Source organism: Belnapia sp. AC561, from assembly GCF_979252845.1.
Genome location: NZ_CEEDBP010000003.1, coordinates 109,229 through 164,150, shown reverse-complemented (window position 1 = coordinate 164,150; position 54,922 = coordinate 109,229). Strand labels below are relative to the sequence as shown.

Annotated in this window: 51 protein-coding genes (1 of these 51 only partly in view); 23 read left to right on the top strand and 28 right to left on the bottom strand. The window is 71.4% G+C overall.

The annotated features are described in order from the left end of the window. Window positions 1–882, bottom strand: partial view of an alpha/beta hydrolase gene (locus tag AC0IW9_RS03880; RefSeq protein ID WP_471646889.1) — the 5' portion only. Its footprint begins 78 nt before the window's first position; only the first 882 of its 960 coding nucleotides appear in the window; its start codon is at window positions 880–882; its stop codon lies off the left edge, out of view. 107 nt (window positions 883–989) lie between these two features. Between AC0IW9_RS03880 and AC0IW9_RS03875 the strand changes: the two genes are divergently transcribed. Continuing rightward, window positions 990–3,677, top strand: a complete 2,688-nt coding sequence (locus AC0IW9_RS03875) for a bifunctional acetate--CoA ligase family protein/GNAT family N-acetyltransferase (RefSeq protein ID WP_471646888.1) — start codon at window positions 990–992, stop codon at window positions 3,675–3,677. Between the two features lie 7 nt (window positions 3,678–3,684). Here AC0IW9_RS03875 and AC0IW9_RS03870 read toward each other — a convergent pair whose 3' ends face one another. From AC0IW9_RS03870 to otnI, 3 genes are all read right to left on the bottom strand, one after another. Continuing rightward, window positions 3,685–4,563, bottom strand: coding sequence for a helix-turn-helix domain-containing protein (locus AC0IW9_RS03870; protein WP_471646887.1), 879 nt, complete (start codon window positions 4,561–4,563; stop codon window positions 3,685–3,687). A 260-nt stretch (window positions 4,564–4,823) separates the two neighbouring features. Further along, entirely contained in the window at window positions 4,824–5,711 is an 888-nt protein-coding gene (locus tag AC0IW9_RS03865; RefSeq protein ID WP_471646886.1) for a 2-hydroxy-3-oxopropionate reductase, read from the bottom strand. A gap of 47 nt (window positions 5,712–5,758) precedes the next feature. After that, entirely contained in the window at window positions 5,759–6,535 is a 777-nt protein-coding gene (gene otnI, locus AC0IW9_RS03860) for a 2-oxo-tetronate isomerase (RefSeq protein ID WP_471646885.1), read from the bottom strand. A gap of 106 nt (window positions 6,536–6,641) precedes the next feature. On the opposite strand from otnI, the gene AC0IW9_RS03855 reads away from it, so the two are divergent. The 6 genes from AC0IW9_RS03855 to AC0IW9_RS03830 all read left to right on the top strand — a co-directional run bounded on the left by AC0IW9_RS03855 (window position 6,642) and on the right by AC0IW9_RS03830 (window position 13,410). Beyond that, window positions 6,642–7,769 carry an AI-2E family transporter gene (locus AC0IW9_RS03855; RefSeq protein WP_471646884.1) on the top strand — a complete coding sequence of 376 codons (1,128 nt, stop codon included), beginning with the start codon at window positions 6,642–6,644 and terminating at the stop codon, window positions 7,767–7,769. Between the two features lie 75 nt (window positions 7,770–7,844). Next, a complete protein-coding gene (locus AC0IW9_RS03850; protein ID WP_471646883.1) occupies window positions 7,845–9,434 on the top strand; it encodes an ABC transporter substrate-binding protein in 1,590 nt (529 codons plus the stop codon). 9 nt (window positions 9,435–9,443) lie between these two features. Continuing rightward, entirely contained in the window at window positions 9,444–10,430 is a 987-nt protein-coding gene (locus tag AC0IW9_RS03845) for an ABC transporter permease (protein ID WP_471646882.1), read from the top strand. 4 nt (window positions 10,431–10,434) lie between these two features. After that, window positions 10,435–11,346 (top strand): ABC transporter permease, encoded by a 912-nt coding sequence (locus tag AC0IW9_RS03840; RefSeq protein ID WP_471646881.1) that lies wholly within the window; start codon window positions 10,435–10,437, stop codon window positions 11,344–11,346. Beyond that, window positions 11,346–12,347 carry an ABC transporter ATP-binding protein gene (locus AC0IW9_RS03835; RefSeq protein ID WP_471646880.1) on the top strand — a complete coding sequence of 334 codons (1,002 nt, stop codon included), beginning with the start codon at window positions 11,346–11,348 and terminating at the stop codon, window positions 12,345–12,347. The genes AC0IW9_RS03840 and AC0IW9_RS03835 overlap by 1 nt, the downstream gene beginning before the upstream one ends. Beyond that, the gene (locus tag AC0IW9_RS03830) at window positions 12,340–13,410 is read left to right on the top strand and encodes an ABC transporter ATP-binding protein (RefSeq protein ID WP_471646879.1); all 1,071 of its coding nucleotides are present in this window, start codon (window positions 12,340–12,342) and stop codon (window positions 13,408–13,410) included. The genes AC0IW9_RS03835 and AC0IW9_RS03830 overlap by 8 nt, the downstream gene beginning before the upstream one ends. 3 nt (window positions 13,411–13,413) lie before the next feature. Here AC0IW9_RS03830 and AC0IW9_RS03825 read toward each other — a convergent pair whose 3' ends face one another. The 5 genes from AC0IW9_RS03825 to AC0IW9_RS03805 are packed head-to-tail and all read right to left on the bottom strand — an operon-like array spanning window position 13,414 to window position 19,279. Then, window positions 13,414–13,902 carry a CreA family protein gene (locus AC0IW9_RS03825; protein WP_471646878.1) on the bottom strand — a complete coding sequence of 163 codons (489 nt, stop codon included), beginning with the start codon at window positions 13,900–13,902 and terminating at the stop codon, window positions 13,414–13,416. A gap of 54 nt (window positions 13,903–13,956) precedes the next feature. Further along, a complete protein-coding gene (ggt, locus tag AC0IW9_RS03820; protein ID WP_471646877.1) occupies window positions 13,957–15,642 on the bottom strand; it encodes a gamma-glutamyltransferase in 1,686 nt (561 codons plus the stop codon). 54 nt (window positions 15,643–15,696) lie between these two features. Further along, window positions 15,697–17,232, bottom strand: coding sequence for a YifB family Mg chelatase-like AAA ATPase (locus AC0IW9_RS03815; RefSeq protein WP_471646876.1), 1,536 nt, complete (start codon window positions 17,230–17,232; stop codon window positions 15,697–15,699). A 41-nt stretch (window positions 17,233–17,273) separates the two neighbouring features. After that, window positions 17,274–18,272: a dipeptidase gene (locus AC0IW9_RS03810; RefSeq protein ID WP_471646875.1), complete on the bottom strand. Its 999-nt coding sequence runs from the start codon at window positions 18,270–18,272 to the stop codon at window positions 17,274–17,276. Further along, complete coding sequence (locus tag AC0IW9_RS03805) at window positions 18,272–19,279, bottom strand: histone deacetylase family protein (RefSeq protein WP_471646874.1); 1,008 nt, start codon at window positions 19,277–19,279, stop codon at window positions 18,272–18,274. Before AC0IW9_RS03805 ends, AC0IW9_RS03810 begins: the two co-directional genes overlap by 1 nt. A 111-nt stretch (window positions 19,280–19,390) precedes the next feature. Between AC0IW9_RS03805 and AC0IW9_RS03800 the strand changes: the two genes are divergently transcribed. From AC0IW9_RS03800 to AC0IW9_RS03770, 7 genes are read left to right on the top strand one after another with little or no spacing between them, the layout of a single operon-like run. Further along, on the top strand, window positions 19,391–20,980 hold the full coding sequence (locus AC0IW9_RS03800) for an ABC transporter substrate-binding protein (protein WP_471646873.1): 1,590 nt from the start codon (window positions 19,391–19,393) through the stop codon (window positions 20,978–20,980). Further along, complete coding sequence (locus tag AC0IW9_RS03795) at window positions 20,980–21,966, top strand: ABC transporter permease (RefSeq protein ID WP_471646872.1); 987 nt, start codon at window positions 20,980–20,982, stop codon at window positions 21,964–21,966. The genes AC0IW9_RS03800 and AC0IW9_RS03795 overlap by 1 nt, the downstream gene beginning before the upstream one ends. Continuing rightward, window positions 21,963–22,808, top strand: coding sequence for an ABC transporter permease (locus AC0IW9_RS03790; RefSeq protein ID WP_471646871.1), 846 nt, complete (start codon window positions 21,963–21,965; stop codon window positions 22,806–22,808). Before AC0IW9_RS03795 ends, AC0IW9_RS03790 begins: the two co-directional genes overlap by 4 nt. After that, the gene (locus AC0IW9_RS03785; protein ID WP_471646870.1) at window positions 22,805–24,403 is read left to right on the top strand and encodes an ABC transporter ATP-binding protein; all 1,599 of its coding nucleotides are present in this window, start codon (window positions 22,805–22,807) and stop codon (window positions 24,401–24,403) included. Before AC0IW9_RS03790 ends, AC0IW9_RS03785 begins: the two co-directional genes overlap by 4 nt. Before the next feature lie 9 nt (window positions 24,404–24,412). Then, on the top strand, window positions 24,413–25,705 hold the full coding sequence (locus AC0IW9_RS03780) for an ArgE/DapE family deacylase (protein ID WP_471646869.1): 1,293 nt from the start codon (window positions 24,413–24,415) through the stop codon (window positions 25,703–25,705). 3 nt (window positions 25,706–25,708) lie between these two features. After that, entirely contained in the window at window positions 25,709–26,968 is a 1,260-nt protein-coding gene (locus AC0IW9_RS03775; protein WP_471646868.1) for a Zn-dependent hydrolase, read from the top strand. 14 nt (window positions 26,969–26,982) lie between these two features. Next, entirely contained in the window at window positions 26,983–28,476 is a 1,494-nt protein-coding gene (locus AC0IW9_RS03770) for a M81 family metallopeptidase (RefSeq protein WP_471646867.1), read from the top strand. Here AC0IW9_RS03770 and AC0IW9_RS03765 read toward each other — a convergent pair. From AC0IW9_RS03765 to AC0IW9_RS03735, 7 genes are all read right to left on the bottom strand, one after another. Next, window positions 28,473–28,913 carry a hypothetical protein gene (locus AC0IW9_RS03765; RefSeq protein WP_471646866.1) on the bottom strand — a complete coding sequence of 147 codons (441 nt, stop codon included), beginning with the start codon at window positions 28,911–28,913 and terminating at the stop codon, window positions 28,473–28,475. The genes AC0IW9_RS03770 and AC0IW9_RS03765 overlap by 4 nt on opposite strands. Window positions 28,914–29,019: 106 nt before the next feature. Beyond that, complete coding sequence (argC, locus tag AC0IW9_RS03760; protein WP_471646865.1) at window positions 29,020–29,997, bottom strand: N-acetyl-gamma-glutamyl-phosphate reductase; 978 nt, start codon at window positions 29,995–29,997, stop codon at window positions 29,020–29,022. Between the two features lie 267 nt (window positions 29,998–30,264). Next, a complete protein-coding gene (locus AC0IW9_RS03755; RefSeq protein ID WP_471646864.1) occupies window positions 30,265–31,194 on the bottom strand; it encodes a sugar kinase in 930 nt (309 codons plus the stop codon). A 100-nt stretch (window positions 31,195–31,294) separates the two neighbouring features. Continuing rightward, window positions 31,295–31,924 carry a bifunctional 4-hydroxy-2-oxoglutarate aldolase/2-dehydro-3-deoxy-phosphogluconate aldolase gene (locus tag AC0IW9_RS03750; RefSeq protein ID WP_471646863.1) on the bottom strand — a complete coding sequence of 210 codons (630 nt, stop codon included), beginning with the start codon at window positions 31,922–31,924 and terminating at the stop codon, window positions 31,295–31,297. An 81-nt stretch (window positions 31,925–32,005) separates the two neighbouring features. Next, a complete protein-coding gene (locus tag AC0IW9_RS03745) occupies window positions 32,006–32,308 on the bottom strand; it encodes a hypothetical protein (RefSeq protein WP_471646862.1) in 303 nt (100 codons plus the stop codon). Window positions 32,309–32,382: 74 nt separating this feature from the next. Next, window positions 32,383–32,832: a DUF3429 domain-containing protein gene (locus AC0IW9_RS03740; RefSeq protein WP_471646861.1), complete on the bottom strand. Its 450-nt coding sequence runs from the start codon at window positions 32,830–32,832 to the stop codon at window positions 32,383–32,385. Window positions 32,833–32,937: 105 nt separating this feature from the next. Next, the gene (locus tag AC0IW9_RS03735) at window positions 32,938–35,598 is read right to left on the bottom strand and encodes a glycosyltransferase (RefSeq protein ID WP_471646860.1); all 2,661 of its coding nucleotides are present in this window, start codon (window positions 35,596–35,598) and stop codon (window positions 32,938–32,940) included. Between the two features lie 187 nt (window positions 35,599–35,785). On the opposite strand from AC0IW9_RS03735, the gene AC0IW9_RS03730 reads away from it, so the two are divergent. Then, window positions 35,786–37,102, top strand: a complete 1,317-nt coding sequence (locus AC0IW9_RS03730; RefSeq protein WP_471646859.1) for a hemolysin family protein — start codon at window positions 35,786–35,788, stop codon at window positions 37,100–37,102. Window positions 37,103–37,157: 55 nt separating this feature from the next. Next, window positions 37,158–37,904: a hypothetical protein gene (locus AC0IW9_RS03725; RefSeq protein ID WP_471646858.1), complete on the top strand. Its 747-nt coding sequence runs from the start codon at window positions 37,158–37,160 to the stop codon at window positions 37,902–37,904. Window positions 37,905–37,919: 15 nt separating this feature from the next. Here the strand turns inward: AC0IW9_RS03725 and gpt are convergent, their stop codons facing one another. Together gpt and AC0IW9_RS03715 are read right to left on the bottom strand one after the other, a co-directional pair. Continuing rightward, entirely contained in the window at window positions 37,920–38,396 is a 477-nt protein-coding gene (gene gpt, locus AC0IW9_RS03720; protein ID WP_471646857.1) for a xanthine phosphoribosyltransferase, read from the bottom strand. A 2-nt stretch (window positions 38,397–38,398) separates the two neighbouring features. Then, on the bottom strand, window positions 38,399–38,740 hold the full coding sequence (locus AC0IW9_RS03715) for a tRNA-binding protein (RefSeq protein WP_471646856.1): 342 nt from the start codon (window positions 38,738–38,740) through the stop codon (window positions 38,399–38,401). A 176-nt stretch (window positions 38,741–38,916) separates the two neighbouring features. Here AC0IW9_RS03715 and ggt (AC0IW9_RS03710) point away from each other — a divergent pair, with 176 nt between their 5' ends. The 3 genes from ggt (AC0IW9_RS03710) to AC0IW9_RS03700 are packed head-to-tail and all read left to right on the top strand — an operon-like array spanning window position 38,917 to window position 42,522. Further along, the gene (gene ggt / locus AC0IW9_RS03710; protein ID WP_471646855.1) at window positions 38,917–40,530 is read left to right on the top strand and encodes a gamma-glutamyltransferase; all 1,614 of its coding nucleotides are present in this window, start codon (window positions 38,917–38,919) and stop codon (window positions 40,528–40,530) included. 4 nt (window positions 40,531–40,534) lie between these two features. Then, window positions 40,535–41,029, top strand: a complete 495-nt coding sequence (locus AC0IW9_RS03705) for an O-acetyl-ADP-ribose deacetylase (RefSeq protein WP_471646854.1) — start codon at window positions 40,535–40,537, stop codon at window positions 41,027–41,029. Further along, complete coding sequence (locus tag AC0IW9_RS03700) at window positions 41,026–42,522, top strand: amidase (RefSeq protein WP_471646853.1); 1,497 nt, start codon at window positions 41,026–41,028, stop codon at window positions 42,520–42,522. The genes AC0IW9_RS03705 and AC0IW9_RS03700 overlap by 4 nt, the downstream gene beginning before the upstream one ends. Before the next feature lie 6 nt (window positions 42,523–42,528). Here the strand turns inward: AC0IW9_RS03700 and AC0IW9_RS03695 are convergent, their stop codons facing one another. From AC0IW9_RS03695 to AC0IW9_RS03675, 5 genes are all read right to left on the bottom strand, one after another. Then, window positions 42,529–42,801: a hypothetical protein gene (locus AC0IW9_RS03695; RefSeq protein ID WP_471646852.1), complete on the bottom strand. Its 273-nt coding sequence runs from the start codon at window positions 42,799–42,801 to the stop codon at window positions 42,529–42,531. Between the two features lie 71 nt (window positions 42,802–42,872). Next, window positions 42,873–43,127: an Lrp/AsnC ligand binding domain-containing protein gene (locus AC0IW9_RS03690; protein WP_471646851.1), complete on the bottom strand. Its 255-nt coding sequence runs from the start codon at window positions 43,125–43,127 to the stop codon at window positions 42,873–42,875. Window positions 43,128–43,164: 37 nt separating this feature from the next. Beyond that, on the bottom strand, window positions 43,165–44,400 hold the full coding sequence (locus AC0IW9_RS03685; RefSeq protein ID WP_471646850.1) for a Coenzyme F420 hydrogenase/dehydrogenase, beta subunit C-terminal domain: 1,236 nt from the start codon (window positions 44,398–44,400) through the stop codon (window positions 43,165–43,167). Next, a complete protein-coding gene (locus AC0IW9_RS03680) occupies window positions 44,397–45,170 on the bottom strand; it encodes an SDR family NAD(P)-dependent oxidoreductase (RefSeq protein ID WP_471646849.1) in 774 nt (257 codons plus the stop codon). Before AC0IW9_RS03680 ends, AC0IW9_RS03685 begins: the two co-directional genes overlap by 4 nt. A 118-nt stretch (window positions 45,171–45,288) precedes the next feature. Continuing rightward, entirely contained in the window at window positions 45,289–45,519 is a 231-nt protein-coding gene (locus AC0IW9_RS03675; protein WP_471646848.1) for a hypothetical protein, read from the bottom strand. Between the two features lie 223 nt (window positions 45,520–45,742). On the opposite strand from AC0IW9_RS03675, the gene AC0IW9_RS03670 reads away from it, so the two are divergent. After that, complete coding sequence (locus AC0IW9_RS03670) at window positions 45,743–46,915, top strand: glycosyltransferase (protein ID WP_471646847.1); 1,173 nt, start codon at window positions 45,743–45,745, stop codon at window positions 46,913–46,915. Here AC0IW9_RS03670 and AC0IW9_RS03665 read toward each other — a convergent pair. Genes AC0IW9_RS03665 through AC0IW9_RS03650 form a run of 4 tightly spaced genes read right to left on the bottom strand, consistent with a single transcriptional unit; the run spans window position 46,851 to window position 50,297 of the window. Next, window positions 46,851–47,429, bottom strand: a complete 579-nt coding sequence (locus AC0IW9_RS03665) for a class I SAM-dependent DNA methyltransferase (RefSeq protein ID WP_471646846.1) — start codon at window positions 47,427–47,429, stop codon at window positions 46,851–46,853. The two genes, AC0IW9_RS03670 and AC0IW9_RS03665, sit on opposite strands and share 65 nt — an antisense overlap. After that, window positions 47,426–48,163 carry a PIG-L deacetylase family protein gene (locus AC0IW9_RS03660; protein WP_471646845.1) on the bottom strand — a complete coding sequence of 246 codons (738 nt, stop codon included), beginning with the start codon at window positions 48,161–48,163 and terminating at the stop codon, window positions 47,426–47,428. The genes AC0IW9_RS03665 and AC0IW9_RS03660 overlap by 4 nt, the downstream gene beginning before the upstream one ends. Next, the gene (locus AC0IW9_RS03655) at window positions 48,160–49,293 is read right to left on the bottom strand and encodes an acyl-CoA dehydrogenase family protein (protein ID WP_471646844.1); all 1,134 of its coding nucleotides are present in this window, start codon (window positions 49,291–49,293) and stop codon (window positions 48,160–48,162) included. The genes AC0IW9_RS03660 and AC0IW9_RS03655 overlap by 4 nt, the downstream gene beginning before the upstream one ends. 53 nt (window positions 49,294–49,346) lie before the next feature. Beyond that, a complete protein-coding gene (locus tag AC0IW9_RS03650) occupies window positions 49,347–50,297 on the bottom strand; it encodes a Bug family tripartite tricarboxylate transporter substrate binding protein (protein WP_471646843.1) in 951 nt (316 codons plus the stop codon). Window positions 50,298–50,457: 160 nt separating this feature from the next. On the opposite strand from AC0IW9_RS03650, the gene AC0IW9_RS03645 reads away from it, so the two are divergent. From AC0IW9_RS03645 to AC0IW9_RS03635, 3 genes are read left to right on the top strand one after another with little or no spacing between them, the layout of a single operon-like run. Further along, a complete protein-coding gene (locus AC0IW9_RS03645; protein ID WP_471646842.1) occupies window positions 50,458–51,531 on the top strand; it encodes an amidohydrolase family protein in 1,074 nt (357 codons plus the stop codon). Beyond that, entirely contained in the window at window positions 51,528–52,634 is a 1,107-nt protein-coding gene (locus AC0IW9_RS03640) for an amidohydrolase family protein (protein ID WP_471646841.1), read from the top strand. The genes AC0IW9_RS03645 and AC0IW9_RS03640 overlap by 4 nt, the downstream gene beginning before the upstream one ends. A gap of 21 nt (window positions 52,635–52,655) precedes the next feature. Next, window positions 52,656–53,855 carry a CaiB/BaiF CoA transferase family protein gene (locus AC0IW9_RS03635; RefSeq protein ID WP_471646840.1) on the top strand — a complete coding sequence of 400 codons (1,200 nt, stop codon included), beginning with the start codon at window positions 52,656–52,658 and terminating at the stop codon, window positions 53,853–53,855. Here AC0IW9_RS03635 and AC0IW9_RS03630 read toward each other — a convergent pair. Then, on the bottom strand, window positions 53,852–54,697 hold the full coding sequence (locus tag AC0IW9_RS03630) for a TauD/TfdA dioxygenase family protein (RefSeq protein WP_471646839.1): 846 nt from the start codon (window positions 54,695–54,697) through the stop codon (window positions 53,852–53,854). The two genes, AC0IW9_RS03635 and AC0IW9_RS03630, sit on opposite strands and share 4 nt — an antisense overlap. Window positions 54,698–54,922: the final 225 nt, after the last annotated feature.

The following is a 54,922-nucleotide window of genomic DNA, read 5'->3' as shown; positions in this document are numbered from 1 at the left end:
CAGGAAGCCATGCACCGTGCCGGGAAAATGCGCGGTCTCCACCGCGACGCCGGCGGCGCGCAGCCGGGCATCCATGGCGTGGTTCTCCTGCGCCAGCACGTCCAGCTCGGCGATATGCAGCAGGCAGGGCGGCAGGCCCGCCAGGTCGGCCCGCAGGGGCGCCGCCAGCGGGTTCAGCCGGTCGGCCGGGCGCGGCGCATAGGCCTCCCAGTAGAAGCGCATCTTCTCCTCGGTCAGCCCATAGCCGGTGGCGAATTCGCGGTAGCTCGGCGTATCCAGCCGGCTGTCGAAGACGCCGTAGTTCAGCAGCAGGCCGCGCAAGGGGATCGGCGCCGGCCCGTCCCGCAGCGACAGCGCCAGCCCGGCCGCGAGATTGGCCCCGGCCGAATCGCCGCCGACCACGATCCGCGCCGGATCCAGCCCCCAGGCGGCACCCCCCGTCGGGCCCTCGGCGGCGATGCAGCGCAGCACCGCCTCGCATTCCTCCAGCGCCTGGGGGAAGACCGCCTCGGGGCTCAGGGCATAGTCGGGGCCGACCACGGCGCAGCCGGCGGCGGCGGCATATTCGCGCATCAGCCGGTCATGCGTGTCGATGCTGTTCCAGACCCAGCCGCCGCCATGGAGATAGAGCAGCACCGGATGCGGCCCCGGCCCGGCGGGCCGGTGCACCCGGCACTGGATCCGCCGCCCGCGCACCGGCAGCCAGCGGTCGCCGCTCTCGGCCAGGACCGGGCCGCCCTCGCTGAGCGGCACGTTCAGCGCCTCGGTCAGGGCGCGCGGGGTATCGAAGGGCAGCTCGAGCCGGATCGGCGGCAGGGCGGCGGCGCGCTCCTCCATCATCCGGTTGAAATCCGCCATCTCCGGGTCCATCCGAGGGTCCATCGCCGCCGCTCCGCGCCTGTTGCCGCGCCACTGGAAAACGCCGCCGCGGCCGCGGCAAGGGGCCATGGTTGCCGGGTCCCCGCGGCGGGCCCATGCTGCACTGCGCCATGCCAGAGATGATCCCGCGCAGCCTCACCCCCGGTTACCAGGCCCGCGCCCTGTTCAGGCCGCGCAGCTTGGTGCTGGTCGCCGACCCGGCGCAGCCCGAATCGGCCATCCTCGCCGCCAATATCGCGGCCGGTGGCTTCAAGGGCCGCGGCTTCGTCATCGGCATGGAGGTACCCGGCCTGCTCCCTGCGGCCGAGATCGCGGCCCTGCCGGAAGCCCCGGACCTCGCCGTGCTCTGCCTACCGCCGGCGGCGCTGGAGCCGGCGATGGCGGCGCTGGCCCGGCGCGGCTGCTTCGCCGCCATCGTCCCCGGCCCGGCCCCGGGCCTTGCGGCAGTCTCCGCCCGCACCGGGGTCCGCGCCCTGGGCCAGGGCAGCTTCGGCCTCGCCATCCCGGCGATCGGGCTGAACGCCACGCTCTCCCACATCGCCCCGAGCCCGGGGCGGCTGGCGCTGGTGACGCAATCCGCGGCGCTGGCCCGGGTGGTGCTGGACTGGGCGGCGGCGGAGCAGCTCGGCTTCAGCCATGTCATCGGCATCGGCGGCAATGCGACGCTCGGCTTCGCCGCCTCGCTCGACTGGCTGGCGCGGGATGCCGGGACCGGCGCGGTGCTGCTGGACCTGCGGCGGGTCCGCAACCGCCGGCAATTCGTCTCCGCCGCCCGGGCCACGGCGCGGACCCGGCCGGTGCTGGCGATCCGCGCCGGCAGCCGCATCACCGACCCCTCCGGCCGCACCGAGGCGGTGATGGATGCGGCGCTGCGCCGGGCCGGCGTGCTGCGGGTCTCAGGGCTCGAGGACCTGCTTTCCGCCGCCGAGACCCTGGCGCGGGTGCGGCTGCGGCCGGTGGCGACGCCGCCCGGCGGGGCCCTGCCGCCGACCCGGATCGGCATCGTCAGCAACGGCATCGGCCTCGGCCACCTCGCCGCCGATGCGGTCATCGCCGGCGGCGGGCAACTGGCGGCGCTGCGCCCGGAGTCGCTGACCGCCTTCGGCCTGCTGATGCCAAGGGGAGAAGGCTTGGGGGAGGGGCGGGGGCAGTGGCCGGGCAATCCGCTTTCGCTCGGCCCCGATGCCGGGGCGCGGCTGGCCGAGGCCGCCGCCATGCTGGCCAGCCTGCCGGAGGTGGATGTGGTGCTGGCGCTGCATGCCCCCGCACCCGGCGAGGTGCAGGCCGATGCCGCCGAGGCCGCCGCCGCGGCGATGATCGCGGCCGGCCGGGCCGGCGCCGGCCGCGCCGCCCCCATCCTGGTCGGCTGGGCCGGGCAGCAGACCGCCGGCCGCCAGCGCCGCGCCATGGCCGAGGCCGGGCTGGCCGTATTCGCCACGCCGGAGGGCGCGGTGCGCGGCGCCCTCCACCTCGCGGCCGATCGCCGCAACCGCGCCGCCGCCGCCGAGCTGCCGAGCCGCGAGGTTCTGGAGCTGGCGCCCGACCGCGCCGCGGTGCGCCGGCTGCTCGAGGCGGCGCGCGCCGCCGGCCGGCTGGCGCTGACCGAGGAGGAGGCGCTGGCGGTGCTCGCCGCCTATGGCATCCCGACGGTGCCCGGCCGCCGTGCCGCCGGCCCGGCCGAGGCGGCCGATGCCGCCGCCATGCTGGGCTTTCCCGTGGTGCTGAAGGTCCTCAGCCCCGACATCCAGCACAAGAGCGACATCGGCGCCGTGGTGCTGGGCCTCGGCAGCGCCGCGGCGGTGCGGGAGGCGGCGGAGGTCCTGCTGCGCCGGGTCCGCGCCGGCCGGCCGGAGGCACGGATCGACGGGCTTTTGGTGCAGCGCCAGGCGGCGCGGGCGCTGGAGCTGCGGCTGCGGCTCGGCGAGGATGCGATGTTCGGCCCCTGGATCGGCTTCGGCCAGGGCGGCACCGCGGCGGACCTGAGCGCGGACGAGGCCTATGACCTGCCGCCGCTGAACCTGGCGCTGGCCGGGCAGCTCATCGGCCGCTCGCGCACCGCCCGGCTGATGGCCGGCTTCCGCGACCACCGGCCGGCCAACCGAGGCGCGGTGGCGGAGGCGCTGGTGCGGCTCTCCCAGCTCGCGGTGGATTTTCCCGAAATCGCGGCGGTGACGATCAACCCGCTCTTCGCCGATGCCCAAGGGGTGCTGGCGGTGGATGCGGCGCTGGTGCTGCGCCCGGCGGGGGAGCAGTCCGAGCTGTCCATCCCGCCCTATCCGGCGGAGCTGGCCCGGCCCTTCCGCACCCGCGCGGGGGAGGTGCTGACCATCCGGCCGATCCGTCCCGAGGATGCCGCGGCGCATGCCGAGGCCTTCCATCGGCTGGACCCGGAGGATGTGCGGCGGCGCTTCTTCTCCCCGCTGAAGGAGATGTCGCCGGCGCTGGTCGCCCGGCTGACGCAGATCGACTACGACCGGGAGATGGCCTTCATCGCCACGCGGCGGACCGCGGCGGGCGCCGAGGAAACGGTCGGCGTCGCCCGGCTGATCCGCGATCCGGGCGCGCCGGCGGCGGAATTCGCGGTGGTGGTGGAGCAGGCGATGAAGGGCCAGGGCGTCGGCCGCCACCTGATGGAGCGGCTGTTCGAATGGGGCCGCGGCGTCGGGGTGCAGGAGGTGGCCGGCCATGTGCTGGCCGACAACCGGCCGATGCTGGCTTTCGTCCGCGGCCTCGGCTTCACCCTGAAGCGTTCGGCCGAGGAGGAGGAGGTGATGGAGGCGCGCCTGAGCCTCCAGTAGGACGCCTCTAGTCGGCGCGGGCGGTGCGGATCAGCTCCCGCACCTTCGCGGCGGCGGCGGCGCCCTTCAGTGCATCCCGCCAGGCCGCCTCGGCGACGCGCTGGTGGACGGCGATGGCCTCATCCGCCGCGGTGATCATGGCGACGCCCAGGCCCGCGGTCGGCTGCGCATCCGGCGGGAAGGGGCTGCCGACCACATGGGCGCGGTCCCGCCCGCGCAGCACGATGAAGGCGCCGGAGGGATCCGGGCCGTTGCTGAGGCCGAGCTGCAGGCCGATCGGCACGCTTTCCATCAGGGTGGCGATGCTCTCGGCTTCCGCCACGGCGGCGGCGCGGCACCGGCTGCGGCTGCGCTCCGGCAGGGTGATGCCGGCGGCGACGCCATCCTGCAGGAAGCGGCGGAGCGCGGCTTCCGAGAGGATGCCGATGATGTTCGGCTTGCGCTGCTGATGGACCTTCTTGCGGGCGGTGAGCAGGCCGAGCGCCTGGTCCGCCATGGCCCGGGCGGGGACGCGGTCCGGCGCGGCATCGGCGGCTTCGGTCCAGGCCTCGGCCAGCGCGCCCTCGAAGGCATCGGTCGAAACCTGGTAGCAGAGCGCGCCGCCGACCATCAGGATCTGGTCGGCCTGTTCCTCGACCTGGCGGAGCCGTTCCTGGAAGGCGATCGGGCGGGAGAAGTATTCGACGCCGATTCCGAGCAGCGAGAGCGGCGAGATCTTCAGCAGTTCAGCCAGCCGCCGGATCGTGTCCAGCTTGATGACCTCACCTTTTTCGTAACGGTACAGGGCGGCGCGGGATACGCCGAGCCGCGCGGCGATCTCCTCGGCCCTGAGGCCCGATTCGAGGCGGTAAGCCCGCAACTGCTGCCCGATATCCGCAAACCGCATGATCGCCTCCGATCCTTCTCAACGCCGGCTTTTCCGGCCCGCCGATTGGACCTGACAAAGGTTAGGTTTTTGAGAAGATATCTCATGCCTCTGGCGGCACGCCAAAAACCATGCCCTTGGCACGTCGCAAAATCAAGCGCTTGGAACCATTGCGACATGTCCGGACATGTCGCAAGCGCCGATGGTGTGCCTGCGGAGATTCATGCGCGGAATGCGTGTGGAATCCGGGAAAAGCGCTTGGCCTTCCCCGGCGATGGGCCTCAGCCCTGGTCGGGGGCGACCGGATGCGCCGCCATGGTCTCCAGCGCCTTGACCAGGCCGGAATGGTCGAGTTGGCCGCCGCCGGCGGCGACGCAGGCGGAGAAGAGCTGCTGGGTCGAGGCAGTATTCGGCAGGGCCACGCCCAGTTCCTTGGCCGAGGTCAGGGCCAGGTTCAAGTCCTTCTGGTGCAGGGCGATGCGGAAGCCGGGGTTGAATGTCCGCTTGATCATGCGCTCCCCATGCAGTTCCAGGATGCGGGAGGTGGCGAGGCCGCCCATCAGCGCCTGGCGCACCTTGGCCGGGTCGGCGCCGGCCTTGCTGGCGAAGACCAGGGCCTCGCCCACCGCCTCGATGGTGAGCGCAACGATGATCTGGTTGGCGACCTTGCAGGTCTGCCCGGCGCCGGTCTCGCCGACCAGGGTGATGTTCTTGCCCATCTTCTCGAACAGCGGCTTCGCGCGCTCGAAGGCGGCCTCGTAGCCGCCGACCATGATGGTGAGGCTCGCCTGCTTGGCGCCGACCTCGCCGCCGGAGACCGGGGCATCGAGGTAGTCGGCGCCGCGGGCCGCGACCTTCGCCGCGAATTCCTTGGTCGCGGTCGGGCTGATCGAGGACATGTCGATGACCAGCTTGCCGGCCGAGAGCCCGGCGGCGACGCCGCCGGCGCCGAAGAGCACGGCCTCCACGTCGGGGGTGTCGGGCACCATGATGATGACGACCTCGGCCGCGGCGGCGACCGCGGTCGCATCGGCGGCGACGGTGAAGGCGCCGCGCGATTCGGTATCGAGGCTCTTCCGCTCCGGCACGACGATCTCGTGGCCGGCGGTCTTGAGGTGCAGCGCCATGGGCTTGCCCATGATGCCGAGGCCGATGAAGCCGATTTTCATGTGGATGAGTCCTTCTGGAATGTCGAAATCAGGGGCGCCTTGGCGCGTTACTTGTACGGCGCGAACCAGCCGAGGCCGGCTTCGGTCTCGCCGGCGGGGCGGTACTCGCAGCCGATCCAGCCCTGGAAGCCGAGCGCATCGATGGCCTTGAAGACGAAGGGCCAGTTGACCTCGCCGGTGCCCGGTTCGTTGCGGCCCGGATTATCGGCGACCTGCATGTGGGCGATGATCGGCAGGTGCTTCTCCACCCGCTTGACGATGTCGCCCTCGGTGATCTGGCAGTGGTAGAGGTCGAACTGCAGGCCGAGCTTGTCCGGCCCGATGGCCTCGATGATGGCCGCGCCCTCGGCCATCGTGTTGAGGAAGAAGCCCGGGATGTCGCGGTGGTTGATCGGCTCGATCACCGGCTTCACGCCCACCTTGGCGCATTCCTCGGCAGCCCAGGCGAGGTTCGCCGCATAGGTCGAGAGCAGGGTGTCGCGCGGCACGCCGGCGGGGGCGAGGCCGGCCATCAGGTGCAGCCGCGGGCAGGCGAGGGCGGCGGCATAGTCGAGCGCCTTCCTCACCCCCTCGCGGAACTCGGCCTGGCGGCCGGGCAGGGCGGCCTGGCCGCGCTCGCCCTTCGCCCAGTCGCCCGGCGGGGCATTGAACAGCACCTGGCTGAGGCCGTTGTCCTTCAGCCGGGTGGCGATCTCGGCCGCGGGGAATTCATAGGGGAAGAGGAATTCGACCGCCTGGAAGCCGGAGGCGCGCGCCCGGGCGAAACGGTCGAGGAAGGGCACCTCGGTGTACATCATCGAGATATTGGCGGCGAAGCGCGGCATGGTCCCCCCGGGGGTTGGTTGGAGCGCAAGCTACCCAGCGGCCGTCATGGTGGCTACTGGGGATGGAAGGCGTGCGTCGCGGCAAGGCTGATGATACGGGAGCCGCATGTCCGATCTGCCCCCGCCCGACTCGCTTCCGCCCAGCCCCGCCCCGCGGCATCGTCCGACCCTCGCCGAGGGCTTCAACCCGGCCCGGGTGCTAGGGCTGATCGCCGTGCTGGTGCTGACCGTCGCCTGCCTGCTGGTGCTGCGGCCCTTTCTCTCGGCGCTGCTCTGGGCGGCGATCCTGGTCTTCTCCACCTGGCCCGCCTACCGGGTGCTGCGGGAGCGAACCGGGCTTTCCCCCGGCTGGGCCGCCGGCGTCATGGTGCTGGCGGAATTCCTGCTGATCGGCCTGCCGCTGGTCTTCGCCACGCCGACCCGGCGGGAGGATATCGAGGGGCTGCGCGGCACGGTCGAGGCCTTCCTGACCCAGGGCATGCCGGGGCTCGGCGATTGGCTCGGCAAGCTGCCGCTGGTCGGCGGCTATTTCGCCGAGCATCTGGAGGGGGTGGATTTCGGCTTCTCCGGCCTCACCGACCTGCTCAGCCCCTATGCCGGGACCCTGGCGCAGAATGCCCTGGCGGTGCTGCTGGCGGTGCTCTCGGGCCTGGCGGAGGTGCTGGTGGCGATCTTCCTCGCCTTCTTCCTGTATCGGGACGGGCCGGCGATCGCCCGCCGGGTGGAGGCGGCGCTGGAGCGGCTGGCGGGCGACCGCACCCGGCACCTGGTGGCGCTGACCGGGGACGTGACCCGGGGCGTGGTCTATGGGCTGCTCGGCACCGCGGTGGTGCAGGGGATCATGACGACCTTCGGGCTGTGGCTTGCGGGGGTGCCGCGGCCGGTGCTGCTCGGCGTCATTGCCGGGGTCATCTCGATCATGCCGGTCGGGGCGCCGCTGGTCTGGATTCCGGCGACGCTCTGGCTGTTCAGCCAGGACCAGACCGGCTGGGCGATCTTCCTCGGGCTCTATGGCGCCTTCGGGATCAGCAGCGCGGACAATGTCATCCGGCCCTGGCTGATCTCGCGCGGGGCGGACCTGCCGCTGCTGCTGACCCTGCTGGGCGCGCTGGGCGGGGTCTTCGCCTTCGGCTTCCTGGGGCTGTTCCTTGGGCCGGTGCTGCTGGCGGTCGGCTATTCGTTGCTCAACGATTGGGCGAAGGACGAGGCGAAGCCGGTGGAACCGGGGCGCTGACGACTTCCGCTCGCCGGGGCCAGGCCCTATAGCGCTCGGATGACCCGGAAACCGGGCAGAGGCGGGAGACATGGGATGCGGATGAAGGCGCGGGGCCTGGCCCTCGTTCTGGCCATGGGGTTGATCTGTGCGGGTGCGGCGGAAGCCCGCAGCCTGCGCTGGGCCGCGAGCGGCGACCCGAGTACCATGGATCCGCACAGCCAGAATGTCGGCACCGTGACGATGGTGCTGCAGCAGATCTATGACCCCCTCATCAAGCGGGAGCGCGACCTGTCGCTGGCCCCCGGCCTCGCCACCGCCTGGGTCCAGGCCGAGCCCGCCCGCTGGCGCTTCACCCTGCGGGATGGCGTGACCTTCCACGAGGGCGAGGCCTTCGGCGCCGAGGATGTCGCCTTCTCCCTGCAGCGGGCACTGCAGCCGACCAGCAATTTCGGCATCTATGTCGATACCATCGAACGGGTCGAGGTCATCGACCGGCTGACCGTCGATATCCATACCAAGGCGCCGGACCCGATCCTGCCGAACAAGCTGGCCAGCGTCTTCATGATGTCGAAATCCTGGTCCGAGCGGAACAACGCCGCCCGGCCGCAGAACACCCGGGCGCGGGAGGAGCTCTTCACCACCCGCAACACCAACGGCACCGGCGCCTTCCGGCTGGCGAGCCGCGAGCCCGACGTGCGGACCGTGCTGGCGCGCAACGCCGGCTGGTGGGGCTGGGCGGTCGAGGGCAATGGCGGCAACGTCACCGAGATCGTCTACCGGCCGATCGCCTCGGATGCGACGCGGGTCGCGGCGCTGCTCTCGGGCGAGGTGGATTTCGTGCTGGACCCGCCGCTGCAGGACCTCGGCCGGCTGCGCGCGGCGCCGGGCGTGAAGGTGCTCGAGGGGCCGGAGGTGCGCAGCATCTTCCTCGCCATGGACCTGTCGCGCGACGAGCTGCTGTATTCGGACGTGAAGGGAACCAACCCCTTCAAGGACATCCGGGTGCGCCGGGCGCTGTATCAGGCGATCGACATCCAGGCGATCCATCGCACCACCATGCGCGGCCAGAGCGTGGTCACCGGCACGCTCTTCCCCGAGCAGGTCAACGGCTATGCGAAGGAGGAGGATGTCCGGCTGCCCTTCGACGTGGCCCGCGCCCGGGCGCTGCTGGCCGAGGCCGGCTATCCCCAGGGCTTCGCGGTGACGCTCGATTGCCCGAACAACCGCTACATCAACGACGAGCAGATCTGCCAGAACATCGCCGCCATGTGGTCTCGGATCGGGGTGCGGACCACGCTGAAGTCGCAGCCGCTGGCGCCCTTCTTCGCCCAGATCCAGCGCGACGACACCAGCATCTACCTGCTCGGCTGGGGCGTGCCGACGCTCGATGCGCTCTATTCCTTTCAGTCGCTGCTGGCGACGCGGAACGGCGCGCAAGGGGACGGCATCTGGAACTACGGCCGCTATTCCAACCCGGCGATGGATGCGCTGATCCAGCGCATGAAGGTCGAGACCGGCGAGACGCGGCAGGCCACCATCCGCGAGGCGCTGCGTCTCTATCGTGAGGACGTGCCGCATATCCCGCTGCACCACCAGATGATCCCCTGGGCGATGCGGTCCAACATCACCATCCCCCACATGGCCAACAACCAGCCCTATTTCCGCTGGGCCGTGGTGAACTGAGAGGCTCCGTTGTTCGCCTTCATCATCTCGCGCATCCTGCAGGCCATCCCGGTGATGGCGGTGGTGGCGCTGATCAGCTTCGCCATGTTCGCCTATGTCGGCGATCCCGTCTCCATCATGCTCGGCCAGGACTTCACCGAGGCGCAGCGCCAGGCGCTGATCGCCAGCCTCGGCCTGGACCAGCCCTTCTTCGTGCAATTCGCCAAATTTGTGGGGAATGCGGCGCAGGGCGAGTTCGGCCTGTCCTACCGGCTGTCGCGGCCGGTGGCGGAGCTGATCGCCGAGCGGGCGCCGGCAACGCTGGAACTGGCCCTCTGCGCGGCGGTGATCGCCATGTGCGTCGGCGTGCCGATGGGGGTCTATACCGGGCTCTACCGCAACTCCTGGCTCAGCCGCTTCTTCCTGACCTTCAGCCTGGTCGGCGTCTCGCTGCCGACCTTCCTCATCGGCATCCTGCTCATCCTGGTCTTCTCCGTCTGGCTCGGCTGGCTGCCAAGCTTCGGGCGCGGCGACGTGGTGCAGCTCGGCTGGTGGAGCACGGGGTTTCTCACGGTCTCCGGGCTGAAGGCGCTGATCCTGCCCTCGATCACTCTCGGGCTGTTCCAGTTGACGCTCATCATGCGGCTGGTGCGGGCGGAGATGCTGGAGGTGCTGCGGACCGACTACATCAAATTCGCCCGCGCCCGCGGGCTGCCGAACCGCGCGGTGCATTTCGGCCATGCGCTGAAGAATACGCTGGTGCCGGTCATCACCATCGCCGGGCTGCAGCTCGGCGGCATCATCGCCTTCGCCATCGTGACGGAAACGGTCTTCCAATGGCCGGGGATGGGGCTGCTGTTTATCCAGTCGGTCGGTGCGGCCGATATTCCGGTGATGGCGGCCTATCTGTTGCTCATCGCGCTGGTCTTCGTCGTCATCAACCTGGTGGTGGACCTGTTGTATTACCTGGTCGATCCGCGGCTGCGGGTCGACCGCGCCGCGGCGAAGGGGGCCTGAGCCGATGGCGGCCCTCGCACGCATGCTCGACAGCGACCTCTGGTGGTCCTTCAAGCGCTCGCCCGTCACCGTCGTCTCGGCGGTGGTGGCGCTCATCTGCATCCTCGGCGCGGTGCTGGCGCCGCTGCTGGCGCCGCATAATCCCTTCGACCTGGCGACGCTGAACCTCTCGGATGCCTTCAAGCCGCCGGCCTGGACGCCGGAGGGCGATGCGACCTATCCGCTCGGCACCGACGACCAGGGTCGGGACGTGCTCTCGGCCATCATGTACGGCGCCCGCGTCTCGCTGCTGGTCGGCGTCTGCGCGGTGGTCTTCTCGACCGTGGTCGGCGTCGCGGTCGGGCTGCTGGCCGGCTATATCGGCGGCACGGTGGATGGGCTGCTGATGCGGATCGCCGATATCCAGCTGACCTTCCCCTCCATTTTGATCGCCCTGCTGGTCGATGGCGTGGTGCGGGCGGCGGTCCCGCGGGAGGTGCATGACCGCATCGCGCTCTTCGTCGTCATCTTCGCCATCGGCATCAGCGCCTGGCCACAGTTCGCCCGCACCGTGCGTGGCTCCACCCTGGTCGAGCGCAACAAGGAATACGTGCTGGCGGCGCGCGTCATCGGGCTCAGCAAGCTGCGGATCATGCTGACCCATGTGCTGCCGAACGTGCTGGGGCCGGTGCTGGTCATCGCCACGCTGAACCTCGGCTTCGCCATCCTGGCGGAGGCGACGCTGTCCTTCCTCGGCGTCGGCGTGCCGCCAACCGAGCCCTCGCTCGGCACGCTGATCAGGAGCGGCAACGACTTCCTGTTCTCCGGCGAGTGGTGGATCACCATCTTCCCCGGCGTCGCACTGATCGCCATGGTCCTCTCGGTGAACCTGCTGGGCGACTGGCTGCGCGATGCGCTGAACCCGAGGCTGCGCTGATGGTCCCCATCCTCCAAGTCTGCAACCTCCGCGTCGAATTCCCGACGCGGCGCGGCACCCTCACCGCGCTCGACGACGTCTCCTTCGAGATCGTGCCGGGCGAGGTGCTGGGCGTGGTGGGCGAATCCGGCGCCGGCAAGTCCATGACCGGCGCCGCCATCATCGGCCTGCTGGAGCCGCCGGGGCGGATCGCGGCCGGGCAGGTGCTGCTGAACGGCAAGCGTATCGACAACCTGGGCTATGAGCAGATGCGGCGCATCCGCGGGCGGGAGATCGGCGCGATCTTCCAGGACCCGCTGACCACGCTGAACCCGCTCTATACCGTCGGCCGGCAGCTGGTGGAGACGATCCAGACCCATCTGGGCCTCAACGATGCCGAGGCCCGCAAGCGCGCCATCGGCTGGCTGGAGATGGTCGGCATCCCGGCGGCGGCGCAGCGGGTGGACAGCTACCCGCATGAATTCTCGGGCGGCATGCGGCAGCGCGTGGTGATCGCGCTGGCATTGTGTGCCGAGCCGAAGCTGATCGTGGCGGATGAGCCGACCACGGCGCTCGACGTCTCCATCCAGGCGCAGGTGATCGCGCTGCTGAAGGGGCTGGCGCGGGACAAGGGGACCTCGATGATGCTGGTCACCCACGACATGGGCGTGATCGCCGAAACCGCCGACCGCGTGGCGGTAATGTATGCCGGCCGCATCGCCGAGATCGGCCCGGTGCGGGAGGTGGTGAAGCACCCCAAGCATCCCTATTCGGTGGGGCTCATGGCCTCCATCCCGCCGCTCGACCGGCGGGTCGAGACCCTGGCGCAGATCGACGGGGCGATGCCGCGGCTTTCCGCCATCCCGCCCGGCTGCGCCTTCAACCCGCGCTGCCCGGAGGTCTTCGGCCGCTGCAGGGTGGAACGGCCGGACCTGCTTCCGGCGGGGGCGACCCGGGCCGCCTGCTGGCTCTATGACCCGGCATCCGAGAAGCGTGCGCCGGAGGCGATGCAGCATGGCTGACGTGGTGGCGCCGGCGATGCCCGGCGAGACTCCGATGCTCAAGGCCGATGATCTCGCGCGCTTCTTCGATGTCTCCCGCCCCTGGCTGCAGCGGGTGCTGGCCGGCGAAGGCCGGCGGACCCTGAAGGCGGTCGACGGCGTCTCCTTCAGGATCCCGAAGGGCACCACGCTGTCGCTGGTCGGCGAGAGCGGCTGCGGCAAGTCGACCGTGGCGCGGCTGGTGGTCGGGCTGTACCGCCCGACGCGCGGCCGGGTGCTGTTCGAGGGCACCGACCTGGAGAAAGCCCGCGCCATGGCCGAGCAGCGCCGGCGCATGCAGATGATCTTCCAGGATCCCTATGCCTCGCTCAATCCGCGCTGGCGGGTGCGCGACATCATCGCCGAGCCGATCCGTGCCTTCGGGCTGATCGACGGCGGCGCGGCGCAGCAGCGGCGGGTCGGCGAGCTGCTGACCCAGGTGGGGCTATCCCCGCTGGACGGCGAGAAATTCCCGCATGAGTTCAGCGGTGGGCAGCGGCAGCGCATCTCGATCGCCCGCGCGCTGTCGTCGAACCCGGAGTTCCTGGTCTGCGACGAGCCGACCAGCGCGCTCGACGTCTCGGTGCAGGCGCAGATCCTGAACCTGATGAAGGACCTGCAGCGGCGGCTGGGGCTGACCTACCTGTTCATCAGCCACAACTTGGCGGTGGTGCGGCAGATCAGCGACCGGATCGGGGTGATGTACCTCGGCCGGCTGGTCGAACTCGCCCCGGCGGAGACGCTGTTCGAGGCGCCGCGGCATCCCTATACGCGGGCGCTGATGGAGGCGATCCCCGACCTCGACATGACCGGGCGGCAGCGCATCCCGGTGGGCGGGGAGGTGCCGAGCCCGATCAGCCCGCCCTCCGGCTGCCCCTTCCATCCGCGCTGCCCGCTGGCCAACGACCGCTGCAAGGCGGAACGTCCGGCGCTGATCCCGGCCCGCGGCACGCCCGAAACCGTGGCCGCCTGCCATGCGGTCGAGGAAGGCCGCGACGGCGCGGCCTTCGTCACCATGGACCAGCGGCCGCTGGTTACCGGATAGGGGTCAGCGGATAGGCACGACGGCGACGGCGTTGTAGGGCGAGCCGTCGACCAGCTTGGTGCTCCAGGCCATGTAGATGACGACGCCGCGTTCCTCGTCGAGGAAGCGGACCACGCGGGTCTCCTTGAAGAACAGGCTGGTGTTGCTCTCGTAGACATTCTCGCCGCGCTCGCCGCGATTGGCCTTGGCATCGACCACGACCGGGCCGGTGACGGAGCAGGAGAGGCCGAAGCGGGCCGGGTCCTCGGCGAGGCCCACCATGCCGGAGACGCCGCCGGTGCGGGCCTGGCTGATGTAGCAGGAGACGCCCTTCACCTCCGGGTCGTCGAAGCGCTCGATGACGACGCGATGGCTGCGGGTCAGGCCGAGATTGGTCAGCGCCGTGTTGACGTGGCCGATCTCCTTGGTTTCCTGCGCCTGGGCGGTGGTCGGGGCGGAGGTCAGGGCGGGGATCGCCAGCGCGGAGGCCAGCAGCAGGGCGGGGAGGCGCATCGTCTCGGTCCTTGGGTCGGTGTGTTCGCAGGACGCGGCAGCGGCAGGATGGTTTCAGTCTCCCAACGCAGTTCCCTCCCGCCGGGGATCGGCGCCGCCGAGCAGCCGCATGCCCTCCGTCCCGCGCAGGATGCGGATGGCCTGCAGGCCGGAGTTCATCACCCGCACCTCCACCGGGAATCCCCGCGCCTCGAGGGCCGGGGCCAGGGCGGCGGCAGCGGTGCCGGCTTCCAGTTCCACCTGCGCATTCAGCGCGCCGATGCGGGGCAGGGAGACGGCGGCCTGTGGGTCCATGCCCCAGTCCAGCATGGCGACCAGGGATTGCGCGACGTGGCCGATGATGCGCGACCCGCCGGAGGAGCCGACCACCACCACCGGCTGCCCGTCCGGGCCGAAGACGATGGTCGGCGACATGGAGGAGCGCGGCCGCTTCGCCGGGCCGACGCGGTTGGCGACGGGGCGGCCGTCCACCTCCGGCACGAAGGAGAAATCCGTCAGCTCGTTGTTCAGCAGGAAGCCGCGCACCATGATGCGGGCGCCGAAGACATCCTCGATGGTGGTGGTCAGCGCGACGGCATTGCCGGCGGCATCGACGATCGAGAGATGGCTGGTGCCGTGTTCCGGCTGCGGCGGCTGGGAGGCGAGCGGTGCGCCGCCCTGCCAGGGCGGGTTGCCGGGACGCGGCGCGGCGATGGCGCGGTCACGGTCCAGCAGCTGGGCGCGCAGCAGCAGGTAGTTGGGGTCCAGCAGGCCGCGGACGGGCACGGCGACGTGGTCGGCATCGGCCAGGTAGCGGTTGCGGTCGGCGAAGGCGATGCGCCCGGCCTCGGCGAGGAGATGCGCCGCATCCGCGCTACGCGGGTCGAGCACCATGTCCTGATGCGCCAGCACGCCGAGGATCTGCAGCACCGCGACGCCGCCGGAGCTCGGCGGCGGCATGCCGCAGACGGTGAAGCCGCGATAGGGGCCGCAGACCGCCTCGCGCTCCACCGGCGCATAGCCGGCGAGGTCGTCCGTCGTCAGCAGGCCTGGGTTGGCATGGCCGCGCACGGCGCCGGCGATCTCGGCGGCGATGGGGCCGCGGTGCAGCGCATCGGCGCCCTGTTCGGCGATGGCGCGGAGGGTCGCGGCGAGCATCGGGTTGCGCAGCCGGGCACCCTCGGCCACCGGCTTGTTGTCGGGCAGGAAATAGGCCCGGGCCTGCGGGTCGCGGCGCAGGCGGTCGGCTTCCAGCACGACCAGCGCGGCAAGGCGGGGGGAGACGATGAAGCCTTCCTCCGCGGCCGTGATGGCGGGGGCGAAGAGCTGCGCCCAGGGCAGCTTGCCGTGGCGGCGATGGGCCGCTTCCAGCATGCGGATGGCGCCGGGCACGCCGACGGCGCGGCCGCCGACCACGGCCTCGAGGAAGCCCATCGGCTGGCCGTCCTTGAGGAAGAGCGTGGGCGGCGCCGCGGCGGGCGCGGTCTCCCGCCCGTCCCAGGCGGCGAGGCGGCGCGCCGTGGCATCCCAGTGCAGCATCAGCGCGCCGCCGCCGAGGCCGGAGGATTGCGGCTCGACCAGGGCCAGCATGGCCTGTGCGGCGACGGCGGCGTCGAGGGCGGTGCCGCCGGCGCGCAGCATGGCGAGCCCGGCCTCGCCGGCCATGGGATGCGCGGCGGCGACCATCTGGCGCTGCGCTTGTGCCCGTAGCGGCCCCGGCAAGGCGAGGCAGCAGAGGAGCAGCAGGATAAGGCGGGCCATGATGCTCCTTCCGGCGGGACGGCTGTTCTAGCGGCAGCCTGTCCCGACGGGAACCTATCCGGCGGGGAGGGCCGGCGTGCGGGTGGCGCCGCGATGGCGGAAGGCCAGCGCCTCCGCCACATGGCTGCGCTGGACCTGGGCGCTGCCGGCGAGGTCGGCAATGGTGCGGGCGACGCGGAGCGTGCGGGTATAGCCGCGGGCCGAGAGCCGCAGCCGTTCCGCCGCCTGTTCGGCCAGCAGCCGGGCCGGCTGGTCGGCGGCCAGGCTGCGTTCCAGCACGGCGCCCTCGGCGGCGGCGTTGCAGCGCGGGCCATCGGCGCCGTAGCGGGCGCGCTGGCGCAGGCGGGCGGCCTGGATGCGGGCGGCGACCACCGCGCTGGCCTCGCCGGCAGGCGCCCGGGCGAGCTCGCTGGCGGGGACGGGGGTGACCTCGATCGCCAGGTCCATGCGGTCCAGCAGCGGGCCGGAGAGGCGCATCTGGTAGTCCTCGCCGCAGCGGGGGGCGCGGCCGCATTCGCGTGGTGCGTCGCCGAGATAGCCGCAGCGGCAGGGGTTCATCGCCGCGATGAGCTGGAAGCGGGCGGGGTAGGTGACATGGGCATTGGCCCGGCTGATGGTGGTGCGGCCGGTCTCCATCGGCTGGCGCAGCGCCTCCAGCGCCGCCCGCGGGAACTCCGGCCATTCGTCGAGGAAGAGCACGCCGTGGTGGGCGAGGCTGATCTCGCCCGGCTTGGCGCGGCCGCCGCCGCCGATCAGCGCCGCCTGGCTGGCCGAGTGGTGCGGGTCGCGGAAGGGCGGGCGGACCACGAGGCGGCCGCCGCGCAGCAGCCCGGCGACGGAATGCACCATGCTGACCTCCAGCGCCTCGGCCGGGGAGAGGTCCGGCAGCAGGCCGGGCAGGCGGGCGGCGAGCATCGACTTGCCGGCGCCGGGCGGGCCGGTGAAGAGCAGGTTGTGGCCGCCGGCGGCGGCGACCTCCAGCGCGCGCTTGGCGCTCTCCTGGCCCTTCACTTCCGAAAGGCAGGGGCCGCGCGGGCCGGGGGCGTCGGGCGGCGGCGGCTCCGGCGGGGTCAGCACCTGGGTGCCGCGGAAGTGGTTCATCAGCGCCAGCAGGTCGGGCGCGGCCAGCACCTCCACGCGGCCGGCCCAGGCCGCCTCGCCGCCCTGCGCCGCCGGGCAGATCAGCCCGAGGTCGCGCGCCGAAGCGCCCAGCGCCGCGGGCAGCACGCCGGCGACCGGGTTGATGCTGCCGTCGAGCGAAAGCTCGCCGAGCGCGGCATAGCCGGCGATCTCCTCCCGCGGCAGCACGTCCATCGCCGCCAGGACGGCCAGCGCGATGGGCAGGTCGAAATGCGAGCCCTCCTTGGCGATATCGGCCGGCGCCAGGTTCACCAGCACCCGCTTCGGCGGCAGCGAGAGGCCCAGGCCGACGAGCGCGGCGCGCACCCGTTCCCGGCTCTCGCCCACCGCCTTGTCGGGCAGGCCGACGACGAGGAAGGCGGGCATGCCGGGGGCGAGCTGGACCTGCACCTCGACCGGCATGGCCTCGATACCGGCGAAGGCGAAGGTGGCGACCCGGGCAATGGACATATCGATAACGATACTATCCAGGTGCCGGGATACTCAAGCCTTCAGTCGGCGATGGCTTGCGCCTGGCGCCAGATGCGCAGGAAGTTGCCGGACCAGAGCAGGCCGATGTCCCGCGCGCCGTAGCCACGCTTGATCAGCGCCGCGGTGACATTCGCGGTCTCGGCGGCATTCTGCCAGCCCTCCACCGCGCCGCCGCCGTCGAAGTCGGAGGACAGGCCGACGTGCTCCAGGCCGATCCGCCGCACCGCGTGGTCGACGTGGTCGACCATGGTCTCGACGCTGGCCTGGTTGCGCGTGCCCTCCGGCACCTTCTGCAGGAAGCCCGGCATGGCGGTGATCTGGGCGAGGCCGCCGACCGCCTTCAGCACGTCGAGCTGCTCGTCGTCGATGCCGCGCGGATGGTCGCAGAGGGCGCGGCAGGCGGTATGGGTGGCGACGATGGGGGAGCGGGAAAGCTCCGCCGCCTGCATCATGCCGGACTTCGCCACATGCGAGACGTCGATCAGCATGCCGGCGGCATTCAGCGCGGCGACCGCCTGGCGGCCGAGCGGGGAGAGCCCGCCGTGCTCGACGGTGGCATCGCCGAGGCGCGCCTGCGGCCGGGCGCTGTCCGAGAGGTCGTTGTGGCCGTCATGCGTCAGGGTCAGGTAGCAGGCGCCGAGCGCCCGCCAGCGGGCCGGGGCGCCGAGGTCGTGGCCCATGCCATAGCCGTTCTCGACCGCCGAGAGCACCGCCAGCGCCCCGGCGGCGTAGGCCGCTTCCAGCTCCTCCGGCGTGGCGCAGAAGCGGCGGGCGACGCCGTCGGCGCGGCCCTGGATATGGCGCAGCATGGCATCGACGCGCTCGGCGGCGGCGGCATGGCCGGCCGCGTCGCGCTTCCCCTGGCCGACATAGGCGATGAAGATCGCGGCGCGCAGGCCGCCGCGCTGCATCTTGGGGAAGTCGACGCGCATCGGGCCTTCGCCCAGCGGGTCGGGCGGGTTGGGCCAGCGGATGTCGATGTGGCTGTCGAGCGTGAGCGTCGAGGCATGGATATCCATTATCGGTCGCCCCAGCCGGTGAGGAAGCGTTCGAGCAGGGTTCCCATGATCTCCACGTTGTAGCCGCCTTCCTGGATGATGGCGGCGGGCAAGCCGAACGCCGAGATGGCGGCGCCGGCGCGGGCGAAGCCATCCGCGGTCACCTTGAGCAGGCCGAGCGGCTCGTGCTCGCTGGCATCGAAGCCGAGCGAGACGACCAGCGCCTCGGCACCGAAGGCGCGCGCCGCGGCGATGCCGGCATCGATGGCGGCGAGCCACGCGGCATCGCCGGTCCCGGCCGGCATCGGCAGGTTGAGGTTGTGGCCGGCCCCGGCCCCGCCGCCGGTCTCCTCCCGGTAGCCGGTGAAGAAGGGGTAGTAGTTGGACGGGTCGCCATGGACCGAGACGGTCAGCACGGCCGGGTCCTCCCAGAAGATGCCTTGGGTGCCGTTGCCGTGGTGGCTGTCGATGTCGAGGGTGGCGACGCGCTTCGCCCCCGCCTGGCGCAGGGCGGCGACGGCGATGGCGGCATTGTTGAGGTAGCAATGGCCGCCGGCCCGCGCCGCATAGGCATGGTGGCCGGGCGGGCGGCAGAGGGCGTAGGCATGGCGGCCGGCACCGGCCTCGGCCGCGGCGGCCAGCGCCACGCCGGCGGCGGCGAAGCTCGCCTCCCAGGTGCCGGGGCCGATCGGGCAGGAGGTATCGGCGGTGTACCAGCCGGCCTGGCCGATGATGCCGGCGGGGCGGCGGCCGCCATTGGCCATGGCATCGGCGGTCGCATGGGTATTGCCGACGACCTCCGGCCCCGGATTCGGCAGGGCCTGCCAGGCGGCCAGCGCGCCTTCGAGGAAGTCGAGGTAGTCCGGCGCATGCACCGCCTCCAGCGCGGCGCGCGGGGGCGCGGCGGCGGTCTCCGGCGCCATGCCGAGGCGCTGCAGCCCGGCGAGCAGGGAGGTCGCCCGTTCCGGCACCTCGAAGTTCGGGCGAAGCTGGCCGCGTTGGAGGAAGAAGCGCGGCGTGTGCCGCATTTGGTCCGGATGGGAAAAAGCGCGCATGGCCGGGAGGCTAGCAGCGGATGCGCCCTTGTCCATGCGCCGAACGGGCCGTTAGCATATGCACAATAACATTGGGGGCTTGCAATGACCGTTTCGCGCCGTGGCCTGCTGGCCGCGACTGCCGCCGCACCTGTGCTCATGCGGGTGGAGGATGCATTGGCCCAGGGGGTTGCCCCCCGGCGCGGCGGGACGCTGACCACGATGCTCACGCCGGAGCCGCCGGTGCTGCAGATCGGCGTGAACAACCAGGGGCCGACCCTGGTCATCGCCAGCAAGATGTTCCAGAGCCTGCTGAGCTTCACCCCGACGCTGGAGCCGATCCCGGTCCTGGCGAAGAGCTGGACCATCAGCCCGGACGGACGCGAATACGTCTTCAAGCTGCAGGAGAACGTCAAATTCCACGACGGCCAGCCGATGACGGCGGATGACGTCATCTTCTCCATCATGAAATTCCACACCGAGCTGGCGCCCCGGGCCCGGGCGGTCTTCGCGCTGATCGAGAGCGCCACGGCGCCGGACCCGCTGACGGTGCGGATCCTCCTCAAGCAACCCTTCCAGCCCTTCCTGCTGATGTTCGACGCGACCGCCTGCGCCATCGTGCCGAAGCACCTGTTCGACGGGCAGGACTACCGGACGGCACCGGCGGTGCAGCGGCCGGTCGGCACCGGGCCTTTCCGCTTCGCCGAATGGCAGCGCGGCAATTTCATCCGGCTGGAGCGCTTCGCCGATTACTGGAAGCCGGGGCAGCCCTACCTCGATGCGATGATCTACCGCGTGGTGCCGGATAGCCAGAGCCGCCGCCTGGCGATCGAGACCGGCCAGGCGCAGCTGACGCAGGCCAACGACATCGAGCCCTTCGACGTGCCGGCGCTGCGGGCCAAGCCGAACCTCGAGGTCGATATCAAGGGCTGGGAGTATTTCTCCCCGGTCTCCTGGATCGAGCTCAACCACCGGGTGAAGCCGCTGGACGACATGCGGGTGCGGCAGGCGATCAGCATGGCGATCGACCGCAACTTCATCGCGCAGCGGCTGTGGTTCGGCGTCGGCAAGCCGGCGACCAACCCGGTCGCCTCGACCACGCGCTTCCATGATGCCGGCGTGAAGGTTGCCGCCTATGACGTGAAGGCGGCCAATGCGCTGCTGGATGCGGCGGGGCACAAGGCGAATGCCCAGGGGGTGCGCTTCACCCTGAAGCATCTCGTGCTGCCCTATGGCGAGATCTGGTCGCGGCTCGGCGAATACCTCAAGCAGGCGATGCGGCAGATCGGCATCACGCTGGAACTGGAGAGCACCGATGCCGGCAGCTGGGCGCGGCGGATCGGCGCCTGGGAATACGAGACGAGCATCAATTTCGTCTACCAGTTCGGCGACCCGACGCTCGGCGTGGAGCGGACCTATGTCTCCTCCAACATCCAGAAGGTGACCTTCACCAATACCGGCGGCTATTCCAACCCGAAGGTGGATGAGCTGTTCGCCACGGCACGGGGCTCGGCCGATCCGAAGGACCGGCAGGCGGCCTTCAGCGCGGTGCAGAAGATCCTCTGCGAGGAAGTGCCGCAGATCTGGCTGATGGAAATGGCCTTCCCCACCATCCACGACAAGAAGGTGCGGAACGTCATCACCACCGGCCTCGGCGTGCATGCCAGCTTCGATGACGTGTTCCTGACCGCCTGATGGAGGTCTCGAAGCTGCTGGGCTTCCTGCTGCGGCGGGGGGTGAAGGCGGCGGTCGTCGTGCTGGCGATCGTCGTCTGCAATTTCCTGCTGGTGCATGCGGCACCCGGCGACCCGGCGAGCGTCATCGCCGGTCAGTCGGGCGCGGCGGATGCGGTCTTCCTCGAACAGCTCCGCCGCCAGTTCGGGCTGGACCAGCCGCTCTATGTGCAGCTCTGGATCTACCTGAAAAGCGTCCTCAGCCTCGACCTTGGCTTCTCGCACCGGCAGCAGCAGGCGGTCTCGCTGCTGGTGCTGGAGCGGCTGCCGGCGACCCTGCTGCTGACCGGCGCGGCCTTCGTCTTCGCCGTGACCCTGGGTGTCACGCTCGGCGCGCTGGCGGCGCAGCGCGTGGGCAAATGGGCGGATAGCCTCATCACGGTGGTGGCGCTGACCTTCTATGCGACGCCCTTGTTCTGGGTGGGGCTGATGCTGGTGCTGGTCTTCTCGGTCTGGCTGGAATGGCTGCCGAGCTTCGGGATGAGCAGCGTCGGCGTCGATCTGCATGGGCTGGCGGTGGTCTGGGACGTGGCGAAGCACCTGCTGCTGCCGGCACTCACCCTCGGGCTGTTCTACCTGGCGGTCTATGCCCGGCTGACCCGGGCGACGATGCTGGAAGTGGCGGACCAGGATTTCGTCAAGACGGCGCGGGCCAAGGGCGTGCCGGAGGGGCGCATCCTGCGGTCCCATGTCCTGCGCAACGCCCTGCTGCCGGTGATCACCTTCGCCGGCATCCAGGCGGGGCAGTTGCTGGGCGGGTCGATCCTGGTGGAGACGGTCTTCGCCTGGCCGGGAATCGGGCGGCTGGCCTTCGAGGCGCTGCTGGCACGGGACTATCCGGTGCTGCTCGGCGTCTTCTTCTGCACCAGCGTCATGGTGGTGCTGTTCAACCTGGTGACGGATTTGCTCTACGCGATCATCGATCCTCGGGTGGAGGTAGCGGGTTGAAGGATTTCTGGCGGCGCTACCGGCGCAACAAGGGCGCGGTGGTGGGGCTGGTCGTCCTGCTGCTGGTGATGCTGATGGCGGCGACGGCGCCCTGGCTGTTTCCCGGCAGCCCCTGGGACATGGCCAGCGCGCCCTTCATGCCGCCGGGCGAGATGGGCATGCTGCTCGGTACCGATAGCCTGGGGCGGGACGTGGCGGCCGGCATCGCGCATGGGGCGCGGATCTCGCTGCTGGTGGGGGCCGTCTCGACTGCGGCGGCGCTACTGGTGGGCGTCACGCTCGGCGCCATCGCCGGCTATCTCGGCGGCTTCGCGGATGATGCGGTGATGCGCTTCACCGAATTCTTCCAGACCATCCCGAGCTTCGTGCTGGCGATCCTGCTGGTGGCGATCTTCACCCCCTCCATCGGCTCGGTGGTCTTCGCCATCGCGGTGGTGTCCTGGCCGCCCGTCGCGCGGGTGGTGCGGGCGGAGTTCCTCTCGCTGCGCGGGCGGGAATTCGTCCAGGCGGCGGAGGTGCTGGGCAAGTCGCGCATCAGCATCGTGCTGACCGACATCCTGCCGAATGCGCTCTCGCCCATCGTCGTGCTCTCCTCCCTCATGGTGGCGACGGCGATCCTGCTGGAGAGCGCGCTGAGCTTCCTCGGCCTGGGCGACCCGAACCTGATGACCTGGGGCTTCCTGATCGGCTCCGGCCGCAGCGTCATCCGCCTCGCCTGGTGGATGAGCGTCTTTCCCGGCATCGCCATCTTCCTGACCGTGCTGGCGCTGAACCTGGTGGGGGAGGGGCTGTCGGATGCGCTGAATCCGCGGCTTGCGCGCCAGCGGGGGGGCGCGGCATGAGCCTGCTGACTGTCCAGGGGTTGACCGTCGCGCTGCCGCCGGGCGGCGACCGGGCCCATGCGATCGAGGATGTCTCCTTCTCCGTCGATGCGGGGGAGATCCTTTGCGTGGTGGGCGAAAGCGGCTCGGGCAAGTCGATCACCGCCAATGCGGTGATGGGGCTGCTGCCGAAGGGGCTGCCGGTGCGCACCGGCGCCATCGCCTTCGAGGGCACCGACCTGCTGCGGCTCGGCGCCGAGCCGATGCGGAAGCTCCGCGGCCAGCGGCTGGCGATGATCTTCCAGGAGCCGATGACGGCGCTGAACCCCCTGATGCGGGTCGGCGACCAGATCGCCGAGGTGCTGCAGGTGCATGGCGCGGCGGGCGATGCGGCGCGGCGGGTGCCGGAGCTGCTGGCGGCGGTGAACCTGCCGGATCCGGCGGCGATCGCCCGCAGCCATCCCTTCCGGCTCTCGGGCGGGCAGCGGCAACGGGTGATGATCGCCATGGCGCTGGCGTTGGAGCCGGCGCTGCTGATCGCGGATGAGCCGACGACCGCGCTCGACGTGACGACGCAGATGCAGATCCTGCGGCTGATCCGGGAGATCCAGTCCCGCCGCGGCATGGGCGTGCTCTTCATCACCCATGACTTCGGCGTGGTGGCGGAAATCGCCGACCGCGTCGCGGTGATGCAGCAGGGCCGCATCGTCGAGCAGGGTCCCGCGGCCGAGGTGCTGAACGCGCCGCAGCATCCCTATACCCGGGCGCTGATCGCCGCGGTGCCGCATGGCGCGGCGCCGGAACGCGCCGCGGTCACCGGGGAGGAGGTGCTGCGCGTCACCGCCATCGCCAAGACCTATCGTCGCGGCGGGATCTTCGGCGCCAAGGCGATGGTGCGCGCGGTGCATGATGCCGACTTCACCCTGAAGCGCGGCGAGACGCTGGGACTGGTAGGCGAGAGCGGCAGCGGCAAGTCCACGCTCGCGCGATGTGTCGTGAAGCTGGTGACGCCGGAGGAAGGCGAGATCGCCTATGACGGCGCCAACCTCCGCCTGCTGTCGCGCGCCGCCTGGAAGCCGTATCGCCAGCGCATCCAGATGATCTTCCAGGACCCCTATGCCTCGCTGAACCCGCGGCGGACGGTGGGGGACACCATCGCCGAGGGGCCGGTGACGCATGGCACCCCACGGGCCGAGGCGCTGGACCGGGCGCGTGAGCTGCTGCGGCTGGTCCAGCTCGATGCCGGGGCGATGGATCGCTACCCGCATGAGTTCAGCGGCGGGCAGCGGCAGCGGATCGGCATCGCCCGGGCGCTGGCGATGCGGCCGGACCTGCTCATCGCGGACGAGCCGGTCTCGGCGCTGGATGTCTCGGTGCAGGCCCAGGTCCTGGCGCTGCTGGCGGATATCAAGGCGCGGCTGGGGCTGACCATGCTCTTCATCACCCATGACCTGCGCGTGGCGGCGCAGATCTGCGACCGGGTGGCGGTGATGCAGCGTGGCGCCATCGTCGAGCAGGGGCCGACGGCACAGGTATTCTCGGCGCCGCAGCACGCCTATACCCGGCAGCTACTGGACAGCATCCCGGGAAGGGGCTGGACTCCGCCGCAGCTGTGAGGAAACGCCATGACTGAAACCCTTGATCCGGGCGCTCGCCGGGCGATCCTGGAGGCGGTGGATGCGCTGCAGGACGAGGGCATCGAGACGCTGAAGCGGCTGGTGCGCTGTCCCTCCACCCTGGGCCATGAGCAATCGGCGCTGGAGGAGATGGCGCGGATCTACGAGGCCCTGGGCCTGACGCCGCGCCGGGTGCCGACCGTACCGGCGGAGCTTGCATCCCACCCCGGCTTCTCGCCGCCGCTGATCGCCTACGAGGGCCGCGACAACGTGGTGGCGGTGCATCAGCCCAAGGCAAAGCGCGGCCGCAGCCTGACCCTGCAGGGCCATGTGGACGTGGTGCCGGAGGGCGCGGCGGACATGTGGGTCACGCCGCCCTATGAGCCCGACATCCGCGACGGCCGCATGTATGGCCGCGGCGCCGGCGACATGAAGGCGGGCATCGTCTCCTACGTCACCGCCTTCAAGGCGCTGCGCCTGGCCGGGCTGCAGCCGGCCGCCGAGGTGCAGATGCAGTCGGTGATCGAGGAGGAATGCAGCGGCAACGGCGCGCTGGCCTGCATGCTGGCGATGCCGAGGACCGATGCGGTGATCATCCCCGAACCGGGGCCGGGCATGGATGCGCTCTATACCGCCGAGGTCGGCGTGGTCTGGGCCTGGGTCACCGTCTCGGGCCGTCCCGCACATGTGCGGGACATGCAGGCGGGGCTGAATGCGATCGAGGCGGCGACCATCATCGCCGGCGCCTTCAAGGACTACGAGCGGGAGATGAACGATGGCTCCCGCATCCATCCGGCCTTCCGCGGCATCAACCATCCGGTCAACGTCAACCTCGGCACCATCGAGGGCGGCGAGTGGAATTCCAGCGTCGCCACCCGCTGCCGCATCGGCATGCGGGTCGGCGTGATGATGGGCTACACGGCGGCGCAGACCAAGGCGGATATCGAACGGCTGGTCGAGCAGGCGAAGCAGCACGAGCGGCTGCGCGGCGCCATCGTCAAGCTGGAGTTCAAGGGCTTCATGGCCGATCCCTGCGTCTTCGACACCGACGCCGCCATCGTGCAGCTCGCCCGGCGCAGCTATGCCGAGATCACCGGCGGGTCCCTGCGCGACTATCCGGCGACCGGGCTGACCGATGGGCGCTTCTTCACGCTGTACCAGGATACCCCGGTCGCCTGCTTCGGCCCGGATGCGGTGGATATCCACGGCATCGACGAGAATGTCGGGCTCGACAGCATGCATGGCATCACGCGCACCATCGCCCTGACCATGGCCGAGTGGTGCGGCATCGAGAAGGCGTAAGGCATGTCTGCATCCAACCTGCCGCTGTCGGGCGCGCGCCTCTGGGACAGCCTGATGGAGATGGCGAGGATCGGCGGCACGCCGAAGGGCGGCAACAACCGGCAGACGCTGACCGATGTCGATGCCGAGGGCCGTGCGCTGTTCCAACGTTGGGGCGAGGCCTGCGGGCTGACGCTCAGCGTCGACCGGCTCGGCAACATGGTCTTCCGCCGGGAGGGCCGCGATCCGGGCCGCGCGCCGGTCGCCATCGGCAGCCATCTGGACACGCAACCGACGGGCGGGAAGTTCGACGGCGTCCTCGGCGTGCTGGCCGGGCTCGAGGTGATGCGGGCGCTGCATGAGGCGGGCGCCGAGACCGAGGCGCCGCTGCTGCTGATCAATTGGACCAACGAGGAAGGCGCCCGCTTCTCCCCGCCGATGATGGGCAGCGGCGCGGCGATGGGCCTGTTCACCGAGGCGGAGATCCTGGCCAAGCGCGACCAGGCCGGGCTGGCCTTCGGCGAGGAGCTCAAGCGCATCGGCTGGCAGGGCGAGGCCGATCCCGCCGATCTGCAGAAGGTCGGCGCCTATCTGGAGCTGCATATCGAGCAGGGCAAACTGCTGGAGGATGCCGGGCTCGACGTCGGCGTCGTCACCCATGCGCTGGCGCAGAGCTGGTACGAGGTGACGGTCGAAGGCGAGGATGCCCATGGCGGCTCCCCCATGGCCGGCCGGCGGGATGCGATGATGGCCGCGGCGCCGCTGATCTCGGCGGTGGAGGAGATCGCGCTGGCGACCCTGGCACCGGATGGCGAGCGCGGCCGCGGCACCGTGGGCGTGGTCGAGGTCTATCCCTCCTCCCGCAACGTCGCGCCGAGCCGGGTCTTCTTCAGCGTCGACTTTCGCCACTCCGACCCGGAGGCGTTGGCCCGCATGGGCGCGGCGCTGACGGCGCGCGCGGCGGAAATCGGCGCCGCGCGCAAGGTGACGGCGACCGTCGCGCCCTTCTGGCATTCGCCGCTGACGCCCTTCGACGCGGCGCTGATCGAGCGCGCCCGGGCCAGCGCCACGGCACGCGGGCTGAAGTGGCAGGACATGCCGACGGCGATCGGCCATGACGCGGTCTACATGGCGCGCAAGGTGCCTTCGGTGATGATCTTCTGCCCCTGCCACGGCGGGCTCTCGCACAACGAGGCGGAGAGCATCACCCCGGAATGGGCCACCGCCGGGCTGCAGGTGCTGGCCGATGCGGCGCTCGCCACGGCCGGCCTGGTCCGGCGCTGAGACGGAGAATTCCCATGCGCATCGCCATCGGCGGCTTCCAGCACGAGAGCCATTCCTTCGCCCCCATCCCGACCGGATGGCAGGAATTCATCAAGCCCGGCGGCTTCCCCGGGCTGCAGCGCCCGGCGACCCTGGTGGAGACGCTGCGCCATACCTCCGTCCCCTGCGCCGGGGCGATCGAGGTGGCGGAGGCGGCGGGGGCGACCATCGCGCCGCTGACCTGGTGCTTCGCCAATCCGGCCGGGCCGGTGACGGCGGAGGCCTTCGAGCGCATCGCCGCGCTGCTGGTCGGCGCCTTGTCCGATGCGCTCGACGAGGGGCCGCTCGACGGCATCTTCCTCGAGCTGCATGGCGCCATGGTCGCGGTCGGCTTCGACGATGCCGAGGGCGAGCTGCTGCGCCGGGTGCGGGCCGTGGTGGGCGAGGCGATGCCGATCACCGTCAGCCTCGACCCGCATGCCAACATGACGCGGATGATGACCGACCTGGCCGATGCGCTGGTGCCCTATCGCACCTATCCGCATGTGGACATGAAGCCGGCCGGCGCCCAGGCGATGCGGCTGCTGCTGGAACGCATCGCCCGCGGCAGGCCCTGGGCGAAGGCCTTCGCCGAGGTCGATTTCCTCATCCCGCTGACGATGCAATGCACCATGGTCCCGCCGATGTCGCGGGTGCTGGAGGCGCGGGAGGCGCTGTCGGTGCAGCATGGCGCCGTCGAGCTCGCCTTCTGCTTCGGCTTCCCCTACGCCGACTTCCCCGGCTGCGGCGTCGCCATCGCCGCCTATGCCGAGACCCAGGGCGCGGCCGATGCGGCGGTCGCCGGGTTGAAGTCCTACATGGATGCGCATGAGCCGGAATTCGCCGGCGGCGTGGCCCCGGCGGCCGAGGGCGTGGCCCAGGCCATCGGCATTGCGCGCGGTGCGTCGAAGCCGGTGGTGATGGCGGATACCCAGGACAATCCCGGCGGCGGCGGCCATGGCGATACCACCGGGCTGCTGGCGGAACTCATCCGCCAGGATGCGCAGGGCGCGGTGCTCGGCCTGATCAACGATGCCGAGAGCGCGGCGGCCTGCCATGCCGCCGGCGTCGGCGCGACGCTTCCGCTGAGCCTCGGCGGCAAGAGCGACGGCGTGCCGCTGGCGGTGACGGCGGTGGTGGAGGCGCTGACGGATGGGCGCTTCGTCTCGACCGGGCCTATGGGCAAGGGCAATCCGGCCGACCTCGGGCCGACCGCGCTGATCCGGGTCTCCTCCGGCGTGCGGGTGATCGTCGTGACGCGGAAGATGCAGGCGCTGGACCAGGCGCTCTTCACCCATATCGGGGTGGAGCCGAGCGCGCAGAAGATCCTCGCGCTGAAGTCGAGCGTGCATTTCCGCGCGCATTTCCAGCCGATCGCCGAGCAGGTGATCGTGGTCGCCGCCCCGGGGCCGGTGGTGGCGGATCCAGCGACGCTGCCTTTCACCAGGCTGCGGCCGAGCCTCAGGCTGCGGCCGGAGGCCAATCGCTAGCGGAAGCCGGCGCGGGCCGCTTCCGCCCGTCGCAGCAGGGCCTGGCCGGCCTCGCCGGTCAGCAGCCCGTCCACCCGCTCGATCTCCGGCCGCTTGCCGGCACACCACTGGGCCTTGTCGCGGCCGCGCTGGCGGGCCTCGAAGTTCGGCGGCGCCATGGAGCGGAGGAAGTCGTCGCGCGCCGGCATGCCGCCCTGGCGTTCATGCAGCTCGATCGCCGCGGCCTCGATCCGCGCGGCGCGGTCGAGCGCGGTGATCGAGACCGGCACGCCGCAGACCTGCCCGGCGCGGACCAGCTCGCCGAGGATCGGTGCGCTGATCGCCAGCTCCTGCAGGTCATAGGCGGAGCCGTCGGGCCTGGCCGCCTCGCCGCCGGCGCAGCCCGCCAAGGTGGCGAGGGCAAGGAGCAGCGGCAGGGAGCGCGGGGCGCGGGACATGTCCCACGGATACGCCCCTGCCCAGGTCGAAGTAAACAGGTCGTTACTGTGGCGTCCTGAAAACCGCTGTCCTGGGCTTACCCGGCTTCTCTCACGGCCAGACGGGTCAGGGCCAGACGGGCAGGCCCTCCAGCCCCGCGGTTTCCGGCAGGCCGCAGATCAGGTTCGCATTCTGCAGCGCCTGGCCGGCCGCGCCCTTGCCGAGATTGTCGACCACGCCCAGCGCGATCACCAGGTTGCGCGCCGGATCGGCCGCATAGCTGATGAAGGCGAGGTTCGAGCCGCTCGCCCATTTGGTCTGCGGCGGCGTGTCGGTCACGCGGACAAAGGCGCGGCCGGCGTAGAATTGCCGCGCCGCGTCCAGGCACTCCGCCGTGGTGGCGCGGCCGCGGCAATAGATGGTGGCGAGGATGCCGCGGGTCATCGGCACCAGATGCGGCGTGAAGACCAGCCCGGCCGCGCTGCCGCCGCTCAGCCGCTCGATCGTCGCCGCCATCTCGGGCATGTGGGTGTGCCGGAGCAGGCCGTAGGGCACCAGGTTCTCGTTGCTCTCGGCATAGCCGAAGCGGCTGTCGCCGCCGCCGCGGCCGGCGCCGGAGATGCCGGTCTTGGCGTCGATGATGATGTTGCCGGGCTCGATCAGCCCCGCGGCCAGCAGCGGCGCCAGCGCGGTCAGCGTCGCCGCAGGGAAGCAGCCGGGATTGGCGATGCGGGTTCGGCCCTCGATCCGGCTTGGCCAGACATCGGCGAGGCCATAGGCCCAGCCCTCGGCATAGCGGTGGTCGCCGCCGATATCGACGATCTTCACCGACGGGGGGACGCGCGCCAGCGCCTCGGCCGAGGTGCCCGTGGGCAGCGACGCAAACAGCACGTCGAGCTGCGGTAGGGCCGCCGGGTTCCATTTCTCGATCACCAGATCGGCCAGCCTGGGCGGCGCGCCGGGGAAGCGGTCCCCCAGCCGGCTGCCGGCGCTGCCCTCGCCCGCGGCATAGGTGAGCTCGAAGCCCGGGTGGCCGGCGACCAGGCGCATGGCCTCGCCGCCGCCGAAGCCGCTGATTCCGACAATGCCGACGCGAAGGCTCATGGTGCTGTCCTGATGCTGGAGAAAAGGCAAAGAAAAACCCCCGAAGCCAGGGGCTGCGGGGGTTCGGAGATGCGGGCTGATGCCGCCTCGGGGGTGGACCGCTAGGATGCGGGCGTCACCGGGGGAGGGGCCTGTCTGCACGCAGCCACGGAAGCCGCCGCTGGGAAGCAGCGACGGCGTCGGTTGGCGGTGCGGCGATGCAGGTCACCCATGCGGCGGACGATAGTAGGCCCGGTGAACACCCGTCAACGAGGCCGGGGCAGGCACTCAGCCCGGGGCGGCGAGGAAGGCCTCGACCGCGGCGCGGCGCGGGATGGGGGCGACGGCGCCATAGCCGGTGGTGGAGAGTGCCGCCGCCGCATTGGCATAGCGCGCCGCCGCGATGGGCTCCGCCCCGGCCAGGATGCGGGCGAGGAAGGCGCCGGCGAAGGTATCGCCCGCGCCGGTCGCATCCACCGCGGCGACCTTGCGGCCGGCGATGGCCTGCCGCCCGGCAGGGGTCGCCACCAGCACGCCCGCGGCACCCAGCTTGAGCACCACCAGCGGACAGCCGAGCCGGAGGTAGAAATCGGCGATGGCATCCGGCGCCTCCAGCCCGGTCAGCGTCTTGGCGTCGTCGAGGGAGGGCAGGGCGATGTCGGCCTGGGCGATGGCGGCATGGATCACCGCCGCGGCCCGCGCCGCCGGCCAGAGCCGCAGCCGCAGGTTGGTGTCGTAGGAGACGCGGACCCCGGCGGCGCGGGCGATGGCGATGGCGCGGAAGCCGGCATCGCAGGCGCTGTCCGAGATCGCCTGGCTGATGCCCGAGAGGTGCAGCACCTTCGCCGCGCGGATGGCGGTTTCCGGCACGTCCTCGGGCCGGTAGCGGCTGGCGGCGCTGCCGCTGCGGTAGAAGGTGAAGTCGTGGCCGCGCTCGTCATGCGTGACGATGTACATCCCGGTCGGGGCATCGGCGCGGCGGAGGACCGTCGCGGTATCGACGCCCTCCCTCGCCCAGAGCGCCATGAAGGCATCGCCCGGGCGGTCCTGGCCGATCGCGGTGACGTAGCCGGTGCTGGCCCCGTTGCGGGCGGCGGCGATGGCGGCATTGCTGGTGTCGCCGCCCTGGCCCTCCAGGTACAGCAGCCGGCCATCGGGGCCGGGGGGCTGCTGGTTCAGCTCCAGCATCGGCTCGCCCATGCAGAGGATATCGGGCATCAGGTTGTGTGAAGAAATCGAGTTTGCGAAAGACTGCCCTTTACGACCATTGGCTCATTTCCTCCGAATGCGGTGCTGAAGGGCACTCCTTCGCAAACTCTCAGGCCTGCTCGATGCCGAGTGCCTCGCGCGCCGCGCGGAGGATAGCGGATTTGTCGCCGGCGGCGATGCGCGCCTCGTCCACCAGCTTGCCGCCGATGCCGACGAAGGCGGCGCCGGCCGCCAGATAGGCCGGGGCATTGGCGGCATCGACGCCGCCGGTCGGGCAGAAGGCGACCTCCGGGAAGACGGCCCGCACCGCCTTCACATGCGCCGGGCCGCCGGCCGAGCTGGCGGGGAAGATCTTCACCACATCGGCGCCGGCGGCGAGGGCGGCGCGGATCTCGGTGGGGGTCATGGCGCCGGGCATGGCGCAGGCGCCGGCGGCGCGGGCCAGGGCGATCACCGCCGGGTCCACCCAGGGCGTGACCAGGAAGCGGGCCCCGGCGGCGAGGCAGGCCTCGGCCGCGGCCTCGTCCGGCACCGTGCCGGCGCCGACCAGCAGCCCGGGCTCGGCCGCGAATTCGCGGATCAGCGCCACCGCATCGGGGGTGGTGAGGGTGATCTCCAGTACCGTCATCCCGGCCTCCCGCAGCCAGGCGCAGGCGGTGGCGGCCAGTGCCGCGGTGGAGGTGCGGATGACCGGGACCACGCGGGCCCGGCGCAGCACCGGCAGCAGGGGGTGGCTCATGGGCTTTGCGCTCCGCTCCCGCGGCACAAGGTGGCCGCCGCCTATGGGGAGCGCGAATTGCGTCCGGCCGCAAGGGGCCGTCTAGGGCGTGGCGACCTCCAGCATGGCATCGGCGGTGGCCTCGAGCTGGCGGGCCTGGTCGCCGACCACCGACAGGGCCTCCTGCGTCTCAGCCAGCCCCTGCGAATAGGCCTGGAGCGAGCCGCCCAGCCCCTCCACCGCGCCGGAGAGCGCGCCCAGTTCCTGTCGCAGCCCGGCGATGGCCTGGGCCTGCTCGGCCAGGGCCGTCTCCAGGGCGCGCAACGCCCGGCGCAGCCGGTCCTCCGGCTTGGCCGGGAAGGCCAGGATGGCGGCGGGGGCAGGCGAGGAAGTGGAGGGGAGCATGGGGGACGCCTTCGTGCAATGTCTAATAAATAGTAAATCGTCTCTCCGTTTGATGTCCAGCGTTAATCCTTACTTCAGACCTCGCCCCCGGTTGCGGCCGCGACCGCCCCGGCGAGCAGGCAGAGCGCGGCGCCGAGGCTGAGCGCCCAGCGCAGCCGCAGATAGGCCGGCGGCACCAAGCCGCGCCGCGCCGCCAGGGTCTCGATCCCCGCCGTCGCCAGGATGGCCAGGGCCAGCATCGTCAGCCCCGGCACCGCCGGCAGCATCAGCGCTGCCCAGCCGACCAGGGACGGCACCACGCCGAGGCCGAAGCGCGGCGCGGCATAGGGCGCCTCCGCCGCCGGGGTATTGAGGGCGAGGCCCCAATGCACGCCGCCGAGGAAGCTGAGGATGACCATGCCATAGGTCGCCAGGGCGAAAAGCGCGATGCCGCGCCACTCGGCCGGCCCCACCCAGGCCAGGGCCGCGGTGAACAGGAAAGGCAGCAGTCCGGCGGCACCGAGCCAGCGGGCGGAAGGCGGCATGGGCGATATCCTTGAATGCTCGGCCGGGAAGATCGGCCGGGCCGGCGGCGGCGCAAGCCCCCACCGGCCCACCCCATCGGCCCAACCCCACCGGCCGGGCCCGCATCAGCCCCGGCGCAGCGCCAGTGCCGGCGTGGTGGCGGTGGCGGGACGCGCCGCCGCCCGCCTGGCCGGCCAGGCGGCGACCAGGCTGACGCCGACCGAGGCGAGATAGGGCACCGACTGCACCAGCAGCACCAGCGTCCAGAGCACCGCCTCGGCCGTCGCCGCCCGGTGGACCCAGGTGATCCCGGCCGCGGCCCCCCAGAGCAGCGCCGCCAGCGCCGCCTCCTGCCAGGCCATCCCGAGCCCGCGCAGCAGGGCCGGGGCACCCGCCAGCTTGGGCGTGCGGATGAAGGGCAGCCGCTTGGTGAAGAGGCCGAGGATGACCGCCTTGCCGATGGTGTGCGTCAGCGCCAGCCCGGCCAGCGCCGCGCCCAGCCGGTCCCGCCAGCCGCAGGGCACCCGGGCGGCATAGAGCGCCCAGATCTGCCCGAGCTTGAAGAGGAACAGCCCGAGGCTCGGCGCCATGAAGAGCAGGATGGGGAATTCGGTCCGCACCGGCGCCAGGATCAGCCCGGCCGACCAGACCAGGCCGAGCAGGACGAAGACCAGCCCCAGCGCATCGCCGAACCAGGGTGCCCAGCCGGTGGCGAAGTGCCAGCGCTGGCCGAGGGTCAGCTCCCGCCGGGCCGGGTTCACGATGGCGGGCCAATGCTGCTTCAGGATCTGCACCGCGCCATAGGCCCAGCGCAGCCGCTGCTTGCGCCAGGCGGCGAAGTCGTCCGGCATCACGCCGCGGCCCATGCTCTCGGGGCTGTAGACCGCCTCCCAGCCGTGCCGCATCAGCTTCAGGCCGAGCTCGCTGTCCTCGCAGATGCACCACTCCGCCCAGCCATTGGCCAGCCGCAGCGCCTCGCGCCGGATCAGGGTCATGGTGCCGTGCTGGACGATGGCGTTGCGCTGGGCGCGGGTGACCATGCCGGCCTGGAAGAAGCCGGCATATTCCCAGAACATCAGCCGCTTGAAGGCGCTGTCGGCACCGTCGCGGTAGTCCTGCGGGTTCTGGGTGAAGCCCACCTTCGGGTCGGCGAAATGCGGCACCATGCGGCGCAGCCAGTCCGGGCTGACCATGTAGTCGCTGTCGATGACGCCGATGACGGCGGCGTCCGGCGCGGTCTGGCCCAGGGCGAAGTTCAGCGCCCCGGCCTTGAAGCCGGACCAGCGGCCGAGGTGGAAGAAGCGGAAGCGGGCGCCGAGCCGGGCGCAATGCTGCGCCACCGGCTCCCACAGCGCCGGGTCCTGGGTGTTGTTGTCGATGACCAGCACCTCGAAGTCGGGGTAGTCGAGCCCGGCCAGCGCATCCAGCGTCTGGCGGACCATGTGCGGCGGCTCGTTGCAGATCGGCAGGTGGATGGAGACCTTGGGCAGCGGCGCATCGGCCGGCGGCGCCGGGCGCGGGCGCACCCGGCCCCAGACCGTCTCCGCCAGCTCGAAGCCATCGGCCAGCAGCACTGCCAGCAGCAGCAGCTGGCCGAGCACCAGCGCGGCCCAGACCAGCCCGGCCGACCAGGACAGGTAGGAGCCGGCCATGGTCAGGATCACCGCGGTGATGCCGGTCACGAAGGCCTGGGCGAGGCCGGCCAGCAGCAGCTTGCCCGGCAGGCGGATATCCGGGCGGCGGCTCAGCAGCGCCAGCACCGCGAGGAAGGAGAAGAGCGTCGCACCAGCCGCCCAGAAGGCCCAGCCCGGGGTCTCCCGCACCATGCCGGCCAGCGGCCACTTGGCCACCCGGTCGAGGTCGAACAAGCCCCAGTGGCCGGCGGCGCGGCCCTCGAAGCTGACCTTCCAGGGCTGGTCGAAGGCTTCCATCACGAAGTAGTCGAGGTGGCGCTTCTCGGCTTCCGCGAAGAAGCCGCGCAGGAAGGCCGCCTGGTTGACGCGGGAGGCGCGGGCCGCGCCGATGTCGCGCCCATCGGAGGGCCAGCCCACCTCGCCGACGACGATGCGCTTGCCCGGGAAGCGGGCGGCGACGGCGTCGTACTTCTCCAGGGTGAAGCGCAGCGCATCCGCGACCGGCAGGCCTTCCCAGTAGGGCAGCAGGTGGATGGTGATGACGTCGACGGCCTGGGCCAGCTCGGGATGGGCAAGCCAGACATGCCAGGGCTCGGCGGTCGAGATCGGCTGGCGGACGCCCATGGTGCGGAGCAGGCGGATCTGCGCCGCGAGCTTCGCCGGGGTCAGGTCGCCGCGCAGGATCGCCTCGTTGCCGACCATCAACATATCGACGTTGCGGGCGCGAGCGGCGGCGGCAAGGCGGCGCAGTTCGGCCGCATCCCGCGGCTTGCCGTCGAGCCAGGCGCCCAGGGTGACGCGGAGGTCGAGGCCCTGTTCCTGCGCCAGGGCGGGGATGCGGTCGAAGCCGCCATCCACCGTATAGGTGCGGATGCGGCGGGTGATGGGGGCGATGGTGCGGAGGTCCCCGGCGATCTGCGCGGCGCTGGGCCAATCCTCGGATTCGGCGCTCTGGCCGCGCTGGTAGGGGGCGAAGGCAAAGCCGGCGATCGGGCCGCGCCAGTCGGGCAGGGCCACCGGGCGGTTCCAGGCATACCAGGCGGCGCCATGCAGCGCCGCGACCAGGACCAGGGCGAGTAGGGTCGTCAGCCGGCCCTTGCGGAGTGGCGGCGGAGGTGGACCGTGGGGCGCGGCAGCGGCACGGGCGGCCATGGGCTGGGATGCTCCGGCTGGGTCCGGTGCCGGGGTGGCACCGGAAGCGATGCGGATAAAGCGCGGCGGGCAAGGCGCGATCCGGCCCCCCGCATGGCGCGATTGCGGCGGGGCGCCCTTGTCGCGGTGCTGTGATCCGCGCTGCTGGCCGCTACCGCCGCCGCCCGGCCCGACGTAGAACCCCGCCATGGCGATATTCTTCGAACTGGCGATCCTGCTGCTGCTGGTGGTGCTGAACGGGCTTTTCGCGATGAGCGAGCTGGCCATCGTCTCCGCCCGGCGCGGCCGGCTGATGGCGATGCAGAAGCGCGGCAGCCCGGGCGCGGAGGCGGCGCTGGCGCTGGCCGACGACCCGCAGCGCTTCCTGCCCACGGTGCAGATCGGCATCAGCCTGGTCGGCATCCTGGCCGGCGTCTTCGGCGGCGCCCGGCTGGCCGGGCCGATGGGGGAGGCGCTGGCGCTGATCCCCGGCTTCGCCCCCTTCGCCACCGAGGCCGCCTTCGTGCTTGTGGTGCTGCTGATCGCCTATGCCAACCTCATCCTGGGGGAGCTGGTGCCGAAGCAGCTGGCGCTGCGCGACCCGGAGCGGGTGGCGGTGGCGGTGGCGCGGCCGATGACGGCGCTGTCGCGGATCACCGGGCCGGTGGTCTGGGTGCTCAGCGGCTCCTCCAACCTCGTGTTGAAGTTATTCGGCGCCTATACCCCGGTCGAGCAATCGGTGACGGAGGAGGAGGTCAAGGCGGTGGTCGCCGAGGGGGCCGAGGCAGGCGCCCTGGAGCATGAGGAGCGCCACATGATCGAGCGCGTCCTGCGGCTGGCGGACAAGCCGGTGCGGGCGCTGATGACCCCGCGCAACGACGTCGCCTGGCTGGACCGCAATGCCTCGCCCGCCGACATGATCGCCGCGCTGAAGACGCAGAGCGTCGCCCGCTTCATCGTCGCCGACCGGCGGATCGACAACGTGGTGGGCGTGGTGGTGGCCAAGGACCTGCTGGACCAGGTGCTGGAGGGGGCGCCGCTGTCGCTGGCCAAGGTGCTGCGCCAGCCGCTGGTGCTGCCGGACAACCTGAATGCCCTGGATGCGCTGGACCGGATGCGGCACGACACCATCGGCATCGCCGTGGTGTTGGACGAATACGGTAGCTTCGAAGGGGTGGTGACCGCCTTCGACCTGCTGGAGGCGATCATCGGCGAGCTCGGCCCGGCCGAGGCGCCCGAGATGCCCGGCGTGGGCGGCGCCCTGGTGACGCGCGCCGACGGCAGTCTGCTGCTGGAGGGGATGATGCCGAGCGACGAGCTGCGCGCCCGGCTGGACCTGCCGCCGCTGCCCTACCAGGGCAGCTACCATACCGTCGCCGGGCTGATGCTGGCGCTGCTGCGCCGGGTCCCGCGCGAGGGCGACCGGATCGTCTGGGCCGGCTGGCGCTTCGAGATCGTCGACATGGATGGCCGGCGGGTGGACAAGGTGCTGGCGAGCCGGGAGGAAGCCGCCGGCGCCAATTGACGACGGCGGCGCCTTCGCGCGACGCCCCGCCCTCCATCAGCCGCGAGGAACCCGCATGGCCTGCATCGTCGTCACCACCCCGACCAGCGGGACGGCCTCCATGCAGCGGATCATCCGCAAGATCGCCACCCGCTCCCATGGCTTCCTCCAGGTGCCGAGCCCGGCGACCGACCGGCCGGATGGGGAAGGGACCTATCTCGATCCGGATGCCGAGATGATCTACTGGTTCCAGGGCAACCGGTTCTGGAACCCGGCGCTCGACCTTTCGCGCTTCAAGCTGATCGTCCATATGCGGGACCCGCGCGACCTGGTCTGCAACCAGTACTGGTGGGCGCTGCAGCATCCGAATACCACCGATCCGCCGGAGGTCGCCGCCGCCATCCGCCGGCAGGTCGAGGCCGACGGCATCCACAAATTCGCCATCGCCCGGGACAACCGCGGGGCCTATGCGATGCACCGGGACGTCTCCGCCGGGCCGCATGGCGACCGGGCCACCTATACCTCCTATGCCCAGCTCTGCTGCGCCTTCGACCTGCTGATGCACCGGGTCTGCGCGCTGTTCGGCCGCGACCCGGCCGAGGTCGCGCCCGGCCTGCGCTTCGAGCGGCCGGAGGCGCTGACCGCCAATCCGAATTGGGTGAAGGTCGGCGGCACCTGGCAGGGGGCGGATGTGACACCGGGCCGCTTCCGCAAGGAACTGCGCAAGACGGTGATCGCCGAGCTCAATATCCGCTACGAAGCGGAACTCGCCCTGATGCGGCAGCGGGACGCCGATTTCCTGGCCTATCACTACGGGCCGTGAGGCCCGTGGCGGGCCCTATCGCGGGGCGCTGCGGGCGATCGGCGCGATGAACTGCGCTTCCGTGTCCCAGGGAAACAGGATCCAGGTATCCTGGCTGACCTCGGTGATGAAGCTGTCCACCAGCGGCCGGCCGGCCGGCTTGGCATAGACGGTGGCCAGATGCGCCCCCGGCAGCAGGGCACGGACGACCTTGGCGGTGGTGCCGGTATCGACCAGGTCGTCGATCACCAGCCAGCCGGTGCCGTCCCCGGCCGCGGCCGGGGATTTCACCACCTGGGGCTGGCCGCGCGCCTCCTCCTCGTAGGTCACGATCGAGACGGTCTCGACCAGCCGGCATTCCAGCTCCCGCGCGATGATCGCGGCCGGGATCAGCCCGCCCCGGGTGATGGCGACGATGCCGGCGAAGGGGCCATGGCCCATCAGCCGCCAAGCCAGCGCCTTGCTGTCGCGGTGGAGCTGGTCCCAGGAGACGGTGAAGTACTTCTCGGCCACGGTCAGAACATCCGTCCGCCGAGCGGCACCGCGAGATCCGGCCGCAGCAGCACCACCGCGCCGTTCTCGTCCGGCACGCCGAGGACCAGCACCTCGCTCATGTAGGGGCCGATCTGGCGGGGCGGGAAATTCACCACGGCCAGCACCTGCCTGCCGATCAGCCGGTCCGGGGCATAGTGCACCGTGATCTGGGCGGCGGATTTCTTGACCCCGATGCTGCCGCCGAAATCCACCCAGAGCTTGATGGAGGGCTTGCGCGCCTCAGGGAAGGGCTGCGCATCGGTGATGGTGCCGACGCGGATATCCACCTTCTCGAAATCCGGGTAGCCGATCTGATCAACCATGCCCCCGGAATACTCCCGCGCACCGGCCCGGAGCAAGATAGGGTGGAGCAGGATCGGGTGGGGGCAAGGCGGGTTGCCGAGGGGGCGATCCCATGCAAGAGGGACGATCCTTGCCGACCTGCGGCTGGCAGCCGATCCAACGGCCCCACGAGATGGCCAAAAGAGGGAAACTCCCGATGAAGCGCGATTTCCACGCCCCCGGCCGCAGCGCCGTCTATGGCACCCGCGGGATGGCCGCGACCTCCATGCCGATCGCCACCTTCACCGCGTTGGAGGTGCTGCAGAAGGGCGGCAATGCGCTTGATGCCGCCATCGCCGCCGTCGCCGTGCTGGGCGTGGTGGAGCCGCAGAGCACCGGCATCGGCGGCGACTGCTTCTGCCTCTATGCCCCGGCCGGCACCGGCAAGGTCATCGCGCTCAACGGCTCCGGCCGGGCGCCGGCGGCCTCCACGCCCGAGGCGCTGCGGGCGCGCCAAGTGAGCAGCCTGGTCAATACCTCGGCCCATGTGGTGACCATCCCGACCGCCGTGTCCGGCTGGGAGCTGCTGAACAAGACCTATGGCCGCACCGAGCTGGGCGAGCTGCTGCGCCCGGCGATCCGCTGCGCCGAGGAAGGCTGGCCGGTGCATGCCCGCGTCGCCTCGGACTGGGCCGCGGCCGCCGGCAAGCTGCGTGGCAACGAGGCCTCGGCCCGCCGCTTCCTGGTGGATGGCCAGGCGCCGGCCATCGGCCACCGCTTCACCCAGCCGGAACTCGGCAAGACCCTCCGCGCCATCGCCAGCCATGGCGCCCGGGCCTTCTACGAGGGCGAGATCGCGGCCGACATGGTGGCGACGCTCCGCGCCCTCGGCGGCCTGCATACCGAGGAGGATTTCGCCAATGGCCTCCGCAACGCCGATTTCGTCGAGCCGATCAAGACCGCCTGGCGCGGCATGGAGGTCTTCCAGTGCCCGCCGAACGGCTCGGGCCTGCATGTGCTCCAGCTGCTCGGCATCCTGGGCGGCTTCGACACGCCGGAGCAGGGGCCGCTGAGTGCCGAGCGCCTGCATCGCCACATCGAGGCGGCGCGGCTGGTCTATCGCGACCGCGACGCCTTCCTCGCCGATCCCTCCCAGGTGGATGTCCCGGTCGAGGCGCTCTGCGACCCGGCCTACCTAGCCCGGCTGCGCGGGCTGATCAGCGACGACCGCGCGATGAAAATCCTGCCGCCGGCCGGGCCCAGCGACCTGGCGAAGCACAAGGACACCGTCTACCTCTGCGTGGTGGATGAGGAGGGCAATGCCTGCTCCTTCATCAACTCCCTGTTCGAGAGCTTCGGCAGCGGCATCCTGGCGGAGAAGTCGGGCGTCATGCTGCACAACCGCGGCTACGGCTTCCGCCTGCAGGAAGGCCATCCGAACTGCATCGCGCCGAACAAGCGGCCGATGCACACCATCATCCCGGGGATGGTGATGAAGGATGGCGAAGCCATCATGCCCTATGGCGTCATGGGCGGGCATTTCCAGCCGATGGGCCAGACCCTGTTCCTGACCAACCACTTCGAGTTCGGCCTGGACGTGCAGGAGGCGATCGATTGCCCGCGCCTCTTCCCCTCGCCCTCCAGCGGCGCCATCGAGCTGGAGCGCGGCATCCCCGCCAGCGTGGTCGACCGGCTGAGCCGCATGGGCCACGAGGTGTCGCTGATGGACAAGCCGCATGGCGGCGGCCAGGCGATCTTCATCGACCGCAAGGCCGGCACCCTGGTCGGCGGCAGCGACCCGCGCAAGGACGGCCTGGCCCTGGGCTTCTGACGCCATGCGGGCGCTGCGGGCGGATATCGCCACCCTTGATGTCGATGCGGTGGTGACGGCGGCGAATGAGGCACTGAGCGGCGGCAGCGGGGTGGATGGCGCCGTCCATCGCGCCGCCGGCCCCGAGCTGCTGGCCGCCTGCCGGGCGCTCGGCGGCTGCCCGACCGGAGAAGCGCGGATCACCCCGGGCTTCGGCCTCAAGGCCCGGCACGTCATCCATGCGGTCGGCCCGGTCTGGCGCGGCGGCACCGAGGGCGAGCCGGGGCTGCTGGCCGGTGCCTACCGCGCCAGCCTGGCGCTACTGCGCGCGGCGGGCGGCAGCTCCATCGCCTTTCCCGCCATCTCCACCGGGACCTACGGCTATCCGCCGCAGCAGGCGGTGCGGATCGCCGTGGTGACGATGCGGGAGGAATTCCTGGCCCATGGCCCGCTCGACGTGATCTTCGCCTGCTTCGACGATGCCACCCTTGCGCTCTACGAGAAGGAACTCGAGCCGTGACCGAACCCTGCGAGCTCACCGCCCTCGAGGCACGCCGGCTGATCGGGCGTCGCGCGCTCTCGCCGGTGGAATTGCTGGAAAGCTGCCTCGGCCGCATCGCCGCGGTGAACCCGGCGGTGAATGCCATGGTCGCGCTGGATGAATCCGGTGCCCGGGCGGCGGCGAAGCAGGCCGAGGCGGCGGTGATGCGCGGCGAGCCGCTGGGCGCCCTGCATGGGCTGCCGGTCGGCATCAAGGACCTGGAGGAAACCAAGGGCCTCCGCACCACCTATGGCAGCCCGATTTTTTCGGAGTTCGTCCCCGAGGCGGATTGCGGCATGGTCGCCCGGGTGCGGGCCGCTGGCGGGATCATCGTGGGCAAGACCAATACGCCGGAATTCGGCCTGGGCGCCAATACCCGCAACCGGGTCTATGGCGCGACCGGCAATGCCTTCGACAATACGAAATCCGCCGCCGGCTCCTCCGGCGGCTCGGCGGTGGCGCTGGCGACCGACATGGTGCCGCTCTGCTCCGGCTCCGATACCGGCGGCTCGCTGCGCAACCCGGCCGCCTTCAACGGCATCGTCGGCTACCGGCCGAGCGCCGGGCTGGTCTGTTCCGAGAAGCGGTCGCATGGCTGGTCGCCGCTGCCGGTGCTCGGCCCCATGGCGCGCAACGTGGCGGATGCCTGCCTGCTGCTCTCGGCCATGGCCTCCGACGATACCCGCGACCCGCTGGCCTATACGCTGCACGCCCGGCCGGTGCGGGGGGAGGCGGCGCTGTTCTCGCCGCCGCGCAGCCTCGACCTCGGCTCGCTGAAGCTGGCTTTCTCCGAGGATCTCGGCCAGGCGCCGACCGAGCGGGTGGTGCGCGAGGCCTTCCAGGCGCGGGTCGCCGCCATCGCTCCGATGTTCGCCCGCACCGAGGCCGCCCATCCGGATTGCTCCGGCGGCGACGAGGCCTTCGAGGTGCTGCGCGCCGGCATGATGCTGAGCGCCCATGCAGAGAAGGTGCGGACCCGGCCGCAGGATTGCGGGCCGAACATCATCGCCAATGTCGAGGAGGGGCTGCGCTACAGCCTGGCCGACGGCGCCCGGGCCAATGTGCTGCAGACGAAGATCTACCGCGACTTCCAGCGCTTCTTCGCCGAGCACGACGTGCTGATCACCCCGGCCATCACCATCAGCCCGCGCAACTGGCGGGAGCTGTATCCGAAGGAGATCGACGGCCAGACCACCCGGACCTACTTCCACTGGCTGGCGCTGGCCTATTACGTGACCCTGACCGGCCATCCGGCGATCAGCCTGCCGCTCGGCACCGATGCTCATGGCATGCCCTTCGGCCTGCAGATCGTCGGGCCGCGCGGCGGGGATGCCTTCGTGCTCGGCGTGGCGGCGGCGATCGAGGCGGCCTTCGCCGGCGATGCGACCCTCGGCCGACCGGTGCCGGACCAGGCGAAGCTGCGTGCCATGGCGCCGATCGGCGGCATGGCGGAATTCCGCAGCTTCGACTGAAGGAGGCTACCAACCGCCCCGGTAGGGGCGGCCATAGCCGCCGCCGTAACCTCCGCCGTAGCCGCCCCCGCCGTAGCCGCTGCGGTAGTCCGGTTGGCGATAGCCGCCACCCCGATAGGGCCGCGGCTTGTCGCTGAGCGCGCCGGCCGCCAGGGCCACCGCGGCGCCGACACCGACGCCGAGCAGGGCGGTGCGGCCGTAATCGACCCGGCCGTAATTATCCGTGCAGCCGGCCGCCAGCAGCAGGGCCGAGGCGGCGATGAGGGGCAGGGCGCGCATGCGTCTTCTCCGGCGTTCGAGCCTGACTATGGCCGGCGGATGCGGCGAAGGCAGGGCAGGATTGTTGCCGATCAGGGGCGCGCGGCGGAGAAGGCGTTGAAGGTCTGCAGCGTATAGGTGTCCTTCACCCCCGGCACCGTCTGCAGGGTCTCGACCACGAAGAGGCCGATGTCCTGGTCCGGCTCCAGGTAGAATTTGCCCATCAGGTCGTATTGGCCGGAGATGGAATGCATTTCGGAGAGTTCGGGGATGGTATCCGCCATCTCCCGGGCGACGCGATAGGCATGGCCCATCTCGCATTTGATCTGCACGAAAATGGCGCGCATCGGGGCCTCCTGGTTCGTCGGGCCAGTATAGCGGGATTCAGGGCTCGGCCCGAGTCCGCGGCGCTTCGCCCGGCGCGGGTGCCAGCCCATAGGGGCGGACCAGCGCCCAGACATGGGCGGGGACCATGGATTTCATCCGCCGCGGGGCCTCCCGCCGCAGGTGCAGCACGGTTTCCACCGCCTTCATCTCCAGCCGGGCGCGGGCGAATTCCAGGCCGCGCGGGCCGATCCGCGGCATCAGCCAGCCGACCAGCGGGCGCAGCCAGCCCGGCATCCGCCGCAGCGGCAGGCCACCGGCGGCGCGCTCCACATTGGCCAGGAAGCCGCGCACCGGGCCCGCGCGGCGGCCGGCGCTGCCGGGCGCGGCGGTCCGCAGCTCATCGCCGAGCAGGGCGACCAGCTCCTCCCCACGGGCGTTGCGGACCAGCAGCCATTGCTCGCCCTGGCCGGCCATGTAGCCCACGGTCACGTCGGCCAGCACGTTGGTGTAGTCGACGCAGGTGCGGCAGGTCAGCGGGAAGAAGTCCGGCGGAAGTTTGGAGATGGGCAGCTGCAGGAAGGGGATGGTCTTCACCCGCCCATCGGTGAAGCGCAGCTCCACATGGTAGTCGGCGCGGAATTCGAGGTAGGTGATGGTCGCCGGGTCCTCGGCCAGCAGCGCCAGGAATTCATGGAAGCGCGCGGTGGTGGTGTTGTCCGAACAGGGCGTGCCGATGACGTAGAGCCGCTCGAAGCCCAGCTCCGCCTCCAGCGCCCGCAGCGCATAGACCTGGCAGGGGATGCCGATGACCGCGAGGCGCCGGTGGCCGGCGGCGCGGGCCGGCTCAAGCAAAGCCAGCAGCGGGGCATAGCCCATGCGCATGCCGCGGCATTCCACCATGCCCGCGGGCTTCGTCACCAGCACCGGGACGGGGCGCCAGCGGTCCTCGGGATCGGCCGCCATGGTCAGCACGGCATCCACCGCCCCGGTCTCCAGCAGCCGCTCGGCCAGGCGGGTGGTGATGCCGGTCCATTGCGCGCCCGGGCGCGGGGCGGCGAGGGAGGCGCGCAGCATCCGGCGGAAGGGGCCGAAGAAGACCTCGTCCGGCCGGGCGGGGTCGCGGGCGCGGCCATGCACCTGGGCCTCCAGCCGTGGGTAGTCCGGCTGGATGAACTGGCAGGCGCGGCCGCAGGCCTTGGGGTCGGCACTGCGGGAGATGCCGCAGTCGGTGCAGAGGCTGCGGGGGGCGGCGGCGCCGATGGCCGGCGCCCAGGCCGCCGGGCCTGGGCTCACAGGTGCTTGCCGCCATCCACCAGGATGATGCTGCCGGTGGTCAACCGCAGATGGGTGATCGCCGCCATGATGGTCAGCGCCACGTCGTCGGCCTCCGTCACCGTCCGCAGCGGCGAGGCGCCGGCGGCCTTCTCCACCGCCGCGCGGCTGCGGCCGGGGACGAAATCCGTGGCCACGGCGGAGGGCGAGACGGAGAGCACCCGGATCTCCGGCCCCAGCACCCGGGCGAGCGACATCCCCATGGTGTCCAGCGCCGCCTTGGAGGCGCCGTAGATGATGCTGCTGCCGGTGCCGGTGATGGCGGCCAGCGAGGAGATGTTGATGATGACGCTGTCGCCCGCCCGCTTCAGCAGCGGGGCGAAGGCGCGGATGGTGGCGAAGGGGCCGCGGACGTTGGTGATCAGCACGCGGTCGATGAGGTCGTCGTCCAGCGCCTCGAGATCGGCATGCGGCACGGCGCGGGTGGTCGCGGCGGAGTTGACCAGCACGTCGCAGCGGCCGAGCTTCGCCTCCACCGTCGCGGCGGCGTCGCGCAGCGCGGCGCTATCGTCCATCGGCATGCGCAGCGCGAGATGACCGCTGCCGGGCAGTTCGGCGACGAGTGCGGCGGCCCGTTCGGCGCCGGTGTTGTAGCCGATGGCCACCGTCGCCCCGGCGGCGGCCAGCCGGCGCGCGGTGGCGGCGCCGATGCCGTTGCTGCCGCCGGCGATGACCGCGACCTTCCCGGCCAGGGCATATTCGCCGAGATTGCCTGCCTTGACGTCGCTCATGGAACTATCCCCCCGCGTTCCGGGCCATGCTAGCCCGCGATCGCGCCGGGGCGAAACCGCCCCGGAGACAGACTATGCCGAGGCTTCGGCGTGGCGGCGCAGGGTCCGGCGGGGCCGGTCAGTCCTCCAGCGCATAGGGCAGGGCGGGCATGCCCTGGCCGCCGTGCCGGCGCAGCTCGGCGATGCCGATGCCGGCGGCGACGGCCGCCAGCAGGCCCAGGGACAGCAGCGGGCCGACCGGCATGGCGAAGGCGACCGCGAAGGCGGCGAGGAGGGTGAGCGCGCGGGGCGTCCAGGCGAGAGGCCCGCGATCCGCGTCGGAAGCCAGGGTCTGCGCATTGATCGACATGATGTCCGTCGCTTCCAGTCAATGTTGCACTGCAGCATGATGCTGCGCTGCAGCATAAAGCCAGTGCAATATTTGCGGGCCGGGCTCGTTTGCCATGCGCAATCTGCATGCAACGAGGTTAACCGAGGGTTGCCGTCAGTCGCCGAATCCCGGCTCTGCCGATCGCGGCACACGAGAAGCGGCGGCGGGAACGGTCTGCCGCCGTGTTGCGTTTGGTCGGCGAATGATCCCCCCTGCCTCCGCCCGGGCCAGTGCGCCCAGCGCCATCATCGCTATCCCGGCGCATGATGAAGCCCTTCGCCTGCCCGCCTGCCTGCTGGCTTTGGCAGCGCAGCGGTCCCCAGGCCATGTGCTGCCGCCGGACCTAGCGGAGACCCTGGTTCTGGTCCTGGCCAACAACTGCACCGATGCGACCGTCGCCGTCGCCAGTGCGATGGCGCCGGCCTTGCCCTTCCGGTTGCTGGTGCAGGATTGCCACCTGCCGCCGTCGCTCGCCCATGCCGGCGGTGCCCGCCGTACGGCGATGGAGGCCGCCGCCGCCTTGGCCGGACCGGAGACCGCCCTGCTCTGCACCGATGCGGATGCCCGGCCCGAGCCGGGCTGGCTCGCCGCCAACCTCGATGCCCTGGCCGCCGGGGCGGATGCGGTGGCCGGCACCATCCGGCTGGACCCGGTCGAATCGGCGCTGCTCCCCGCGGCGCTGCGCCGGAGGGAGGCGCTGGAGGCGCGCTATGCCGCCCGGCTGGAGGCCCTGGCCGCCTGCCTCGATCCCCTGGCGCATGACCCCTGGCCGCGCCACGGCACCCATTCCGGCGCCTCCATCGCCCTGCGCCTCAGCGCCTATCGGGCCATCGGCGGCGTGCCGCTGGTCGCGGCGGGGGAGGACCGGGCGGTCTTCGCCGCCCTGGCGCGGCAGGATGCCCGCATCCGCCACTGCCCTGCCGCACGGGTCGTCGTCTCCTGCCGGCTCGACGGCCGCGCCGCGGGCGGCATGGCCGAGACCCTGCGCCGCCGCCTGGCCGATCCGCTGCAGCCGCTGGATGCGCGGCTGGAGGCGGCGGTGCCGGCGCTGATCCGCCATCGCTGCCGGCGGGTGCTGCGGCGCCTCTGGTCCGGCGAGGCGCCGATCCGCGACGCCCGTTGGCTGGCGGTGGCGCTCGGCATCGCCCCGGGCGCGCTGCGGGGGGTGCTGCGGGCACCGAGCTTCGGCCTGGCCTGGGAAGCGCTGGAAGCGGTGGCCCCCTTGCTGCGACGCGAACCGCTGGCGCCCTCCGCCCTGCCGGTCGAGATCGCCCGGGCGGAGGCGCTGCTGCGGCTCTACCGCCCGTCCCTTACCCCGCCGCCCGCTGCCGGAGCACGTCGAGCCGATAGGCAGCCGCCCGCTCCTGCCGGGTGACGGCGAGGAAATCGGCGGCGCCGTCGATCACCAGCCCGGCCGCGGTGTCGCCGCTCAGCGGATAGTCCGTCTCGCCGGTCCAGTGCACCAGGACGACGTCGCCCGCCGGGGCCAGCGCCTGCCGCAGCCGCGCGACCAGCGCCGCCACATCGGCCGCATCCAGGTAGTAGACGACCTCCGAGAGCAGGATGAGGTCGAACTGCCCCTCCGGCCATTCGCCCGGCACCGCCATGCGGTGGAACTCGACCCCCGCCAACCCGTCGCAGCGGTCGCGCGCCGCGGCCAGCGCCGTCTCCGCCACGTCCAGCGCCACCACCGCATCGCCGCGGCCGGCCAGCATCCGGGTCAGCACGCCGATGGAGCAGCCGATCTCCAGCACCCGGGCATAGTGCGGGCGCGGCAGGGCGGCGAGGGTGGCGGCGTATTTCTCGCGCTCGTAGTCGCTGCTGGCGAAGGCCCAGGGGTCGGGCGTGGCGGCATAGAGGGCATCGAAATAGGTGGCCGGCAGGGTCATGGGGTGCAGTCCAGCAGCAGTTCGAAGGGACGGTCGGCCAGGGCCAGCAATTCCGGCGGCAGGGTGAAGCCGCCCGGCAGCTGCCCCATCTGGGAGGCATGGGCGGCGATGGCGGCCCGCTTGGCCGGCAGCCAATGCGCCATGCCGAAGCGATGGCCGCGTGGCGGTGCGTCCAGCCGGGGCTCCGGCGGCAGGGGAAAGCCGGCGACCGGCCAGGCATGCGCCAGGCCCCAGACGGGATAGGCCAGCAGCCTCGCCCCACTGGCCCGGGCCAGCGCCGCGCCGATGGCGAAGCTCGCGGCATGGTCGCAATGCGGGTCGTGCTGCCAGGTCACCAGGATGGTCTCGGGCCGCCCAGCCGCCAGCAGCGTGGCGACGGCGCGGTCGAAGGCGGGCCCTGCCAGGGGCACGGCCTGGTCCGGCAGACCCATGAAGCCCAGCGCCGCCGCCGGCAGGCCGAGCGCCGCGACGGCCGCCCGCGTCTCCGCCTCGCGCAGCCGCCGCAGGATGTCGCGCGGCAGGCGGGGATGCGACCCGCCGCCATCGCTGACCACCTGGATGCGCAGCGGCAGCCCGGCATCGGCCGCGGCGGCGATCAGGCCGCCGCAACCGAGCGATTCGTCATCCGGATGCGGGGCCAGCAGCAAGGCGGGGCCATCGCCCAGCACCACGCGCGGGTCCTCGGTTTCCGGCAGCGCTTCCGCCGCCCGCAGCCAGTCGCCGGCCAGCATCATGGCCAAAGGTCGCCGAAGGCGCCCGGCGCCGCCAGCACCGCCGCCGCCGCCGTCACCAGGGCACGGTCCGGCCCCGGCTGGCGCAGATAGGTCGCCAGGTCGCGGCCGATCCGCTCGGCCGGGCTGGGCCGCATGAACGCCGCGAGGCCGATCGAGCGCTGCACCAGGGTGAGCGTCTCGAGCGCCGCCCGTTCCACCGCCAGCCGGGCCAGGTTGACGAAGGCGACGCTGTCCTCCGCCCCGCCCTCGGCCCGCATCGCTGCCGCTTCGACCCAGAGCCGCGCGGTGGCGGCGGCGGTCGCCACCTCGCCGAGCCGTGCCGCCTGGTGCGGGTCCTCGCCCCGGCCGGTGCGGCGCAGGTGGTCGCGCAGCGCCTCGGCCAGCGCCTCGATCCCGCCGGTCTGCACCGCGGCGAAGCGCCAGGCGCCGGCGGAGAAGTCGGGCTGGGATTCATAGACGCCGGGCGGGCCGATCAGCGCCGCGGCGGGCAGGTCGAGGCCGGTGAAGTCGACCGCGCCGGTCGCCGAGGCGCGCATGCCCTGCGCCGTCCAGCGGGCAAGATCGGACCGCTCCCCGGGCGGCAGCGGCACCAGCACCATCTGCGGCGGATCCTCCGGACGGGCGCGGGCGGTGACCAGGGCGCGATCCACCCAGCCGGCGCCGGAGCAGAGGATCTTGCGGCCCTGCAGCCGGTGGCCATCGCGGCGCGGCTCCAGGCCCAGGGTTTCGCCGGGGACATCGGTATTCCAGACCCCGAACAGCGCGCCGTCCCGCGCATCGGCGGCGGCGGCGGCGCGTTGCGCGGCGTCGCCATGGCGCAGCACCAGCCGCAGCGCATTCAAATGGCCTTCGTAGATCCGTCCCAGCGGCAGGCTGGCGCGGCCGACCAGTCGCAGCGCCTCGGCCAGCGCCGCCGGGTCGGTGCCGAGGCCGGCGCCGCCGAGGTCCAGGGGCAGGGGCGCCGCCAGCAGCCCCGCGTCGCGCAGGGCCGCGACATCCTCCGCCGGGAAGGCGCCATCGACATCGAGCGAGGGGGCGCGGGCGGCGATGGCCGGCAGGATGCGGCGGAGGTCGGTCAGGCTGGACAGGGCGGCGGGGTTGGGCTGCGCGGGGGGGCTGGCCTGGGGCATGAAGGGTTCCGGCGTTTCGCCACTGGAACACCCGCCGGCACCCCGGGTTGCCGCTACCCCGCGGTGATGCCGCGGCTCTTGATAACCGCGGCCAGCGCCGCCGTCTCCCGCGCGATATTGGCGGTGAAGATCTCCGGGCTGGTCACGTCCGGCGCCATGTCCGGGGTCATGCGGGACCGCACCGCCTCGCTGGTGATGGCGGCGCCGAAGGCGGCGTGCAGGCGGTCGACGATCGGCCGGGGGGTCCCCGCCGGCACCGCCAGCCCGTGGCAATAGAGGAAGGTCATGCCCGGCAGACCCAGCTCGGCGAAGGTCGGCACCTCCGGCAGGGCGGCGATCCGCTGCGCCGAGCTGATGGCGAGGATGCGGATGCCGCCGGCCCTGTGCTGCTCCAGCGCTGGCATCAGGCTGCCCATGAAGCCGGGGATGGCGCCGCCCAGCATGTCCTGCACCACCGTCGCCTCGGTCCGGTAGACCGCATTCTCGAAGCGGCCGCCGGTCTCGCCGGCCAGAATCTCCATCAGGATATGCCCGGGCCCGCCGCGGCCGACGGTGCCATAGGCGACCGGCCTGTCCTTCGAGAGCCCGACCAGCCCCGCCACGTCCCGCGCCGGGACATCCCGGGCCACTGCCAGCACCTGCGCGGCGCGGAAGATGGCCGTCAGCAGCTGGAAGTCCTCGACCCGGTAGTTCAGCGGCTGGCCCAAGGCCGGGCCGGTGACGAGGGAGCCATAGGCCATGTAGCCCAAGGTGTAGCCATCCCTGGGCGCATGGGCGACGAACTCGGTGGCGATGACGCCATTGGAGCCTGGGCGGGGGTCGATCACCACGGTCTGCCCCAGCAGCGGCCGGGCCTGCTCCGCGATGATCCGAGCCAATGTGTCGGAGACGCCGCCGGGGCCGAAGGGCAGCACGAGGCGCAGCGACCGGTTGGGGAAACCCTCCTGTGCCCGGCCCAGGCGGGGGGCGGCCAGGCCCGCGATGAGCGCGCTGCGCCGTGTCATCCGGTATCGCATGGCGGATTGGCCTCTCCTGTTGATTTTGCCCGATCGAACCGGTTGCCGGGCGGCAGGGTCAAGCGGAATCGCCGGCGCGGTTGACCCCCGGCGGCCAACCGCGCAGCATCCCGGCAAGCCCGGCCGAGCCCGGGCAGGAGGAAACGGGATGCTGACCAGCCCCCCCGGCGGCCCGATCGATGTGGATCTGCACCCGGCCCTGCCCGGCTGCATGGCCTTGCTGCCCTATCTCGATCCGCATTGGCGGGAGGTGATCACCGGCCGCGGCCTGGATGACCTCGACCTCGCGCTCTATCCGCGCGGCGCCCCGCTGACGGCGCGGGCGGATTGGCGGCCGGAGACGGGCCATCCCGGCGGCACGGTGGCGGCGATGCGGCGCGAGGCGCTGGACCCCTTCGGCACCGCCATCGCCATCTGCAACCCCTTGTTCGGGGCGCCGGCGCTGCACAACGCGGACCTCGCCGCCGCGCTCTGCCGGGCGGCGAACGACTGGATGGTCGCCAATTGGCTGAACCAGGATCCACGGCTGCGCGCCGGCATCCTGGTGCCGGTCGAGAATCCCGCGCTGGCGGTGGAGGAGATCGAGCGCCGCGCGCCCGACCGCCGCTTCGTCCAGGTGCTGCTCTTCGGCGCGGCCGAGACCTTGCTGGGCCGGCGGGTGAACTGGCCGATCCTGGCGGCGGCGGAACGGCATGGGCTGCCCATCGCGCTGCATGCCGGCAGCGCGACCCGGCATGCGCCGACGGCCAATGGCTGGCCCACCTTTCTCATCGAGGATCACGTCACCTTCGCCCAGACCTTCCAGAGCCAGCTGCTGAGCCTGATCGGCGAGGGGGCCTTCACCAAGTACCCCGCGCTGAAGGTGGTGCTGCTGGAAAGCGGCTTCGGCTGGGTGCCCAACTTCCTCTGGCGCGGCGTGAAGATGTGGCGCGCCATGCGGAAGGAGATCCCCTGGGTCGATCGCTCCCCGGCGCAGATCTTCCGCGAGAACGTGCGGATCTCGATCCAGCCCGGCGATGCGCCGGAGGACCCGGCCGGGATGGAGGCGCTGCTCGAGATGATCGGCTGCGACGAGCTGCTGCTATTCGCCACCGACTACCCGCATGCCCGCTTCGAGGGCACGGATGCCCTGCCGCCCGCCCTGCCGGCACGGCTGCACCAGCGCGTGCTGCGGGACAATGCCTTGGCTCTCTATCCGCGTTTGAGGGAGACCGTCCAATGAGCGCCTCCACGCTGCCGCGCCCCGAGGTCCGGGCGACGTCGCGGCTGAAGCTGATCGATTGCGACATCCATCCGGCGCCGCGCGACACCGCGGTGCTGGACCGCTACCTGCCGGAGCGCTGGCGCCAGCATCGGCGCGAATACGGGCTGCGGCTGCGCCAGCCCTTCACCAATACCTATCCCTATCCCAAGGCGACGCCGGCGCTGTCCCGCTTCGACAGCTGGCCGCCGGATGGCGGGCCGCCGGGCTCGGACCTCGCCTTCGTGCAGCAGCAGCATCTCGATCCGCTCGACATCGAATACGGCATGCTGCAGCCGCTGGCCGCCCGCGGGATGGATGAGCGCAATCCGGGCTATGCCGCCGCGGTCAGCACCGCGGTGAACGAATGGATGCGCGAGGACTGGACCGCGAAGGAGCCGCGGCTGAAGGCAACCATCGCCATTCCCGGCGAGGATGCGGCGGCTTCGGTCAAGGAAATTGAACGCTGGGCCGGGCAGGGGGACTTCGTCCAGCTCGCCATGGTGACGCGGGCGCTGGAGCCTCTCGGCCGCCAACGCTACTGGCCGATCTACGAGGCGGCGGAGCACTACGGCCTGCCGCTCGGCCTGCACAGCCTCGGCACCAGCGGCCATAGCGTCACCGGCGGCGGCTGGCCGAGCTTCTACTTCGAGGAGCACCAGGCGGTCGGGATGAGCATGGCCGCGCTCTGCGCCAGCTTCATCCTGGAGGGCGTCTTCGAGCGCTTCCCCAGGCTGAAGGTGGTGATCATCGAGGGCGGCTTCGGCTGGGTCCCGGCACTGGGCTGGCGGATGGACGGGATGTGGAAATCCCTGAAATCCGAGGTGCCGCACCTTCGCCGCAAGCCTTCCGAATACCTGAAGTCCAACATCTGGTTCACGACCCAGCCGGTGGAGGAGCCGGAGAAGCCCGAGCATCTGCGCCAGCTCATCGACTGGATCGGCTGGGACCGGTTGCTTTTCGCCACCGACTATCCGCACTGGGACAGCGACGACCCGCGCTATGCCTTCAAATTCCAGATGAGCGAGGCCGAGCGGCGCATGATCTTTGCCGAGAATGCCCGGGCGGTGTACGGCTTGGCATGACTTCGAAGGAGTAGGCGGCGCATGCCCGGACCACTCGCGGGCATCCGCGTTCTCGACCTGACCACGGTGCTGGTCGGCCCCTACTGCACCCAGATCCTTGCCGAGATGGGCGCCGAGGTGACCAAGGTGGAGGCACCCGAGGGCGACGTCGTCCGCCTCATCGGTCCCGGCCGCAATCCCGGCATGGGCTGCATGTACCTCACCATCAATCGCGGCAAGCGCAGCATCGTGCTGGACCTGAAGCGGCCCGAGGCGCGCGCGGTGCTGCTGCGGCTGGCCGAGACGGCGGATGTGCTGGTGACGAATATCCGGCCGCAGGCGATGGCCCGGCTGGGCCTGGGATACGAGGATCTGCGCGCGGTCAATCCGCGCATCGTCTATGCCGCGGTGCTCGGCTATGCCCAGGCCGGCCCCTACGCGCCACGCCCGGCCTATGACGACCTGATGCAGGGCGGCGCGCTGGTCGCCTCGCTCAATGCGCGGGTCGGCAACGGGGAGCCGCGCTACGTGCCGCTGGCGATGGTGGACCGCATCACCGGCCTCGCCGCGGTCGGCGCCATCAATGCCGCGCTGGTCCACCGGGAACGCATGGGGGAAGGCCAGCGGGTCGAGATCCCGATGTTCGAGACCATGCTCACCTTCGTGCTCGGCGACCACCTGGGCGGCAAGGTCTTCGAACCCGCCCTGGATGGCGGCGGCTATGGCCGGCTGCTCTCGCCGGACCGCAAGCCCTACCGGACCAGCGACGGCCATGTCTGCACCATGATCTACAACGACCGGCAGTGGCGGGCCTTCTGCGCCGTGGTCGGCTGGCCCGACCTGGTCTCGACCGATCCGCGCTTCGCCAGCCATGCGACCCGCACCGTGCATATCGATGCGGTGCTGGCGATACTTTCGGCCGAGTTCGTCAAGCGCAGCACCGCGGACTGGCTGCGGCTGCTGGCCGCGGCCGACCTGCCGGTGACGCCGGTGCATACGCTGGAGAGCATCTTCGAGGATCCGCATCTGCTGGAGACCGGCTTCTTCGGCACCGAGGCGCATCCCAGCGAAGGTCCGCTGACCCGCATGGCCGTCCCCGTCACCTATTCCGCCAGCCCGACCGGCGAGCGGACCCCGGCGCCGCGGCTCGGCGAGCATAGCGCCAGCATCCTGGGCGAGGCGGGCTATGCCGAGGTGGAGATCGCCGCGCTGCTGGACAGCGGCGCGGTGCGCGCCGCCTAGGCCGGCACGTCGCCGGCGATCTGCACCCGCCGCATCACCCGCCGGTAGGGGCCGGCATCGTGCAGCGCCAGATGCTTCACCGCGCGATTGTCCCAGAAGGCCACCGAGCCCGGCTGCCAGCGGAAGCGGCAGGTGAACTCGGGCCGATGGCCATGCTCCAGCAGGAAATCGAGCAGCGGCCTGCTCTCGGCCTCGGTCATGCCCTCGAAGCCGATGGTATAGCTGTGGTTGACGAAGAGCATCCGCCGTCCGGTCTCGGGATGGGTGCGGACCACGGGATGCAGGTTGATCGTCTCCTGCCAGGCCGCATCCTCGCGCACCTTGGTGGCGCGGCGGGCATTCATGCCGGACGCCGGGCCGGCCACCTTGCGGTCCGAATGCACCGCGCGGAGGCCGCCGATCAGCCGCTGCATGGCCGGCGACAGCGCCTCATAGGCGGCGCCCTGGCTGGCGAAGAGCGTGTCGCCGCCGAAGGGCGGCACCTCCTCCCCGTATAATATCGCGCCCATGGGCGGGGCGGCGCACATGGTGGTATCGGCGTGCCATTCCTCGCCGACGATCGAGGCATCGCCCGGTTCCCGCCGGATCACCACCACCTCCGGATCGGCGCCGGTGCCCTTGAAGTTGGGATGGATGAAGATCTCGCCGAAGCGGCGGGCGAGAGCCTTGTGCTGTGCCGTATCGAAAGACTGGTCGCGGAAGAAGACGACGCCATGCGCATTCAGCGCGGCGCGGATCTCGCCGATGGCATCGTCGTCGAGCGGCGCGCCGAGATCGACGCCGCTCAATTCGGCACCGACCGCGCCGGCTGACTGCTGCACCGAGATGCGGCTGTTGCGCATGCCTCCACTCCCGCCATTCTTGCTTGCGGGAATGCTCCGCCCGGTACCGCCGCCTTGTCAAACCGCCAGATGCGCGACCGCGGCGATCTCGACCAGGAATTCCGGCTTCACCAGCGGGCGGCGGAACGGTCGGGACATGATCGCGGGATACGCCGTTCATCGCGGCGTCACGCGCCATGCCGCTGCGGAAGATGTGCAACAGGCGACACCGGCCATGGCCCTGCG

What these genes read in the sequence shown, in the direction of transcription:
- AC0IW9_RS03785 (WP_471646870.1), top strand. Translation starts at nt 22,805, where the DNA reads ATGAGCCTGCTGACTGTCCAGGGGTTGACCGTCGCGCTGCCGCCGGGC.
- AC0IW9_RS03705 (WP_471646854.1), top strand. Translation starts at nt 40,535, where the DNA reads ATGCGGGCGCTGCGGGCGGATATCGCCACCCTTGATGTCGATGCGGTG.
- AC0IW9_RS03830 (WP_471646879.1), top strand. Translation starts at nt 12,340, where the DNA reads ATGGCTGACGTGGTGGCGCCGGCGATGCCCGGCGAGACTCCGATGCTC.
- AC0IW9_RS03735 (WP_471646860.1), bottom strand. Translation starts at nt 35,598, where the DNA reads ATGGCCGCCCGTGCCGCTGCCGCGCCCCACGGTCCACCTCCGCCGCCA.
- AC0IW9_RS03765 (WP_471646866.1), bottom strand. Translation starts at nt 28,913, where the DNA reads ATGTCCCGCGCCCCGCGCTCCCTGCCGCTGCTCCTTGCCCTCGCCACC.
- AC0IW9_RS03660 (WP_471646845.1), bottom strand. Translation starts at nt 48,163, where the DNA reads ATGATGCTGGCCGGCGACTGGCTGCGGGCGGCGGAAGCGCTGCCGGAA.
- AC0IW9_RS03740 (WP_471646861.1), bottom strand. Translation starts at nt 32,832, where the DNA reads ATGCCGCCTTCCGCCCGCTGGCTCGGTGCCGCCGGACTGCTGCCTTTC.
- AC0IW9_RS03770 (WP_471646867.1), top strand. Translation starts at nt 26,983, where the DNA reads ATGCGCATCGCCATCGGCGGCTTCCAGCACGAGAGCCATTCCTTCGCC.
- AC0IW9_RS03730 (WP_471646859.1), top strand. Translation starts at nt 35,786, where the DNA reads ATGGCGATATTCTTCGAACTGGCGATCCTGCTGCTGCTGGTGGTGCTG.
- ggt (WP_471646877.1), bottom strand. Translation starts at nt 15,642, where the DNA reads ATGGCCCGCCTTATCCTGCTGCTCCTCTGCTGCCTCGCCTTGCCGGGG.
- AC0IW9_RS03750 (WP_471646863.1), bottom strand. Translation starts at nt 31,924, where the DNA reads ATGAGCCACCCCCTGCTGCCGGTGCTGCGCCGGGCCCGCGTGGTCCCG.
- argC (WP_471646865.1), bottom strand. Translation starts at nt 29,997, where the DNA reads ATGAGCCTTCGCGTCGGCATTGTCGGAATCAGCGGCTTCGGCGGCGGC.
- AC0IW9_RS03695 (WP_471646852.1), bottom strand. Translation starts at nt 42,801, where the DNA reads ATGCGCGCCCTGCCCCTCATCGCCGCCTCGGCCCTGCTGCTGGCGGCC.
- AC0IW9_RS03775 (WP_471646868.1), top strand. Translation starts at nt 25,709, where the DNA reads ATGTCTGCATCCAACCTGCCGCTGTCGGGCGCGCGCCTCTGGGACAGC.
- AC0IW9_RS03635 (WP_471646840.1), top strand. Translation starts at nt 52,656, where the DNA reads ATGCCCGGACCACTCGCGGGCATCCGCGTTCTCGACCTGACCACGGTG.
- AC0IW9_RS03640 (WP_471646841.1), top strand. Translation starts at nt 51,528, where the DNA reads ATGAGCGCCTCCACGCTGCCGCGCCCCGAGGTCCGGGCGACGTCGCGG.
- AC0IW9_RS03850 (WP_471646883.1), top strand. Translation starts at nt 7,845, where the DNA reads ATGCGGATGAAGGCGCGGGGCCTGGCCCTCGTTCTGGCCATGGGGTTG.
- otnI (WP_471646885.1), bottom strand. Translation starts at nt 6,535, where the DNA reads ATGCCGCGCTTCGCCGCCAATATCTCGATGATGTACACCGAGGTGCCC.
- AC0IW9_RS03795 (WP_471646872.1), top strand. Translation starts at nt 20,980, where the DNA reads ATGGAGGTCTCGAAGCTGCTGGGCTTCCTGCTGCGGCGGGGGGTGAAG.
- AC0IW9_RS03855 (WP_471646884.1), top strand. Translation starts at nt 6,642, where the DNA reads ATGTCCGATCTGCCCCCGCCCGACTCGCTTCCGCCCAGCCCCGCCCCG.
- AC0IW9_RS03835 (WP_471646880.1), top strand. Translation starts at nt 11,346, where the DNA reads ATGGTCCCCATCCTCCAAGTCTGCAACCTCCGCGTCGAATTCCCGACG.
- AC0IW9_RS03805 (WP_471646874.1), bottom strand. Translation starts at nt 19,279, where the DNA reads ATGCGGCACACGCCGCGCTTCTTCCTCCAACGCGGCCAGCTTCGCCCG.
- AC0IW9_RS03690 (WP_471646851.1), bottom strand. Translation starts at nt 43,127, where the DNA reads ATGCGCGCCATTTTCGTGCAGATCAAATGCGAGATGGGCCATGCCTAT.
- AC0IW9_RS03800 (WP_471646873.1), top strand. Translation starts at nt 19,391, where the DNA reads ATGACCGTTTCGCGCCGTGGCCTGCTGGCCGCGACTGCCGCCGCACCT.
- AC0IW9_RS03840 (WP_471646881.1), top strand. Translation starts at nt 10,435, where the DNA reads ATGGCGGCCCTCGCACGCATGCTCGACAGCGACCTCTGGTGGTCCTTC.
- AC0IW9_RS03825 (WP_471646878.1), bottom strand. Translation starts at nt 13,902, where the DNA reads ATGCGCCTCCCCGCCCTGCTGCTGGCCTCCGCGCTGGCGATCCCCGCC.
- AC0IW9_RS03715 (WP_471646856.1), bottom strand. Translation starts at nt 38,740, where the DNA reads ATGGTTGATCAGATCGGCTACCCGGATTTCGAGAAGGTGGATATCCGC.
- AC0IW9_RS03780 (WP_471646869.1), top strand. Translation starts at nt 24,413, where the DNA reads ATGACTGAAACCCTTGATCCGGGCGCTCGCCGGGCGATCCTGGAGGCG.
- AC0IW9_RS03870 (WP_471646887.1), bottom strand. Translation starts at nt 4,563, where the DNA reads ATGCGGTTTGCGGATATCGGGCAGCAGTTGCGGGCTTACCGCCTCGAA.
- AC0IW9_RS03665 (WP_471646846.1), bottom strand. Translation starts at nt 47,429, where the DNA reads ATGACCCTGCCGGCCACCTATTTCGATGCCCTCTATGCCGCCACGCCC.
- AC0IW9_RS03645 (WP_471646842.1), top strand. Translation starts at nt 50,458, where the DNA reads ATGCTGACCAGCCCCCCCGGCGGCCCGATCGATGTGGATCTGCACCCG.
- AC0IW9_RS03755 (WP_471646864.1), bottom strand. Translation starts at nt 31,194, where the DNA reads ATGCCCGATATCCTCTGCATGGGCGAGCCGATGCTGGAGCTGAACCAG.
- AC0IW9_RS03745 (WP_471646862.1), bottom strand. Translation starts at nt 32,308, where the DNA reads ATGCTCCCCTCCACTTCCTCGCCTGCCCCCGCCGCCATCCTGGCCTTC.
- AC0IW9_RS03865 (WP_471646886.1), bottom strand. Translation starts at nt 5,711, where the DNA reads ATGAAAATCGGCTTCATCGGCCTCGGCATCATGGGCAAGCCCATGGCG.
- AC0IW9_RS03725 (WP_471646858.1), top strand. Translation starts at nt 37,158, where the DNA reads ATGGCCTGCATCGTCGTCACCACCCCGACCAGCGGGACGGCCTCCATG.
- AC0IW9_RS03675 (WP_471646848.1), bottom strand. Translation starts at nt 45,519, where the DNA reads ATGTCGATCAATGCGCAGACCCTGGCTTCCGACGCGGATCGCGGGCCT.
- ggt (WP_471646855.1), top strand. Translation starts at nt 38,917, where the DNA reads ATGAAGCGCGATTTCCACGCCCCCGGCCGCAGCGCCGTCTATGGCACC.
- AC0IW9_RS03810 (WP_471646875.1), bottom strand. Translation starts at nt 18,272, where the DNA reads ATGGATATCCATGCCTCGACGCTCACGCTCGACAGCCACATCGACATC.
- AC0IW9_RS03670 (WP_471646847.1), top strand. Translation starts at nt 45,743, where the DNA reads ATGATCCCCCCTGCCTCCGCCCGGGCCAGTGCGCCCAGCGCCATCATC.
- AC0IW9_RS03680 (WP_471646849.1), bottom strand. Translation starts at nt 45,170, where the DNA reads ATGAGCGACGTCAAGGCAGGCAATCTCGGCGAATATGCCCTGGCCGGG.
- AC0IW9_RS03630 (WP_471646839.1), bottom strand. Translation starts at nt 54,697, where the DNA reads ATGCGCAACAGCCGCATCTCGGTGCAGCAGTCAGCCGGCGCGGTCGGT.
- AC0IW9_RS03875 (WP_471646888.1), top strand. Translation starts at nt 990, where the DNA reads ATGCCAGAGATGATCCCGCGCAGCCTCACCCCCGGTTACCAGGCCCGC.
- AC0IW9_RS03655 (WP_471646844.1), bottom strand. Translation starts at nt 49,293, where the DNA reads ATGCCCCAGGCCAGCCCCCCCGCGCAGCCCAACCCCGCCGCCCTGTCC.
- AC0IW9_RS03815 (WP_471646876.1), bottom strand. Translation starts at nt 17,232, where the DNA reads ATGTCCATTGCCCGGGTCGCCACCTTCGCCTTCGCCGGTATCGAGGCC.
- AC0IW9_RS03650 (WP_471646843.1), bottom strand. Translation starts at nt 50,297, where the DNA reads ATGACACGGCGCAGCGCGCTCATCGCGGGCCTGGCCGCCCCCCGCCTG.